The sequence below is a fragment of the Acinetobacter sp. SH20PTE14 genome (genome assembly GCF_021391555.1).
GTDB lineage: Bacteria > Pseudomonadota > Gammaproteobacteria > Pseudomonadales > Moraxellaceae > Acinetobacter > Acinetobacter amyesii.
Map to the genome: position 1 here is coordinate 2,936,215 of NZ_CP090067.1, position 57,671 is coordinate 2,993,885.

The following is a 57,671-nucleotide window of genomic DNA, read 5'->3' on the forward strand; positions in this document are numbered from 1 at the left end:
ATTTACATTCACCTTTTTGCCTATACAGCACCCTCGTGCTGTAGTGCATATATTGGTCTATTTTTAGATTTTTTCAAGCACTTTCCTATGGCTTTTTGATACAGCGTAGTTAGTCCCATGTCCATAAAAAATTGTTTTCCCACATTATTCCCATCTCCAAAACCCTCTCCCATTAAGAGAGGGAAATACATTGTATTTAACTTGCGAAAGCCCGTTCCAACAAACGCTCTACATCGACCATTTTGGCATCCAACATCCCCACCACTTGCCCATGTTTCGCACTATAACGGCTTTGAATAAAACCATTTGCTACATAATCAGGCGCATAGCGTTTCAATAACACCGCTTGTGCAAGTACCGTTAAACGACTGACCAAACTCCGCCCCATAAATTGTAAATCTTCAGGCGATTGATGGAACAACCTGAACAAGTCCTGCAATTCTGTCTGCAAGCTTTCATCTGTACTTGCTGTACTGGCCAAATCTTTAAACAGCACCTCAATAGATTTAGGATCACGCCCAATCGCGCGCAGCACATCTAGGCACATAACATTGCCTGAACCTTCCCAAATGGTATTTACAGGTGCTTCTTTAAAAATGCGCGCCATGATGCCGTTATCGACATAGCCATTACCACCAAAGACTTCCATCATCTCACCTGTCAGTTCCACCGCACGCTTACAAATCCAAAATTTGGCTGTAGGCGTCATGATGCGTTTCCATGCCACAGACAAGGCATCATCTGATTCATAGCACTGCGCCAAATGGAAACTGAGCTGCGTCGCTGCTTCACTCTCTAAAGCCAAATCTGCCAAAACTGCACGCATTAAGGGTTGTTCAATCAAATGTTTACCAAAAGCCTGACGCTGACGGGTATAGGCAATGCATTGCACCAAAGCTTGACGCAGCATGGCGCTCGAACCGACCGAACAGGTCAGACGGGTATAATTCGCCATTTCAATAATGGTTGGAATGCCACGCCCTGCCTCACCAATCATAATGCCCCACGCATTTTTGAATTCGACTTCCGAGCTTGAATTACTGCGGTTACCGACTTTTTCTTTTAGGCGTTGCACCTGAATATTATTCTTCGTGCCATCTTCCAACCAACGCGGCACAAAGAAACAAGCCAAGCCATCTTGTTCGGTTTTTGCCACCACCAAATGCGCATCACACATCGGTGCAGAGAAAAACCATTTATGCCCTGTCAGCAAATAAGCTTTGCCTCGTCCTGTTTCTGCCACAGGCACAGCGATAGTTTCATTGGCACGTACATCTGAACCGCCCTGCTTTTCGGTCATGCCCATACCGAGCCAAATCGACTTTTTCTGCGCAATCGGTACATTGCGTTCATCATATTCAGTCGATAGTAGTTTCTCTCCAATTTTGGCCCACAGTTCAGGTTCACGCTGAATGAGTGGAATACTGCCGAGTGTCATTGAATTTGGACATAAATTGCCGCACTCGACCTGACCTGCTAAATAAAAACGTGCTGCCCATTCCACCCATTTTGCCTTGGAATTTGGCTGATTAAATGGATGTGCATGGGTATCAAACTGGCGGTTGAGTCCCATCCATTTATGCCATGAAGGATGAAACTCGATAAAGTCAGTACGGCGGCCTCGCGCATCGAAGGCATGTAAAATTGGGGTATGTTTGTTGGCTAAAGCCCCATGCTGAAAGTATTCACTCGAACCTGCCACTTTGCCCATTTCGCATAAAGTCGGCTGATCATGGCTGCTGCAGCGTTTTAAGATTTCATGTAAAACCGTATCGCTTGAAAATAGATTGTAGTTTTCTAGTTCATCAAATTGGTTGCTGATTTGATGCGTCATCCATGGCTGTTCTAATGTATTCATCGTCTATATTTTCCACTTGTTCTTGTTTGCTTTTCATTTCAGTATAGAGAAAATTTAAAGCATAGACGTTCGGTTTTCAGCGCTTAACAATATGAAGAATTCAGCCATTCAGATACGGCGTAAGCCGCGTCAATCACGTGCAAAGCTCACCCAAGAAGCCTTACAGGAAAGTTTTGTTCGGCTTTTGCATGAGCGCCCTGCCGACAAAATTACCATTCGTGAAATTACCGACCTTGCAGGCGTTGGCTTAGGGACATTTTATGAGTATTTTTCAAAAAAAGAAGATTTGATTGCGCTAACCATTCATTTGCATGTGAAACACAATGCCGAACAGATGAAAACTTATGCACAATCGCTGATGAAGTTATCCACAGATTTGGATTTTCAAGAGTATTTACAGCAAATCATCCACTTTCAAATTGAGCAAATTCAAGCGCAGCAGTTTTTATGGTCACAGGTGTTTTTATTGGAACGGCGGATTTCAGATATTGAAAGTTACCGTAAAAGTTATGTCATGATGGTGCAAATGTGGCAACACATGCTTAAGCCTTTTATAAATAACGAGGAAAAGCTCAAGCCAATGGCTTTAAATATACAAAGAGTGTGTTATGGCTTTGTGTCGCAAAGCTTGTTGATCGTACCCAACTTTACTGAATGGGATGAATTAAAGCGAGATATAATTCATATGTTGCGCGATTAGACTTCGCGGACAAGTCTAATGACGTTTCAAATGTATCAGTGAATAAAATAAAGTCATGTTATTTACAAAAAAACCGGCTCTTAAACCAGTTATTTTAGATATTTAGGAAATTCATTTTTCGGTAGAAGAAAATCATTCATCACTTGGTTCATCCTTCAATAAAAGTGCTTTAGAAGTTAAGCTTTTATTGCCAGCTTACTTATCTCATTTATACGCCTTTGCAATGCTGGCCAGTTGTAAGCTCTTTAAAAATTCAGCCGTATATTTTGGACTATGGCCTAATGCACCCCGAGGATAGCCATTTGGGATCGCCTGATAACTACTGGCAATTTTTTATTTGCACAATTTCTGGTAATAACTTTGAGTACCAAGGTGATCGAGTAAATGGTCTGCGGCGCCTTAAACAAACATCAGTGTTACGGTTAGGGTCTTATATTCAATCGACTGCCGTTTTAAATAGCTTAAGGATGGCCTTAAGTCTGAATTTTTTAAAAGATTGGCTGAGGTGCTTGTTTTAACTCAGTTTGTAGTTCTGACAAACAGCGTTTACGGGCCTGATTTAATAAAGACCGCATATCTGGACTAACCAGTTGATTTAAATTGATCGATGGATCTGCTGCGGCTGCTCCCAACAACACGATTGGGAAAAATGCCGCTACATTGGTATCTGGATTTGGATTGGTTTCTACGTATTCAGCAATACATTCATATTGATAACCACCCGGTGCCAAGGGTATTGCAGCTTTAAGATTCAATTCAAGCGCATCTTTTTGTCCCTGAGCTGCAACCGCAATCACAGCTGCACCACCTTGACTATGCCCCATCACCATCCAGTCTTTATTAAATTGCCACGGCTTCCAAGAATGCTATGCACGCACAGAATGCACCAAATTATAAACTTAACTGACTACATTCATATGAGGGTGCAGTTTTGACTTACCCAGTCTTTATAACCTGTTGCAACCACTACATAGCCATGCCTCAAACAACTGTCGATTGCACCATCTATGACTAGTTACAAACTATATACAGGCCTATTGTATAATCACTTGAAGGAGCACTTGTATCAGCCACACAGTCGTGCCATGTGCTCATGCCAATACGGTCCAGTCTTGTTTAAGTGCTTATTCTTTTGGGCGTAAAATATATCCCGAGATCAAAATGGGTTCGCCATTAACCCCCTCAACTACGATATGCGATCACGTAAGGTTCCCTAGTATGTTGATATGATGTAGGAATCGATTCAAGCTGGAGTGACAACAGCTGACCTGACAACAATAAAGATAGGTGTGCCAACTAGCATCACCCCATAAAAAATTTATTTACAATTTTCTAAAACAACTTAGACCACTTGCCAATATTTCTTCAGCTGTATTTTTAGCTTATTTTAAGTATTAAATAATGTTTTTAATGTTAAAAAAGCTCTCCAATATTAACAACATAAAAAAGTCTTTCATTAACTATAATCTGCCAAAAAAAATATCTGAAAACTAAAATCCATAATAAAATTATGGGTTTAAATATTTCGTCCTGTTCTACCTATCATAGCGATATATTTGAGTTTAATTCATCGATAAAATATTAAAACAAAATATATAAATAAATAATATAAATTCAATAACTTGATTCATCGAATTAACCATTTATTCAAAACTATTTTTCCATTTGTCAAAAGCCACAGAAAGCTTTAGAGTCAATAAGTATATAAAGATTTTTAAGCTTTTAACGGCTACAGTTTTATGACTTATCTTCGATTGATTGCTGCTTGAAAAATTTTAGAATGAGAGAAAAACTGTTGTCACATTGTCACTTTAAAATGAATTAACAAAACGGTTAATGTCATGTGCTGTTGAGCGTGTTATCAATTGAAAGGTTATAACTCCCAACTTTAATACATGATTATAATAATGGAGATACTCAATGAGCGACGACGTTAAAAAATGTCCTGTCACCCACCTAACAACTGATGCTGGTGCTCCTGTTGTAGATAATCAGAATAGTATGACGGCAGGTGCACGTGGTCCTTTGCTTGCCCAAGACCTATGGCTTAATGAAAAACTCGGTAATTTCGTTCGTGAAGTAATTCCAGAGCGTCGTATGCATGCCAAAGGTTCTGGTGCTTTCGGTACGTTTACCGTGACTAACGATATTACCCAATATACCCGCGCTAAAATTTTCTCAGAAGTTGGTAAAAAAACTGAACTTTTTGCTCGTTTCTCTACCGTAGCGGGTGAGCGTGGTGCTGCAGATGCAGAACGCGATATTCGTGGTTTTGCCCTTAAATTCTATACTGAAGAAGGTAACTGGGATTTAGTTGGTAATAACACCCCCGTCTTCTTCCTACGTGATGCTCGTAAATTCCCTGACTTAAACAAAGCAGTAAAACGCGATCCTAAAACCAATAAGCGTAGTGCAACTAATAACTGGGATTTTTGGACTTTACTACCTGAAGCTCTACACCAAGTTACGATTGTGATGTCTGACCGCGGTATTCCAGATGGTTACCGTCATATGCATGGTTTTGGCAGTCATACTTTCAGTTTTATTAATGCCAATAATGAACGCTTCTGGGTTAAATTCCACATGCGCACTCAACAAGGCATTAAAAACTTAACCGATGCTGAAGCTGAAGCGATTATTGCCAAAGACCGTGAAAGCTCACAAACCGATCTGTTCAATGCAATTGAACGCGGCGATTTTCCAAAATGGAAAATGTACGTTCAAATCATGCCTGAACTTGATGCAGAAAAAGTACCTTATCACCCATTTGATTTAACCAAAGTATGGCCTAAAGGCGACTATCCGTTGATTGAAGTGGGTGAATTCGAACTCAACCGTAATCCTGAAAACTATTTCCAAGATGTTGAACAAGCCGCTTTTGCACCAAGTAACTTGGTGCCGGGCATTAGCTTCTCACCTGACCGTATGCTGCAAGCGCGTTTATTCAACTATGCTGATGCTGCACGTTATCGCGTGGGTGTAAACCATTACCAAATTCCTGTAAATGCACCACGTTGCCCTGTTCATTCCAACCGTCGTGATGGTCAAGGCCGTATGGATGGTAATTATGGTGCAACACCGCATTATGAACCAAACAGCTTCAGCCAATGGCAAGAGCAACCACAATACAAAGAACCACCATTGAAAATTACTGGTGATGCTGACTTGTGGGATTACCGCGAAGATGACAGCGACTATTTCAGTCAACCACGTGCATTATTCAACTTAATGAATGATGAACAAAAACAAGCATTGTTTAATAACACTGCTGGCGCAATGGGCGATGCACTCGACTTCATCAAATATCGTCATATCCGTAACTGTTACGCATGTGATCCAGCTTATGGTGAAGGTGTTGCAAAAGCATTAGGCTTAACTGTAGCGGATGCGCAAGCTGCTCGTGCAACTGATCCAGCTCAAGGTAATCCAGGCTTGCTTTAAGTTTTATCTTTGAATAAAAAAACCACCTTTTAAGGTGGTTTTTTCTTGGCATTAAATATTCCAATTACCTTTTAATTAATCCTTAAACAATCAATTTTTTGCCTTCATGCATGGTTAAAAATGGATTCATTAACTTTGATGTTTTTCGCATTGCATGATGTAAGTCATGTTCAGGTTGGTCTCTAGCTTCATCAGTCAACTGAAAAGTCCGATAATGCATTGCCAATGAACATTTTGACTGTAAATCTTTATGAGCCTGAAAAGCTTCTTCGGGATTCATGTGCAAATATTTCATTAAACGACGTGGCTCATAAGCTCCAATCGGTAATAATGCTACTCGGGGTGCACCTAAGCGTGTATGGATTTGTTTGAAATGTGCAGCATAACCCGTATCTCCAGCAAAGAAGAAATGTCCTGTACTATGCACGATGGAAAAACCTCCCCATAAGGCATGATTTTGATCTCGCCAACCACGACCTGAACCATGCTGTGCAGGCGTATAAACGATGCGCAAATCTTCAAACATTTCCGATTGCCACCAATCAAGTTCAATGACATTGAAATGTGTGGGTAAATAATAAGCATTGCCTAAACCAGTATAAATCGGCATAGCGAATTGTTCATGTAACCAATTCAAGGTTGCTAAATCCATATGATCATAATGATTATGGCTCAGTAAAACCCCATGAATTGTAGGTAATTCTTCTAAGGCAATTCCTGCAGGACAAGCACGTCGTGGTCCAGTCCCTTGACGTGGGCCTGCATACTCCGCCCATACAGGATCGGTCAAAAAATTATATGGCCCAATTTGAATCAAAACCGTCGCATGTCCGACAAACCAAACCAACCAATCATCCATTTTAGCCAATGGCCGATTGTGCGGAATGCTACGCGAAGAAGCAAAAAACTGTTGGTATTCTTGCTCACGATCTACTTTCCATGTATCGCTTTTACGCGTCATGATCCATTTCAGCATATCTTTACGCGTAAACGCATCTGGATTTTGAAGGGTATTAAAGAATTTTTCCCCATTAAAATGGTCAGTTGCCAGATAATCAAATACAGGCTTCGTCCACGTATGTTTCATACAGCTTTTAGTACTGATTTGAAACTGTGCTGATTGAGTTTTTTGATTCATGTGTATTTAAAATTCATTCACTATGCTGACAAACCTTGCAAAGTATTTAACCTCGCAGACCTATTGATCAAGACGACCTTTCATGCGCTCAAGCCAAACCTTCCGAGATTGAGGCTTGACAAAGAGTGCCACAATTTCAGGATGAAGCTGTTTAATTTGTGCTTCAATTCTGTTGACACAAGCTTCTATATCATCTGACGTTAAATTATCTTTAAATTCAAGACTCAAAGATGCCAAAACTTGATGTGCACCCATCTGCTCTGTTAACACCCCATTGGCAGAATGCACTGCTGGATCTTGCTCTGCAACCATCAAGACATTATGCCTCAATTGTGGGTCAGCAGTTTCTCCCATGAGCAATCCTTTAGTCTCACGTGCAAGTAAAATTGCTGAAATAGCGAGTACAACCCCAATTAGAATTGATGCCAGACCATCAAGCATTGGCATATTCAGCGCGTGTGATAAATAGATACCGATCAGGGCAATAAACAGACCAATCAGCGCTGCTGAATCTTCAAATAACACGGTAAATGTCGTCGGATCTTTACTGCGTCGAAATGCTTCAAAATAGCCCTGTTTCCCTTTGATTTTACGAAATGCTTTCAATGCCACAAACCAAGAGGTCCCTTCACACAAAATCGCAATACCTAATACGATATAGTTAATCATCGGATTTTGCATTTCTTCGGGGTGATAAATATGACTAATCCCTTGATAAATCGACACGATCGCACCCAAAGCAAAGACCATCAACGCCACAATAAAAGCCCAAAAATACAGCTCTCGCCCATAGCCAAACGGATGGCGTGCATTTGCTGACTGCTGCGATTTTTTCATACCGTAGAGCAGTAAGATTTCATTTAAAGTATCAACCACAGAGTGAATAGCTTCACTCAACATGGCCGAACTATTCGTGATATAGGCAGCGACAAACTTCACCAGTGCAATCGCTAAATTGCCGAAGAGCGCTGCATATACCACGATTTTGTTAGATTCAGACATTTAAAATTGTCCTAAATTTATTTTTATCAAACAGATCTATTTGATTTTATAGCTCATTCCATAGTACTCAAACTGACTGTAGCTGTTGTTTGTTATTTTGTTGTTTTTACACCAACTGTCGATTGTTTCGACAATGCCATCATGTTCCATGTGAAACACGCTCTTTAGCGCAAAGGTATAGAAAAAAAAAGGAAGCCGCAGCTTCCTTATAATTCTGTAGATGTACACGGTTCAACGTACTTTATTAAAATATTGCTCGCGCCACTCTTTCCAAAAGTACATCACAATACCAAACATCACGACCACGATTCCAACAAAGGCATTGGAGCTAATATGTTCACTGTTCAACGTCGCTCCCAAAACCAATGCTATGACAGGTGTCATCACATTACTGAGTGACACCGTTGATGCCGCCAAACGTTTGATCAGCCAGAAGTAACACAGCATTGCCACAATAGATGACATGATCATGGTAAAGACAAAACCTATCATGGCACGGCCACTTGGCAATTCGGTTGGAAAATGCTGCCAAATAAATGGAATGATGAGTACCGAACCCAAGGCAGAAACAATCAGAGAACCTGTTGCCTGAGACATCGGTTTTAACGGTGCGTTAATCTGTTTCACCCAAAAAATCGAACTGATATATGACACCATACTGATTAGCATCAGTACAACGCCAATTGGATTGACTTTGCTATCAGCAGAATCTGCAAAGACAAAAGTTAGACCACCCACTGCAACCGCCATGCCCAACCACTGCAAAGCGACCAATTTATGTGTTTTTAAAATTACATGGCCAATCAAACCGGCAATTAAGGGTGAAAAACCAAAAATCAGTGCCATTAAACCAGAGGTGAGATAATTGGCTGCCAGATAAATAAATAACTGTGCGCCAATCAAATTCAAACTCCCTGCCACATAACTTTTTAATGAGGTTTCATCAAACGGCAAAGGATCACGCATCAATTTCAACAAAAACAGCGCAATAATAGATGCACCGAAGTAACGGATAATCAACACCCACATCGGATGTATTTCCTGTACACTCCACACAATCGCGAGCGGCGTCGTCGCCCAAATCAGTACCAAAAGAGCATATATACTTGCCGTCAGCGGCAGTGAAGATTTCATTTCATTCTCAAATTTGATTGTTCTAACGACTTAACCTGAAACCCACTATTCAGATCTGGAACTACTCGTAAGACCAGTAACTAATAAAGTTTAAGACCAATTATTGCTCTCCACTTTATCAACTAAATTGGAGGCGGTATGAATGCCACCGATCGTTTGGGGTATATGGACTTCTCCTCAAACGATCAATAATCTCCCCTAGCCCCTCTTTAAAAAAGAGGGGGAACCATCCAAAAGAAATCCATTCTTCACAAAGACTACTCCCTCCTTTGAAAAAGGAGGGCTGGGGAGGATTAAAGCCGTTGAATAGATCTACATAAGCTAAAACTATATACATGGACTACAAAATAGCTTTATAAGTGCGATGCTAAAACTAAAGACATAAAAAAACAGACCTACGTTACCGCAAGTCTGCTCATCTTAGACATTCAGCTTACTTTACAAGTTTACGTAAATCTTGGCTTAAATCTAAATATTTATCCGCTTCAAACGCTGCATTCTTGCTAATCAATTTTTTCAAATGACGCATCTCTTTCGCAGCATTCACAGTGATACCACCCACGATTACACCGTCAGTAACACCAAACAAAACAAATGATGATTCTGCAGCTAATTCAGGATTTACTTCGCCACGTGCAATCCATTCGCTTGCAGCCATATCACCTACAAATTGATAGTTGATATTCAATTGATCTGTCCAGAACCACGCTGGATTTGGGGTTGGATGTTCAACACCCATTACATGACGAGCAAAGATACCTGCTTGAAGATTGGCATTTTCCCAAGTTTCGACACGACGGTGGTTACCACAGTCACGAAGCTGAGTCGCAACATCACCCGCTGCATAAATATCTGGATGTGAAGTTTGGCAGTTATCATTCACTTTAATGGCAAAATCAACGTCTAAACCTGCTTCAACAGCAAGCTGTGCATTTGGCACAATGCCAATACCGTAAACTACAGCATCTGCACGAAGTTCTTCACCGCCTTCAAGCGTGATCACCACTTCTTCACCATCAAGCTTACAGTCAGCAATAGAAGTCGAAAGACGAACATCTACACCTGCAAGACGTTGTTGAGCCAATAAGAATTCGCTCAATACGCGTGGAGATGAACGCCCCATCACCATTGGACCCATTTCAATCACGGTCACGATACAGTCTTTAGAACGTGCTGAAGAAGCAAGCTCAAGACCAATCACACCACCGCCGATCAATACAATACGGCGACCCGCTTGTAATACAGGCACCAATGCTTGTGAATCTTCAAGGTTACGTAAGGTATAAACGTGTTTACCCAAAGCATCGAAATTCGGTAAACGGCGTGCTGCACCACCGGTTGCTAGAAGCAACTTGTCAAATGCAACAATTTCGCCATTTTTCAGTTCAACTGTTTTTGCATCGCTATGGATTTTCACAGCGCCATTGCCACGAATATGTTCAACACCGAGTTCTGCCAATTTTTCTTCTGACAGAATTTCGATTTTGGTCTCTTCAGGTTTTAGAATTACGTCTTTAGACAAAGGCGGACGTTCATAAGGAAGATGTGTTTCATCACCCACCAAAATGATTTTGCCTTCATACTTGTTCGCACGGAGTTCTAAAATGGCGCTAGCACCAGCTTGACCAGCTCCAACAATAACGATGGTTTCGATACCATTTTGGCTCATGGGTTTGTTCCTTATTTCAATTCTGCAGATACGATGCCGAAGCCCGCAATCCACTCACTAATATCTTCGTAGCAATGTGTTGTCATGTCGTATTCGCCCACTTCATGTAGTGCAGCAAAAGCAGCCATCCAAGAACGAACTTCTTGACCACCACGACCGCCTTCAACACGAATTTCAGCTTCAGTCATCGCTTCAATGGCAGCAAAGTCAGCTTTGGCGAAAGTATCAAGCAATGCACGATCCCATTCTGGGTTTAAAGGCACTGCGACAGAAGTATCACCCGCTGCGAGTTTTTGACCGACAGCAATGATTTTGCCTTGACGTGTATTACGTGCCTCTTCAGTTGGATTACGACCTGCAATCAGGAACTCTTCCACTTCTGGTGGAACTGAACCCATTTGCGGCGTTGGTGGATCATGAGACAAACCACCTGTACCCAAAACAAGTACACGTTCATTTTCTAAGTTCAATGATTTAATGAACTGACCGACTGCACGACCCAAAGCGACTGTACGCTTGGTTGTTGGCATCGGTGCAGCTGCACCATTGATAAAAATTGGAATCGTTGGATAACGATCGAGTTGACCACCACAAAGGAAATGTAATGGTTGAGTCACACCGTGGTCTGCTTGCATACGATAAGAGTATGCAACATCGACACCTTCATCCAATACGCGACGAACCAGACTGATTGCTGTTTCTTCAGGCACATTAATGTGGTCATTGTCTTTACCATAATCCCAATCACCTGCTGCTTTGGCACGAATACCGACGCAGAAAGATGGCATGAGGTCATAGAAGAAACCATTGAAATGGTCTGGACCAAAAGTAATGATCAATGTTGGATTATAGTCTTCAACTTCTTTAGCAAGTTTGGCAAAAGTTTCGCGAACTTTTTCCTCTTTGTATTTCTCTTGCGGAGAAGCGAATTCCATTAGGGGACTGTGCGATGCACAAATAAGTTTAACGGCCATGGGTGACTCCTAAACGGAAGGCAGCCAAGACGGCTGCCGAGTAAGTCCTTTACGTATTTGGCGAATTAAATCTCGTCAAAGAAGCCAGCACGTGGTTGACGTAAACCACGGATACCCAGACCACATTCAGCATTAATTAAAACACCAGTTAATGGGCGGTTGTTTTGACGAGAAGCCAATAACACGTATGAACCAGTCATATCTTCAGGTTCGGGTAAGAAATTGAGCGGCATGCCGCGTGCAATCTTCTCAGGATCACGTGCATCGAGTAGACCGAGGTTTTCTTGGCCTAAAGAAGCAGCACCTTTGATGTTTACATTCATACCCGACGGAGCAACAGCGTTCACTCGTACCTTAGGCGCAAGCTCGTAGGCTAATTCTTTCATAATCCCAACGCCAGCATGCTTAGACGCTGTATATACAGGGCCTCCGCCTGCCGAATACAGTGCTGAGTTAGACAAAGTAAATATGATAGAACCTTCCGAAGCTATCAATGCATCAAGTGCAGCTTTGGCACCTAAGATGAGAGATTTGGTGTTAATACCCATAATCTCATCAAAAGCTTTCTCCAGCTGTTCACCCGATGTATTGACGATATCTGCGTAATGATCCCAGATACCTGCGTTTCCGACGAAACAGTCAAGTTTGCCATAATGTTCTACAGTTGCTTGAACTGCACGAACATTATCCTCATAGCTGGCTACATCTCCTGCGATCGCAAGCACGCGGTCACCAAAATGTTCTTTCAATGCATCAACTTTCGATTGAGAACGTTGAAGAACAGCAACTTGTGCACCTTCTTCTAAGAAACGTTCAACCAATGCCCAGCCTAAGCCTGAACCACCACCGGTAATAAGTGCAACTTCGCCTTGTAGCCAACCCATGATTACTCTCCTGCCATCTCTACGTATAAAGCACCATCTTCAACAATCACAGGGAATGTCTTGATAGGATCTGTTGCTGGTAAGCATAATGCTTGACCAGTTTTCAAACAGAATCGAGCCGAATGAAGTGGACATTCAACAGTGCCATCATCTTCAAGGTAACCTTCAGACATTGAAGCATTACCATGTGAACAACGGTCGTTCATCGCGAAAAATTCGCCATTGTTGTTGAATACTGCAAGCGCATCGATACCGTTAACGCCGCAATCTACTTTCAATGCTTCGCCTTCGTCTAATTCGTCAACTTGGCAAACAAAAATCTTATTCATTAGAAGAACACGCTCAGGTTATGTGAGTTGTAAGTCACCTGATCAAGGGTAATCTTACGGTTGAAGATTTCGAAACCTTGCTCAGTGTCAACTTTGCGGATCTTGTCGTGACGCTTACCACAGTAGATTGTTACATCTTTCTCTTTCTGGGTGCGGTACAACAAGTACGTTACGTAAACGTCGTATTCGCCTTCAACTTCAGTCGCTTCAACAATCACATTTGAAACCATGTGTGTTGTACGTGAAGGAGGTTCTTCAGCCCAAGCCATACCTGTCTCTAAACGAGCTACACGGCGTTCCAACAAATCTTTAGTATCGTTAAATACCCAAGTTGTTGGCGGCTCAATCGAACGACGACGGTCACGTGTTTGCGCGTTTGGTGTTGTGCGTAACGTATAAGAAATATCTTCAGCTAATACAGCTAACCAATCGCGGAACTTCCAATCGTCAAGCAATTTTGCTTCACGATAAAGAAACTGACTAATTTGGTGATGGAGTTCTAAACTAATTTGACTCATTTCATAAGCTCCTTCTCATATTCGTCAGCCGCAGCTTCAACGTCTTCCCATTTTTCATGAATCAATAAATCTGCCCAACGGCGGTACATACCACGTGCTGCAGTCTCAGAGAAAATATAGTTAGTGATACCCGGGATACCATCTTCACGTACTTTCTCGTTGCCTTTACCCATTTCCATAATGAGTTTGTTTTGACGTGCTTTATAACCACGTAATACTTTTTGGATTTCGATCCAGTTTTCAGAGTCATCTTGCTCTAGGAAACCAGCAGGACCGAAGGCACGTGTTGCAGAACGTTCAAATGCTGCTTGTACATCTTCTGGCGCGTCCGCATCACAGATACAGAATGCCCATACTTCAGTCTTGTTTGGACCACGTGGGTGCCATACACGAAGCGTTGCAGTACCGTTCAACCAAGATAGTGTTGGGAACATGGTGTTGTGACCAGCAAGACGCAGTGCACGAGTTTCACCTAGGCGTTCTTTCACTTCTTCATACGTTTCACGGAAGTAGTTTGCTACTTCACCATCCACCCATACGTTTGCGTCTGGTTTCTCAGTGAAGAAGAAGCCTGAACCGTGACCACGTGAACCGTATTGGATCGCGTCTTTGGCAGTTTCCCAAACTGGACGGGCAGTTTGTGCAGCACCTAATTTCTTAGAAGATTCATCATCTGGTTTAGCACCAAGCACCTGAATCGCAGATGCATGAGAGAACAACGCGTGGTATTGGTCAGAAGCGAACTGTTCAGCTGCAAATTTCCAGTTACAGTCGATTTCCCATTTGTGTACACCACCAACGATCACAGTACCACCTTCACGACGGTCTACAACGCCGTCCAGGTACCAAGCGATATCGCCCATGTATTCTTCTAGATCTGGAGTTGTTTCATCCCAGCAGCCGAATACTAAGCCTTTGTATGATTTAACGCGGTTAACTTCTACCAGACCCCATTGCTCTTTACATGCACCATGTGGGTAAGCACGATCTTCAAGCGGGATATCTTTTAGAGAACCGTCAATACCGTATGACCAGCCGTGGTATGGGCAAGTGAACGCACGTGTATTACCACAGTCCGCGAAGCTCACACGCATAGAGCGATGACGACATTGGTTTAAGAATGCTTTGATTGAGCCATCTTTTTGACGTGCCACGATGATTGGATCTTCACCCATATAGGTATTGAAGAAATCGCCGGCTTTAGGAATTTGGCTCTCATGGCATAGGAATAACCATGTACGACCGAACACACGTTCTAATTCAAGTTCGTAAATGTCTGGATCGGTATAGATAGATGGCGTGATACGTCCATTTTGTGCATCGACTAAAGCATCGATTTCGCGCACATCAATTTTTCCACTCATGAAAAGCTCTCCTGTGACCATAAGGCACAAAGTAATAGACTCAACTTTTCAACGATGATGGATTTTAGAGCGATATTCGGGAAATATTTATTTTGTTTTAATTAAGAGATTTTATGGATTATTACGGTAGATTTTTTTTATAGTATTTTTTTTAAATTACCGAGAACACCATTTATTTCGTGAATGGCAAAATAATCCTCACGCAATAGTTGTTTATAGATTATACTGAACGAACTTCTAAGTAAGACATTTTTTGGATTACTCCACGGGTTGATTATATGGAATTACGACACTTACGCTACTTCATTACTGTCGCTGAAGAACTCAATTTCAGTAAAGCTGCGTTAAAACTTTATACTGCTCAACCTTCTTTAAGCCAACAAATTAAAGATCTTGAAGAAGATGTCGGCGTAAAATTGTTGCACCGGACTAAACGCAAAGTTGAGCTCACAGAAGAAGGTGCCGTATTTCTAGAACAAGCACGTTTGACACTAGCTCAAGCAGACAAGGCCGTAGCGATGGCACGTCAGGTTTCACAAGCCAAACAACAGATGCTACGGATTGGTTTTGTGCCTGTCGCAGAGATGAAAATCTTCCCTTATGTACTGCCTAATCTACGTGTTCAAAACCCAGAACTCAAAATTGAATTACTTAGTTTAAATAATCGCGATCAGATGAAATTGCTACAAAAAGGTGAACTAGATATCACTTTTACTCGCAATAACTTTCATAGCGACGAAATAGAAAGTCAGTTTGTACTACGTGAACCATTGATCTTTATTTTACCCAAAGATCACCCTTTAGCGAAGTACGAACGTATTCCAGTTAAAGCATTGAATGGTATTGATTTTATCATTCCTGCACGCGAACAATCAGGCACATTGCATGAAGCCATTTTAGACTTTGCTTCTAACCATGGCGTTCAATTTAATATTGTGCAAAAAGCCGACAATATCCTGTTTAACATTAACTCCATCGGCATGGGCTTAGGCTGCACGATCCTACCGGGATACATCGCGCCATTAACCATGAACAATACTGTGATTCGTCCTTTAGATGTCGAATTACCGTATCTAGACCTGTACGTAAGTTACCGAAAAACGGCGAGTTCTGTGGCTGTAGATAAATTCCTTGAACTGCTAACCAAAGTTTTTTATCTCGATATCAATCGCGAACAGCGTTAATTTTCGCCAAGTCATAATTTATAGATATAGCACCATTATTTTTAAAATGAATAATGGTGCTTTTTTTATGGCTAAAAAGTCGCTTTTTTAATCGTTTAAATGTTTTAATCGACGCATTTTATCTATCATACATATCGACTTGATGGAAAATAACTTATAAATTTTAGTTTAGACATTGATAAAAATTGCTAAAAATAGCCGATTTACAACTTAAGTCTAATAAATAATTCCCCTTCCCCAACCATTTAGATGAGCTTATTTTATGCCTTTTTACTGATTTAGACCGTACACTGTCGACCTTTTAATGAGAATAATACTCATTTAAATTATTTCTTTCAAAAGATTTATATAAAAAAAAGGATGGCAAAACCATCCTTTTTTTGAATTTCATGTCAGTGACAAGAAATTACACACCACGCGCTTTTAAATAATCTTTAATCACGGTGTTGAATTCTTCTGCTTTTTCAACTTGAGACCAGTGGCCACATTGGCTGAAAATATGCGCATCAGCATGAGGAACGGTATTCAAAATATCCCACGTACGAGATACAGGAATCACCACGTCTTGTACACCATGAATAAGCAATACTGGCACAGTAATGTCTTTCATTTTTTCAAAGTCGAGTGGGAATTCGAAACGGTCACGGTCGCGTGCGCCAACAACATCCATCAAACGATTTGATGCATAGTCATTTGCAGCAGATGCAAAACGTACTTTTACCAATTCGTCTGTGATCAAGTCTTTGTTTACAACAAACATAGACAAGGTTTTCTTGATGCCTTCTTCGGTTAATACAGGGTTTGCATGTGCTTTAAGTGCTGCAGTTTGTTTAGCACCGCCTGTACCCATAGAAACGATACCCAATACACGTTCTGGATAGTCCAAAGCCATTTGGAATGCTAACCAGCCACCGAGTGAGTTACCCACTAACCAAGTTTTTTCAATACCTAGGGCATCTAACGTACGTACAGCGTGATCAACCCAAGCACGGATACCATAAGCAGTATTCGGTGCAACAACAGTTTGACCATAACCAATAGTATCGATAGCGATACAACGTGCTTGTTCACCAATTTGTGGAAGGTTTAACCACCAGTTTGCAGCAGCAGATACACCTGTACCTGAACCGTGTAAAAATAGAATTGGTGTGCCTTCACCCACTTCGTGGTAATGCGTTAATTCGCCTTCAGCAGTTTCAATCCATTTATCTTCTAAACCAAAGAATGAATCAGTTGTATAGTCAGGAATCTGAACAGTGCTCATACATGCTCCTCGTATTGCGTAGAGCTTATGTTTCAATCCATAACGGATTTAAACACAAGGGGGACTCTTTTGGATTTTGTGGTTTTTACAGTCTCATATTACCTGTTCAGCCACTGCTAACTGATACATATTTACGATCATAAACAATAAATAGACTATAATTTAAGTTATTGTTTTTAAATACATAACTCAAAAATATATCCATAAAATCTTTGAGGTATTTCTTTTTTGAATAACCCAGCGAATAAAAAGGGAAGCGATGAATCGACTTCCCTCTTTTTTATCCTGAGAAATTAGAACTTATAGGTATAAGTTGTCGCGACACGGTACTCTTGCAAGTCAGATTTGTAATCGAAATCGGCATCGATATACATTGCCTGGAAGCCTAAGCCCTTCAACTTACCTTCAGGCACGGTGTAGTTCACAATTAAGTTCAATTCATCTGACTTCTGATCTTTAAGACCAGCAATTTCTGCATCTGAACCTGTGAAATACACAGCAGTTGTATTTAAGCCTTTCACACCCATTTCTGAGAAATCATAGCCATAAGTAAAGCCCCATGATTTTTCATTTTTTGCAGTAAATGTTGCTATACCCCAGTTGACTAAGTACGGCTGCGGCACCCATCCACCCAGTGTTGGGAATGCATTATCACCAAACATTTGTTGATAACCCAAACCAAAGGTATGCGAACCGTAATTCACTTTCGCACCAACCGATAACGCTTGGTTATCAATTTCGCCATACAGTTTGTCACCCGAATCTGAGTTGTCAAAATAACGGATATGGCTATCCAGTTTGGCTTTGTCACCTAACTTAGTTTTATAGTTCGCGCCGACATATTGCTGTGTGTAAATGTCTTGAACATCGGCATACCAATAGCTACCACCAATTTCAGGTGTAAATTGATGGTCAATACCCGCAATATACATACCATCAGAAGTTGGCCCAAGATCATAATGGCCCACGCTGCCATCTGGTAATCTTTTACCTGGAGCGAACATTGATAAATCACGGAATTGATTGTCATAACGGTTATTAATCCCGTCAATGTAAGCCAAAGTTAACTTGGTATCTTTAATCTCTTTCGATTCTAACCATGCACCGCTATAAGTCGTCATTAACTGACGTGATGGATCGAAAACCAACACTGGAGAAACCGGTAATAACTCACCGACTTTCAACTCAGTTTCAGATACTTTGGCTTTAAGGGTCACGCCCACTTTACCAAAGTTATCTTTTGATTCTTTACCATCGTGCGGCAAGATCCAATCTGGGTTTTTATCACGTGCATTAAGTTTAAATGCATGTTGAACCAAAAGGTCAGCACCCACTTGAATACCTGCACCAATATCTTGATACCCTGACTTGGCATCCAAAGTCACACCCTGTGACCATGAACCCCAATTACCCGCCGGATTTTCTTTAATTTGACGGTCTAAGTAGAAGTTTTTAAATTTCAATTGTACTTGGCTGTCGTCAACAAAGTCCGCATAAGTTGCAGATGTTCCTAATGTTGCTGTCGCAGCAAGAATTGCTATCCATAAATTTTGACGACGCATGGCTTATTTCCCAGTAATCAAATTAAGCTATGGCACCATCATGCTCAACAATACCTTGGAAAAAAATCCGACTACAGTATTAAGGTTTATCAGGCTTTTGTACAACTTGAACTTTGGAAGCTATTTCTGCTTATTTTCCTTAGAGATTAAAACAATAACTCTTTTTTATCATTTAGAACAACTGATTAAATTAACCCCATGTTTTATTAACGTAAAATTTAAAGTTTTTTATTTTTCGCAATTACATACGCTGTATTAATTGCTTTTAAGTTTAATCAAAGTTTTCTACTGAGATTTATCCTTATTTAAGTTATAAAATTTAGCTATCACATAATATTTAATTTATATAATCATCAACAGCTTAAAGTTAAATTTTACTACTATGGCTGCTCGAAATCAGCCATTGGTTCGCAGAACTTTTCTTATTTCAATCCGCTTTCTATGCATCAATTCAATCTCAACTAAAAACCAAGCCCATATAGTCAGTTGAGACATAAAAAAAGCGCCCATTTCGGGCGCTTTTTGATTTAAAGCAAATTAAGCATTGGCTTCTTTTGCTTTAGACATGGTCAATGCCAAATCTTCGATCATATCTTCTTGACCACCAACAGTACCACGACGACCAAGCTCAAGAAGAATTTCACGCGCAGAAACGCCATATTTCGCTTCAGCCCGTTTCGCGAATAACAAGAATGATGAGTAAACACCGGCATAACCTAAAGTTGCTGCATCACGGTCAGCACGGATCTGATGTGTCATCATTGGAATGATTAAATCTTCCGCAACATCTTGAACTTTAAACAAGTCCACACCTGTCTCCATTTGCATACGGTTGGCAACCGCAACAAACAATTCAAGTGGAGTATTACCTGCACCTGCACCTAAACCTGCAGAAGCTAAATCGACACGCGTTGCACCAGCTTGAACCGCTGAAACAGAGTTCGCAACACCCATACCTAAGTTATGGTGACCGTGGAAACCGATTTCGATCTCTGAAGCCAGGTTGGCACGTAAAATACCCACGCGGTCAGTCACGTCTTGAGGCAACATATAACCAGCAGAGTCAGTCACATAAATACAGTTTGCACCGTATGACACCATTTTGCTGGCTTCTTCCAAAAGTTTTTCAGGAGTTGCCATGTGCGCCATCATCAAGAAGCCCACAGTGTCCATGCCAAGTTTACGTGCAGCAGTAATGTGCTGTTCAGAAACGTCAGCTTCAGTTGAGTGCGTTGCAACACGAATGGTTGCTACACCAACATCATGTGCCATTTTCAAATGGTCAACCGTACCAATACCAGGAAGTAAAAGTGCAGATACTTTCGCCTGTTTCAGGTTTGGAATCACCGCTTTTAGGTATTCTTCATCGGTTGCTGCTGCAAAACCATAGTTCACAGAGTTACCGCCTAAGCCGTCACCATGCGTAACTTCGATTAAAGGTACACCTGCATCATCCAAAGCAGTTGCAATGGCAACCATTTGTTCAGGTGTAGTTTGATGGCGCATAGGATGCATACCATCACGTAAAGTCATATCATTAATAATAATCTTAGACATTTTGGTATTCCTTAAGCTTCAGCAGTGTTTAATACGCGTTCTGCAAACATTTCTGCAGTACGTGCAGCTGCCGCAGTCATAATGTCGAGGTTACCTGCATATTTAGGAAGATAATCACCTAAACCTTCAACTTCTAAGAAGATTGAAACACGGTTACCGTCAAATACAGGACCATTTACAAGTTTGTAACCTGGTACATATTTTTGAACTTCAAGAATCATCGCATGTACAGATTCAGTGATTGCTGCTTGATCTGGTTCACCTTCAACCAGACAGTGCACAGTATCACGCATCATCAGTGGTGGCTCAGCAGGGTTAATGATGATGATCGCTTTACCTTGTTTCGCACCGCCCACTTTTTCAATAGCGCCAGCAGTCGTACGAGTAAATTCATCAATGTTTTTACGTGTACCTGGACCCACAGATTTTGTTGAAACTGTTGCAATGATTTCGCCGTATTCAACAGGCTGAACTCGTGAAATCGCAGCAACCATAGGAATCGTTGCCTGACCACCACATGTCACCATGTTGACGTTCGGAACTTCACCGGCATCCAATAACGCTTCTAAGTTTACTGGTGGTACGCAGAATGGACCGATTGCAGCAGGTGTTAAGTCAATCATTAACACGCCAAGTTCATTCAATTTACGGCTGTTTTCAGCATGAACATAAGCAGAAGTTGCATCAAATGCGATTTTAATGTCGTCTTCAATTACGTGTGGAAGTAAACCGTCTACGCCTTCGGCAGTGGTTTTCAAACCCATTTTAGCAGCGCGAGCCAAACCTTCAGACGTCGGGTCAATACCAACCATCCATACTGGTTCTAAAAATTCGCTGCGTTGAAGTTTGTAAAGCAAGTCAGTACCAATGTTCCCTGGACCGATCAATGCACATTTAATCTTTTTCATGAATGTGTACTCTTAAAAATTCCGTAAAACCCAAGCTTATTTCGCTGCAAATGCTGCAGTCACAGAACCAAAGCCTTCAATTTCAACTTTGAATTCATCACCAGGATTTGCCACAACCATTGGGCCTAAGGCACCGGTCAATACGATGTCACCTGCAAGCAATGGACGACCACGACGAACCATTTCGTCAGCCAACCACACTGCTGCATTTAATGGGTTAGAAAGACACGCTTTACCCACACCTTGTGAAACCACTTCTTCACCACGCGTCATGACCATTTTGCAATTTACAAGGTCAAGATCTGCAAGTTTTACAGGCTTAGAACCCAGTACAAAACCTGCTGAAGATGCGTTATCTGCCACAGTATCAATCAACGAGATTTTCCAGTTTTCAATACGGCTATCGACCACTTCAATTGCAGGCAGTGCATATTCTGTTGCACTAATAATGTCTGCATAGGTGTGTTTTTCTTTGGTCAAATCTTGGTTAATCACCAAAGCAATTTCTGCTTCAACTTTTGGCTGAATCAATAAACCAGCAGGGATTTCTTCACCATCGCCATACGCCATGTCAGCAAACAACATACCGAAGTCAGGTTGATCAACGCCTAACTGCGCTTGTACAACTTTTGAAGTTAAGCCAATTTTACGACCTACAAGGCGACGACCTTCTGCCACCGCACGTTTGGTATTCACTTCTTGAACGGCATAAGCAATATCTACATCAGCACTTTCACCACCAAGTTGTGGACGGATCGGTGCAATCGCAGCCTGATTTACTTCCGCATCGCGTAATGCTTGCGCAACTGATTCAACAACAGCAGAATTCGACATCAATGTTTCCTTAAACTGCAAAAATTGGATGCACAACGTGTTTCATCCCGATCACCATCAAAATCAAAGTGATGAAAGTCATGTCAGGATTCGCCTAAAGCATTTCACTTGACATACTACACGTTATGTTTAGATGCATTTAGCATCGAGATTTTAGAAAGTGAATACCAATACTTATTTTATTTATGACTATAGCTATTAGCTATAAATTAATCATTATTTATTATTAATATTCAAAAACTTAATTCAAAATAATTAAATAAAATTCACTATTTTTTCGCCCTTAAATCTGAATCTCTACTAAAAAACTTGGCTTATACGACTAAAAGATAAGATTAAAAGATTATTTTAGCGTCAAGCCAGCTTTTACACATAGGTGTTCAATTTCATCTGATTTAGTTTAATAAATTGAAAATTTAAAAATAAATCAATAAACAACAATAAGATAAAACCAAAAATTCAAACAAAAAATCTATTCCAGCTTGTGGTAAAAGGCCAAATAGTTGCGCTCAACTTTTTAAGGTAAATTTGCTAGAAGACTGCTTGTTATTGTAGAAAAATCTAGTGTTATTACTTTTTTTAAATAATTGAATTTACTGATTTCAACAAGTAGAGCTTGAATTACTATTCATTTGGTAACAAAAAAGGTGAAAACAAATTTCACCCTTTTTACTCATTTGTATCTAAAACTATACAGCTAGACGTAATTTCACGTGTTCTAGTAGAAATTCAGTCAAATCACCTACGCTATGTGCAATATGTAAGGGTTGAAAATACTGGAGTGTTTCTACAGTATGCACTCCATAGCTCACGCCTACACGTGGCATCTGAATATTGAGGGCCATTTCTAAATCATAAGATGTGTCACCGACCATAATAGCTTGATCAGGACGCAGCCCTGTTTCCGCCAAAATTTCTGCCAACATTAATGGATCTGGCTTAGATTTGGTTTCACTGGCTGCTCGGGTCGCACGAAACAACTCATGACTTTGCGTTTGAGCCAAAACACGGTCTAGACCTTTACGGCTTTTCCCCGTTGCAACAGCCAATTGTAGACCGGCATCACGTAATTCCTGCAACATATCAGCCACACCTTCAAACCATATATCACCTTTGGAATGGGCCACATAGTGATCGGCATAACTTTGCAAAATGTCGCTGTGCAATTCAGGAACCGTCGGAAATAACCGCTGTGCGACTTCCGGCAGACCTAAACCAATAATACTTTTCGCATCAGCATCGGTCAGCGGCTGTGAATATTGATCTGCTGCAAATTTTAAACTCGTTACAATTTGACCCACAGAATCAAATAAAGTGCCATCCCAATCGAAAATGACTAGTTTTACAGCTGAGTTCATACGTTTTCCTAGATTTGATTCAGTGTTTGGTAATTCAGATTCTGGAGTGCATCAATTTATTTACCTCACCCCGGCCCTCTCCTTAAAGGAGAGGGAGAAAGAAAACTTACGAAGCAGTCCTGCTCAGGGAGAGAAGTCTCGTATTTAAAACTTACTCGTCATCTTCTGAAGACTTCACCACTTTGTCGGCTTTTTGCGCGCGTAGCTGCGCCACAAGGCTTTGCATATCTTCTGGCAATGGCGCTTCAATGGTTTGGTAACCCGGAATTTCTAAACGCATAGCATGCAGACATAAACGACGTGGCTTTGGACCACGGTATTCAGTTTCATGACCGTATTTTTCATCGCCCACCAATGGATGACCAATACTTAAACCATGTACACGGATCTGATGGGTACGGCCCGAAAGTGGAGACGCATACACCAAGGTGGCATGCATAAAACGTTCTTTCACGTTCCACAGCGTCTTCGACTCTTTACCTTCTTTAGGTGATACACGAACACGACGCTCGCCATTTGCCAGTTCGTAACGATGCAAAGGCTGATCAATGAGCTGCTTATCCAAACTAACCACGCCTTTCACCACAGCAGCATAAGTTTTTTGGATTTTGTGCTCACGTAACATGTCTTGCAGACTTTTTAACACACTACGTTTTTTCGAAATCATCACCAACCCAGAAGTGTCGCGGTCAATTCGGTGAATCAGCTCAAGGTATTTCTTCCCTGTTGCGGCACGTAAGCCTTCGATCAAGCCATACGCCACACCACTACCGCCGTGAACAGCAATACCAGAAGGTTTGTTTACCACCATTAAGCCTTCATCTTCGTACACCACACGGCTCAGTAAACTTTGTGCCACTTTGTCCGATACGGGAACCGCAGACTCATCTTTTTGCTCATAACGAATTGGAGCAACTCGAACTTGGTCACCAATATTGAGTTTGGTTTCCGCTTTGACGCGTTTTTTATTGACGCGGACTTGGCTTTCACGAATCAGACGATAAATGCGACTTTTAGGCACACCTTTCAGACGACTAAACAGGAAATTATCAATACGTTGACCCGCCTGATGCTCGTCCACTTCAAACCAGGTGACGCTTTGCCATTCTTGCGTAGAATTCATACAGTTACTGTGACCTAAAAAAATACTAAAATTGATTAAAAATTGATCATTTAAGCTATACTTTTCGCAAGAAACATAAGCTTAGCCCATAGGCAGATGATGCAAGGTTTGATATAGTCAGCGCACGGAAACCACCGTAACTGAGTAAAAGTTGATTCATTTCAGTATTTACTGTCATTGAACTTTCAAGCAATTACTCATTTAGCTCGGAAAGGTCCCAAAAGAATTATGCCGACGCCGAAGGCTTATTATATCGGCAAAACTGCAAACTGTTGCGTTTAATTGTGCCGTAGGTACATAAAACAGTTTGCCCCAAAAAAATATGTGCCAACCAAGGTTGGTTTTTAAACGTAAACTGATACACATCAGACCAGTCGCTCCCTGGAAATCGTGTTCAGGCCACAACGTTTGATGCATTGGATCTGCACAGTTTGTAAAGGTACGATGATAATTCCGTATCAAGACGCTCTATCAGATATGAATGGATGCTCTTCGAGCAATGTGACAGTGAAAGTTACTCACATCCAATGCACCGTTTGTCCGCCAGTGAAACGCGTTCAGGTGACTTTAATCGTTTAAAAGATTGAAGCCGTATTGCCATCATCAATACGTGAATCAAAAACCGTTGCCCGCCCAAAGAAGGTCGGTACACATGCACAGATGATGTTTTTCGATCTGTGCAACTTGATCCATGCTATCTGATGCTCGCTACGAGTCAGGCGATGTTCTTCTGTGTATCACTATTAGGTGTTACACCCATGAAACGTATGTTGATTAATGCAACACATGCCGAAGAAATTCGCGTTGCACTTGTCACTGGTCAGCGTCTTTACGATTTTGACTTAGAGAATCGTACCCGTGAACAAAAAAAATCGAATATCTATAAAGGTCATGTGACTCGCGTAGAGCCGTCTTTAGAAGCTGTATTTGTTGAATACGGTGCAGGTCGTCAAGGTTTCTTGTCGATGCGCGAAATTGCTAACTCTTATTACAAAGCAGATCCTCGCCAAACTTCAAACATCCGCGAATTGATCACTGAAGGCACTGAGCTTTTAGTTCAAGTGGAAAAAGAAGAACGTGGTAATAAAGGTGCTGCCCTTTCTACATTTATCTCACTTGCTGGTCGTTATTTGGTCTTGATGCCAAACAACCCGAAAGGTGGCGGTATTAGCCGTCAAATTTCAGGTTCAGTTCGTGAAGAATTGAAAGAAATGTTGGCGTCTTTAAATATCCCTCGTGGCATGAGCGTGATTGTACGTACTGCAGGTATTGGTCGTTCTCAAGAAGAACTCCAACTTGACCTTCAACACTTGCTGGACCTTTGGGCACAAATCCAAAGCACATCAAGTTCTGGTCCATCACCAATGTTGGTTCACCAAGAAGCCGGTGTGGTTACACGTGCGATCCGTGACTATTTACGTGATGATGTTGCTGAAATTTTAATTGACTCTGAGCAAGCGTATAACGAAGCCTATAACTTTGTTAAAGCGGTGATGCCACGTCAAATCGACAAATTAAAAACCTATACGTTAAATGAACCGTTATTTGCTCATTTTGGTATCGAAAGTCAAATCCAAACTGCCTATGAACGTGAAGTAAAACTTCCTTCTGGTGGTTCAATTGTGATTGACCAAACTGAAGCATTGGTTTCAATTGATATTAACTCTGCAAAATCAACACGTGGTAGCGACGTAGAAGATACAGCGCTCAATACCAACCTTGAAGCTGCTGAAGAAATCGCTCGCCAATTACGTTTACGTGATATCGGTGGTTTGGTTGTGATCGACTTCATCGACATGACCAAAGACCGTAACCAACGTATGGTTGAAGCTAAACTTCGTGAAGCAACACAAAGTGACCGTGCACGTATCCAATTCGGTCAACTGTCACGCTTTGGTTTGATGGAAATGAGCCGTCAACGCTTACGTCCATCGCTTGAAGAAGCCACTGGTTATGTGTGCCCACGCTGTCATGGCACAGGTATGGTACGTGACCTACGTTCTTTATCACTTTCAATTATGCGTAAAGTGGAAGAAATTGCGCTACGCGAACGTCATGGTGAAGTTCAAGTTGAAGTGCCTGTTGAAATTGCTGCATTCTTATTGAATGAAAAGCGTCACAGCCTTGTATATCTTGAACAAACTTCAAATGTTCGTGTGACTGTACTTCCACACCCTCACCTAGAAACACCACATTACGAAATTTCGTATAACCCTGAAGGTTTTGCACCTACAAGCTATGAACGCACTGAAGCGACACGTTCTAGCGAAAAAGAATTGGGTTACGAAGCATCTGAATGGCATTTAGGTGAAGAACAGGCCGCTGCTGCTCAGCAACAAGCACCTGTACAACAACAAGAAAAAGGCCACAAAAAGAATAAGCAACAATCCGTTGCTGCTCAACAAGCACCTGCACAAGTTGCCGCTCCTGCAGCATCATCTAGTCCATGTGCATGGTTAGAAAACTTATTTGTTCAAAAACAAGCTGCAACCGTTGACCAGTCGCGTACTGCAAACAATGCCGCTGCTGCAATTGAACAAATGGTAAATAGCGGTGCTGCAAGCCGTGGCCAGTTTGGTCAAATTACCCCTGCATCGGCAGCGCCTGTTGTTGTCGTAGACAATAATGCTTACCTTGCGCCTTCTTCTGTTGTGCACAAACAAGAACGTGACAGCCATTCAGAAAAAGCTGACCGTGAAGAAAAACGTCACAACAAAAAGCGTACTAAGCATAAAGAACCACGTGAACAAGAAGCTCAACCGCATCAAGTTCATGAAGAAGTGTTACAACCTTCACGTCAAGATCGTCAAGAGCAGCGCAATAACGAAGCACGTCAAAACGAACGCCAAGAGCAACGTTCTGAACGTCAAGAACCGCGCCAAGACAACCGTCAAGACCAACGTGAAAACCGCCGTAACTCACGCCGTCAACACAACAACGAACAAGTACAGCAAGATGTTCAAAATAATGAGCAACCGCAGTCTGTTCCACGTCGTGACCGCAACAACCAACAACGTCCAAATCGCCCAAATCGCCACCGCGATCAAAGCGTATTGAACGAGCAAGTGATTGCTCAGGAAGTTGCAACTGAGCAACAATCTGAAAACCGCAATCAACGTCAACCTAAAGTTGAAGTTGTTGATGCACCACGTCAAGACGTGATACCAACAGCACTTGTAGTAAATGTTGATCAAGCTCAAAGCGAAATCGTAGCGCTAAATACTGCCCCAGCAGTTGAAAAACCTGTAGAAACCCCAGTAGTCCAAAAAGCCGCTGTCGTTGAAGCAGAAAAAGTGGAAAAACCTGCGACTGAAACAAAAGAAGTAGGACATAAACCACAGCATGCTCAGCAAAAACCGTCTCGTGCAAGCAATGACCCACGTCAACGCCGCCGCGAACAACGTGCAGCTCGCGCTCAACAAGCACAGGCTCCGAAAATTTCGCCATCTCAAGTGCCGACACTGGGTCAATACACTGTAAGCAGCTTGATTAAGCATGTATACGGTGAAGACTGCTCAGTACTGATTGAGCAATTTGGCTTAATTCCAACATTCAACCGTGCATTGCAAAAATTCACGGAAGAATATGCCGCGACTTTGACTGCACCTGCAGCTGAAGCAGCTGTAGAGAAAAAGCCTGTCACTCGTGATGTTCAAGTTACAAAAGCTGCACCTGAAGCTGAACCAGCGCCAATGTTGGATTTGACACCACCAAAGCCTGTGTCAGATAAACGTGTTGCTAATGACCCACGTGAGCGTCGTCGCCTTGCTAAACTTGCCGCTGAACAAGCGAAACAAGACCAAGCAAAAGCACATGCTGAGGTGGAAGCTACGCCTGTCGCAGACACTGCTATTGAGGCGCCTGTAGTTGCAGAAGCTAAAGCTGCTACAGTTGAAGCCAATGTATCCGACGTTGCAGGTCAAACTGAAGCACCTGAACCCGTTCAAGCTGAAGTACTGACACCCGTTCAAGCTGAACTGGATGTGAGTGCGCAGCCTGAAAAGACGGAAGAAGTGTCTGAAGCTCCTACTAAACCAGTAGAAGAAAAAGCTCAAGCCGTTGAAGCGGAAAAGAAAGTTGAGGTTCCTGTAGACGAAAACTCGGCCGCTGAAGGTGAAAAACCTGCACGCCCTCGTCGTCCTCGCGGTCGTCCACCGAAAAAAGCAAACACCGCAACTGAGCAGTAATTTGCTATTTTGCAGGTGAATAAAAAAATCCAGTCATTTCGGTGACTGGTTTTTTTTTGATACTTTTGTCAAATTAGGTTGATTGCACTAGATCGAAACGATTAAAAGACAATTGTAGAATTTGCTGCAAATTTCATTGCAAAGAAATAGACCGTATCGGATTACGAAAAATAAATAGGATTCACATGAGCCAAACTACACAACACGACCTTATTGGGATTGCTGATGTTGCAGCAAAAATTCCCGCGTTCATTAGCAAAGTACCCAACCTGTTGAGTGGTCTAAAGCAAGCCTATTTACGTACCCCAAATACTTCCGCAGGCTTGGGAATTGCATTTGAAAAAGCCGTAAAGCGTAATCCTAAAGGTTATGCGCTTTATTTTGAAGAGCAAAAATATACCTATAACGAACTCAATGAATGGGCCAATCAAATTGGTCACTATTACCTTGCACTCGGTGCAAAAAAAGGTGATGTGATTGCGGTGATGATCGAAAACCGATCTGAACTCGTTGCAACCATCGTGGCTTTAGCCAAAATTGGCGTCACCAGTGCCTTGGTAAACACCTCACAAGTCGGCAAAGTCCTGACACACAGCATCAACTTAGTGAACCCAATTGCGGTAATTGTGGGCGAAGAATGCCGCCAAGCCGTAGAAGATATTCGTGGTGATCTCAGTGTAGCTGCAGATCGTTTACATTGGTTCGCAGATCAAGCCACTCGTGTAGATGCCGGTCAAGCACCGAAAGGCTTCTTAAACCTTGCAGAAGCGATTGATGAATTTCCAAAATTCAACACACCCACCACTGCAAGTGTAAAAGGCAAAGACGGCCTATTTTATATCTACACCTCTGGGACAACAGGCTTACCTAAAGCGGTGATTTTCACCAACAGCCGTTGGACTTTGGCTTATGGAACATATGGTCACGTCCTTAATCTGAATAAAGATGATGTGATGTACGTAACTTTGCCGCTCTATCACGCTACAGGCACTGTAGTTTGTTGGTGTGGGGTGATTGCCGGTAGCGCCACCCTTGCCCTGCGTCGCAAGTTTTCCACCTCATCGTTTTGGAAAGATGTACAAAAGTTTGATGCGTCAGCCATTGGCTATGTGGGCGAACTTTGCCGTTATTTGATGGATGCTCCACATTCAGACCTTGAAAAAGGCCATCGTGTGAAAAAAATGATTGGTAACGGCATGCGACCAAACATTTGGGATAAGTTTAAAGAACGCTTTGGAGTCGAAGAAGTCCTTGAACTTTATGCTTCAAGTGAAGGCAACGTCGGCTTTAGTAATGTGTTTAACTTTGACAACACTGTTGGTTTTTCACCAACGCCTTATGCGATTATTCAGTTTGATAAAGAAAAAAATGAAGCTGTACATGATGCTAAAGGTCGCTGCATTAAAGTTAAAAAAGGTGAAGTTGGCTTACTCATCGGTAAAATTACCCGTCGCTCACCTTTTGATGGCTATACCGACACGGAAAAAAACAAATCCGTCATTATGAAAGATGTATTCAAGCATGGTGATTCATACTTCAACACTGGTGACTTGGTTCGAGACATTGGCTTCCGACATGCACAATTTGTCGACCGTCTAGGCGATACTTTCCGCTGGAAAGGTGAAAACGTTTCAACCACTGAAGTTGAAAACATGGTGAGTGAGTACGATAAAATTGCTGAAGCTGTGGTTTATGGCGTAGAAATTCCAAATACCAATGGCCGTGCAGGTATGGCTGCCATCACGCTCACCGATGGTGCCGAACTCAACGAACAAGATTGTAGTGAAATGGTTCTGCAATTTAAAAAATGCTTACCAGCGTATGCTGTACCGGTATTTTTACGTGTACAGAAAAAAGTCGAAACCACAGGTACGTTTAAATACCAAAAAAACAAGTTGAAAGAACAAGCTTTTGATCCCAAGCAAACAGATGAGCGAATCTTGGTTTTACTGCCGAACGCGAGTGCTTATTGTGACTTGACCCCTGAAATTTATAACAATATTCAGGCCTATCAATATCGTTTCTAAATCAAAGTGGCTCATTTTGACGACAATCACCCGTCAAAATGAGCCACATTGTTGTATTTATAATCAAACACAAGCAAGTTTATGATTTTTTACTTGCGCTTGAAGCAGATCTTGCTACAATACGCACCATCAAGCGAAATGGGTCGTTAGCTCAGTTGGTAGAGCAGTAGACTTTTAATCTATTGGTCCCGCGTTCGAGTCGCGGACGACCCACCATTTCCTTCGATACCACAAGATGGGTCGTTAGCTCAGTTGGTAGAGCAGTAGACTTTTAATCTATTGGTCCCGCGTTCGAGTCGCGGACGACCCACCATCTTTCTAAAATTCCAGTTTTAGATTAAAATCTTGTGCATACCCCCTAAGGGTCGTTAGCTCAGTTGGTAGAGCAGTAGACTTTTAATCTATTGGTCCCGCGTTCGAGTCGCGGACGACCCACCATTCTTTCTTAGGGCTTCTTTCTTCCGGCAGTTGAAGAAAAAGAAACCTGCAGGTTCCGACCAAGACAAACCATCACCATTATTGGTTTTGATTCGCCATTCTCGAAATTTTGCTATAGCGATGTTGCGAAGTATCATTCTTGTTTTGCTAGATGAAGTATTTGACCTGAAAACTTTAGATAACAAATATTCCCTAGTATTCAAAACTACGCGCTTCGTTTATCTTGCTAAAATTTTAAAATGCTCTTTTAAAATTTTCTCAGGGTTGTTAGCTCAGTTGGTAGAGCAGTAGACTCTTAATCTATTGGTCGTGGGTTCGAACCCCACACAACCCACCAATTCTGTTTAGTCTTAACTATGTCGTATTAATAATTCAATTTTTTATAAGCTAGTTGCATTCGATTAGCCAAGATCTGCGAATTTCACGCCGACACTCAAACGCAATTTATAATTTTATTTACTTCATTCGCAGTATTTAATTTGGGTCTTTCACCAAGGTATAGGCATGTTGAGGCTGAGGATAGCCTTTAGAAAATAATTCCTGATTTCGGTCGACTTCACCTTGACGAATTTTGTCTAAATCCATGGTGATTTTATTTTCATTAATCACATGATAATAAAAATTCACGCCTTCTTTTCGATGAACCACCAGCTCGGTATGTGCTTCATTAACACTCCACGTATCCTTACGGTATTTCACATTAATGCCTGGCGTATTGGTTTTTTCAGCAAACACTTTACCAATTTGAATAATACTGCGGTGTACCGTGCCATCTGGCAATAAGTTAAGAATAAACTCCGCATCGCCTTCTGGGCATGGAATAAAACTGTCATCGCATTTTACTTTGGTATGAAAACGTCCAATAAAAATTTTGGCATGCTCAGGAACAGGAGCAGGTTTTAATTCATCGTCATTCGGCAATGTCGCCTGCCCTGCCACTTGGGTTAATTTTTTTCCATGATCTTGCTTAGCTTGAACTTCCGATGCGACAGTTGATGCCGAACTTTCACCCTTATCCGCTGCGGGTTGAGGCGTTGGACTACAACCAATAAAAGAGAGGCTGAACACTCCTGCAAACACTGAAAGATATGCAAATTTCATCAAAAAAGGTGAAGCCGATGTTTTCATATAATGTGCCAAGACCAATCATTCATTGGTTTTTTCAGTTCTTGCTGACTTAATATTGTAATCAAAAAATCAACGCTGTATACATATATTTGCGATATATGTTAATCATATCTCATTGTTATCGTTGATATTTAATTAATACTCAAGCTATTTTAAAGGCAAACTAATCAAACCAATTCTTCAAATTACATAACTTTACTTAATTTTTTTTCTGCACCCTTTAAATCGCAAAGCTTGTCACCATTTCTATAATATGAATTTGGAAATATTCAAATTTATTCTTTTTTGAAGGAGACCTGAATGGCCAATGTTGGTTTATATCGCTCAAACCGCTCTAACATGATTGCTGGTGTGATGGGGGGTATTGCTGAACGTTTTGGTTGGAACGCAAATTTACTGCGCATTATTTTTATCTTTGTATCATGCTTAAGCGCAGCCTTTCCCGGTATTTTGGTGTACTTGGTTTTATGGTTAGTCATGCCTAAAGCACAAGATAACTTTTTCCGTACCAATGGCTATTCAGACCCTATTCGTACTGTGAATGATGACAGACGTTAAAATCCTTTGACCCAGTTTGGTCGCTACGGTTTCTCCCCCAAGATTCCGTAGCTTTTTTTTGCCTATATATTGGCAAAGCCATATTTAAGTCTGATGAATTTAAATCAAAGTTTAAGGCTTAAGATTTTGTTTGCTGATTTAACTGTTGATATAAGGCGGCAATCATATCGGCACGGCTAATCATTCCCACCAACCGTTTTTGCTCAACAACTGGAATATAATTAAAAGATCTTTCCACAAAATATGGCACCAAGTCTTCAATCGGCTGATCCGGCTGCACGGTCACCACTTTGGGATTCATAATTTGATAAACGTGATTTTCCCAACTGGCTTTGGGGTCTGCGGCACGTTTAAACCATTCCACTACATCATATAAAGCCAAATTTCCCACCAAGCGATCCAAATCACTCACCACAGGCAAACTCATCAAATTGACTTGTTTAAACTTTTCCAATGCTGACTGAATATCATCTTCTGCACGCAGGGTAATCACTTGCTGACTCATGATGTCACGACAATGAAACTGGCTTAGGCCACGACGACTGGCTAATTGCTGTGCTTCTAAAATAATTTTTTGTAAGTCATATTCACTAATATCAAGCAACTGACTTTGCTGTTCTAAGACTTGCTGAATATCCGCTGGCTGAATCGACACTTTTTGTGTCGGTGTTGGATCTGTCGTCCGAGTATTGACTTGTGCTTTTTGTGGATACTGCTTGCCTAGTAATCGGTTATAAATGATAGCAACCACCATCAAGAGGACCGAATTTAAAAGGACTGGATAAAAAAGAAAGGCATAGCCTAAATCATGGACTGCGTCTCCGCCCAATACCGCTGTAATCGCCACGGCTCCACTTGGTGGATGCAATGAGTCTGTGGTCATCATTAAGATAATCGCTAATGCAACCGCGATACTAAATGCTTCGGTTAAATTAGGAATAAACATCGCACACGTCACGCCAATCAAGGCCGCAAGACTATTACCGACTACCATATTCCACGGCTGTGCCAATGGGCTGGCAGGTACCGCAAAGAGCAGTACAGATGATGCACCCATCGGTGCGATGTACCATGCATTTAAGTCACCTAGCGCCAGCCAACTGATCAGCGAAGAAATACTCAGGCCCAGCAAAGCACCTACCCCACACAGGATGCGGTCTTTTAAAGGCAGAACTTTAAAGTTGGGTTTAAGCGTATTGAGCCAAGCTGATTTTGCGTGAAACATGGTCATGCCTGATTTTTTGAGGATGAGAAATTATAGGAGATTTAGTCCTAAAATTTCATCAGCATCAGATGGAATTTTAAGGTTATTCTATTTTAACGTTCATATCCCATAGCTTTTACCCTCTTACTAATCCACAATATTTTTGCATTTATTTAAATAAGTTTCTTCTTCTTCCAATTTGAGACCAAAGACAGGTTGAATCGGTATTTCATCCGTTCTGTAATAGCATTTTTCACGCCATTTTATCGCCTCTTCCTCATCTTGAGGCAGTCCATTTAAACCGTGATAATAATTTTGAAACATATTCTCAAGACCTTGTGAATATCCTAAATTACCTGACTTAATGTACCATTCGGTTGAGATTTTTCCATTTTTTTCAACTCCTAATCCTCTTTGGTAAAGTACACCCAAATTGTTCATTGCTGCTGGATTACCTTGAGCAATCGCCTTTTCATACCAATATTTAGCTTGTTGAAAATCAACTTCTGTACCTAATCCTGAATGATAGGACTCTCCAAGTTTAAACTGAGCATCAGCATTACCCGACTCGGCAGACTCTTTTACTAATCTAAAAATTTCAGGATACAGCTCTGGATCATGCTTATATGCATAAAGTCTTGCTAAATTTAATTTGGCGAGTGGACTTCCTTGCTGAGATGCTTTTTCAAATAGTTTTTCGATTTTTATGTCTTGTTCAGTCGGCTGATCATTTTCATCCTCATCTCGATTTCTAACGCCTTCATAGATATTTTTATAGTAGAGTAAAGCAGCATAGCGATTTAAATCATCGCCTTTAAGTTCCTGTGTCTTGTATTTAAAAGCAGCTTTAAGATAGTTAAGGTTATTTTTTACACTCGAAAAACCGATAAAAATCAGAAAAACGACACCAAGTAGGAGGTAATATTTTTTTAAGCTCATAATTTTATAGATTTTTTCAAATAATTTTTAAATTTTACTTACATATATTTCATCAAAACACGGTTCATTATGTATAAGATTCATTATCTAGACAATCACTTGTTTAAAATTTAAAATGTTTAAATCGAAAAATTATATAAAATACAGATAATGAATACAGAAAAACCTTTTAATTTCAAACCTAAAGAAGCACTTATTTTATCACCACTTATTCCTATACTACTTTTCATTGGATATTTTTTAATTAATGGTTCATTCAAGCTTGATGTTTTAGAAATTGTAGGAACTTTTGCTGGAATTTATTACGTTATCTTGTATCCAATTTTACTTAAAATTTGCCAAATTCTTATAGCCAAAAAATTATTTATTTTTCCTTTTATATGGTTAGGTGCGCATCTAACCCTAGTCATGATCTACTTTTTCATTACAACTTTTCAAAATTTCTACTATGGATTTCCAATTTTCGAATCTGTTGGTCGAACAGTGTGGGACACAGCATTTTCCTTATTCATAGCGATCGTTAGTTTTGTTCTTTCCATTATTTTTTGGAGTTTTTCAACATTGCAACCAAAGCTAAAACTCAAAAAATAAATAGCGCTATTAAAATCTTAAAAGGAACCAAGTAGCCTTTGCCACTCCTCTGCAAAATCCTTATACTTAGAGCCAATTTTTCACTAATTTTAATGGATGCTACATGAGTCGCGCCATATCGCATATTGATACATTTCAAGGCTTAATTCTTGCCTTACAAAACTACTGGGCTGAACAAGGTTGTGTAGTGTTACAACCTTACGATATGGAAATGGGTGCAGGGACATTCCACACTGCAACTTTCCTACGTGCTTTAGGCCCTGAAACTTGGAACGCGGCTTATGTTCAGCCTTCTCGTCGTCCTAAAGATGGCCGTTATGGTGAGAACCCGAATCGTCTACAACACTACTACCAATTCCAAGTCGTGTTGAAACCAAACCCAGACAACATCCAACAGTTGTACTTAGATTCATTAAAAGCCATTGGTATTGATACCCTTGTTCACGACATTCGTTTCGTGGAAGACAACTGGGAATCTCCAACACTGGGTGCTTGGGGCTTAGGTTGGGAAGTTTGGTTAAACGGTATGGAAGTGACTCAGTTCACTTACTTCCAACAAGTCGGTGGTGTTGAGTGCTACCCTGTGACAGGTGAAATCACTTACGGTCTAGAACGTCTAGCGATGTACCTCCAAGGTGTAGACTCAGTTTACGATTTAGTTTGGACCAAAGGTCAATTCGGTACAGTGACCTATGGCGATGTGTTCCACCAAAATGAAGTTGAACAATCAACTTATAACTTCGAATATGCCAACGTTGAAAAAATGTTTGAGCTATTTGACTTCTATGAAGCTGAAGCAACTCGCTTGATGGAAGCGGAACTTCCACTTCCTGCATACGAACAAGTGATTAAAGCATCTCATAGCTTTAACTTGCTTGATGCACGTGGCGCAATTTCAGTAACTGAACGTCAACGTTACATTTTACGTGTACGTACATTGGCTCGTGCGATTGCCCAAAGTTATGTCGCTGCGCGTGCGAAGCTTGGCTTCCCGATGGCAGAACCAGCTTTACGTGACGAAGTCCTTGCTCAACTTAAAGCACAAGTTGAAGCGGAAGCAAAAGTAGAATCTAAGGAGAGCAAATAATGTCTAAACATACAGTATTGTTCGAATTAGGCTGCGAAGAACTTCCACCAAAAAGCTTAAAAAAATTACGTGATGCGCTTCATGCAGAAACGGTAAAAGGTTTAAAAGACGCAGGTCTAGCATTCGACTCAATCGAAGCATATGCAGCACCACGTCGCCTTGCATTGAAAATTGTCAATGTAGACGGTGCACAAGCAGACACACAAAAACGTTTTGATGGCCCTGCTAAACAAGCAGCGTTTGATGCCGAAGGCAAACCAACTAAAGCGCTTGAAGGCTTTATGCGCGGTCAAGGCATTACGGTTGATCAAGTTTCAACTTTCCAAGCAGGTAAAGTTGAAAAAGTGTGCTACTTAAAAGATGTAAAAGGTCAAAGCCTTGATGTTTTACTTCCACAAATTTTACAAGCCGCTTTAGACAACTTGCCAATTGCAAAACGCATGCGTTCTGCTGCAAGCCGTACTGAGTTTGTACGTCCTGTAAAATGGGTTGTTTTGTTGAAAGACAGTGATGTAATTGAAGCAACCATTCAGGATCACCAAGCAGGTAACGTGACTTATGGTCACCGTTTCCATGCTCCTGAAGCAATTACACTTGCAAATGCCGATGCTTATCTTGATGCCCTGCGTACTGCAAAAGTGATTGCAAACTTTGAAGAGCGCCAAGCCATCATCGACCAACAAGTCAAAGCTTTGGCTGATGAAGTAAATGCCATTGCGATTGTCCCTGCGGACTTACGTGACGAAGTAACAGCATTGGTTGAATGGCCAGTTGCGCTTCGTGCAAGCTTTGAAGAACGTTTCCTTGCTGTGCCGCAAGAAGCGTTGATTACAACGATGCAGGACAACCAAAAGTACTTCTGCTTAGTAAATGCCGACAATAAGCTTCAACCTTACTTCATTACCGTTTCAAACATTGAGTCGAAAGATCCGTCTCAAATTATTGAAGGTAACGAAAAAGTCGTTCGTCCACGTTTGTCAGATGCTGAATTCTTCTTCTTACAAGACCAAAAGCAACCGCTTGCAGCTCGTAAAGAGAAACTTGCAAACATGGTGTTCCAAGCAGAACTTGGCACCCTATGGAACAAGTCTGAACGTATCGCGACTTTGGCTGTTGCACTTTCTGCAATCACTGGGGCAAACCCAGCAGATGCTGAAAAAGCTGCGCTTCTTGCTAAATGTGACTTAACCTCTGAGTTAGTGGGTGAGTTCCCAGAGCTTCAAGGTATTGCCGGTACTTACTACGCACGTATTGAAGGCGAAAATGATGAAGTTGCTGAATCTTTAGGTGAACAATACTTACCTAAATTTGCAGGTGACGTTTTACCAAAAACCAAGACCGGTACAACGCTTGCGCTTGCTGACCGTCTAGATACATTGACAGGTATTTTTGGTATTGGTCAGGCACCGACAGGTTCTAAAGACCCGTTTGCACTACGTCGTTCTGCGATTGGTATTTTGCGTCTTGTGACTGAAAATGATTTAGACGTTTCGATTGAAGATCTAATCAAACTTGCACTTGCTGCCTATGGCGATGTATTGAAAGATCACGATAAGACTTTAGCAGATGCTGTTGCATTCCTTGAAGGTCGTTACCGTGCGAAATACGAAGACCAAGGCGTGGCTGTAGATGTGATTCAAGCGGTTCAAGCACTTTCTCCAAAATCGCCACTTGATTTTGATAAACGTGTAAATGCGGTAAATCATTTCCGTGACTTACCTGAAGCTGCTGCACTTGCTGCTGCAAACAAACGTGTCGCAAACATTCTTGCAAAAGAAGCTGCACCTGAAGGAAGCGTTGTTGAAGCCAACTTGGTTGAAGATGCTGAAAAAGCATTGTTCGCTGAACTTGCGAAAATCACACCTGTGGTTGAGCCGTTATTTGCTGCGAAGGACTACACTGCTGCCCTTTCTGCGCTTGCTGCACTTCGTGCGCCAGTCGATGCATTCTTTGACGGTGTAATGGTAATGGCCGATGATGCTGACCTGAAAGCAAACCGTTTACGTATGCTTGCACAGCTTCGTGACTTGTTCACGAAAGTGGCTGATATTTCAGTGTTACAGCACTAAGTTTAAGTATTCATTAAAAACCCGCTTTAGAGCGGGTTTTTTTATGCCATTTGAAATCTAGGTAGAATCCTGTTAGAAATAGCGGGATTTTTTGATAAGAACAATATATGAAAAGTATTACAGTCAATCATCCTTACCGCCCAGATCTCTATCTTTTTATCTTACATGCAGTCCTGATGGCATGCAGCTTTTACCTTTGGAAGGTTTATCCATATATTCAAAACAAGCCAGATATGGGGGCTTTATTCTTTTTGATTATTTCTGTTTTGGGTGGATTTATTGGAATCATCATCGTTGCGGTGACTTTGCCCAGATTAGACCGCACTGTGCGTTACTTAACGCTTTCAAAATTTGTTTTAAGTTTGGTGTATTGGTTGTCGAGCACAACCATTTTCGTTTTATTTGGCAGTACTAAATTTATATTCAATAACCCCCTTGTGCTATTTGTCTTTGTTTTTCTATTTTTTAGCAGTCTGTATTTTTCAATAATTCGTGTTGCTGATATGCGTAAGAAAGACTGGCTCATTATCGGTGGAGTATTGGGGGGACTGATGCTGTTGTTCTTTTTGCCAAAACTTTAATCGCTAAATAAACCAGCTAAGGCTTCATTGTATATTTAGGATAACGTGCTGATACTCAATGAGACCGTTTGAAATATTAGTTAAATCACCAAGCGAAATCACTTCTTAATACATCAATGTGAAAAAGATCTGCTGTTGCATACAATATCTCGTTTTAAATAAAGATGAATAAAACTTGAGCAAATAAATCTCGGCATGCTAAAAATAACTCAACCTGAATAAAATGAAATACCAATGATGAATAAAAAATTACTTAGCTTTGGACTATTGATTCTATCTTTTTCTTCTGCAAATGCTGGAACGGAAATGACTCATTCCCAAATCAGCATTTCTTCACCCGATACCGTTGCAAGTTATGATTGCGCAGGACGCTCAGTGAATATTCCTGCTCCAGATAGCCGTATTACTCTAAAAGGCAGTTGCCCGATGATTACTGTTGCAGGTCCAAATACAACGGTCTATGTAGAATCAGTCAATAAAATCAATATTTATGGACCAAATTCGAAAGTGTATTATCAAAAAAGCACCCATCCATCACGCCAAGTCAGCATCAATGCCGTTGGTCCAGGAAGTGCAGCCTATAAACGTTAAATATTAAGTGAATGAAGTTGAATTTAGGCTTAAGACTTAAATCTATAGCCAATAATTCACCAATTCCCTATACTCAATCCAACAACACTCAACAAGAATGAAACTTATGAAATTGAAAGCATTCCTTTTGACTGGTCTTGCGGGTCTAACACTTTCTGCATGTACATCTGCACCAACGATTCCACAACTTGAAACAGGTGTATTACAAGAAGTTCAAAACATTGATGTCTACCCAGATACCACAGATAACAAAGCAAAACTGACTAAATTTGTAGATAAATGCGTGATTGAATTTACAGGCAATTTAGAAGAAGCAAAATCGGTTGAACAATGGTCATTTAAAGGCTTAACCCTAATTTCAGGTGGTACAGCAACCTTTGCTAAAGATGGTACAAGTTCAGCGCACAATTTTGATTTAAATGCAGCGGATGTACAGAAAAACTTCCTTGCATTACGCGGTCATTTTGCAAAAGATGCGCTTACACAATGTGAATAAATAATAAAAACCATATCTCCAAAATGGAGGTATGGTTTCATTTTTCCTTGAATCTTGCACAATAATTCGTTCAAACCCATAATTTTTAATCATGAAAATCGTAACTGGCACCACACCACAGCAACGCGCAAAACACATATAAGCCACTGTATTTTCATAAAATTACAATAATGCATTAACTTAACCAAGTTTCCACACTTCAAACTTCCGCGTATCTGAGCTGTTATTGCATTGTGTGACTTATCGCACAAAACCACTTTTTGCTTTTTTTTACTCTTAAGATGTCCTCTGCTCCAAAAGCGCAAATGCTGAGTGCAACAGCAGCGTTCAATAAAAGAGGACAAATGCAAAGATGAAACCTTTATTTAAAACAACACTGATCACCGCAGCATTATTCGCAACCACCCCACTATTTGCGAACACCGCAGTAGAAGCCAATGCGAAAGTTGAAACACAGCAACCGTCTGTACTGCAAAATCTAAAACAAGACATTAATCAGTCTGCACATAAAGCAGGTGATAAAATTGAAAAAGGTGTCGATAAGACCAAAACATTCACTCAAGAAAAATGGCAAGACACCAAAGAATTTAGTACAGACAAAAAGCAAGATGCAAAAAATAAATGGGCTGAACTAAAACAGTCTAAAGATGAAAAGTCAGATGCAGCGAAAGCCAAGATCGATGCCAAAGCTGAGCAAAACAAAGCTAAGCTTGATGAGCGTAAAGCACAGCTCGATGAAAAAGCTGCAAAAGACAAAGCAAAACTTGATGAACGTAAAAGCAATGTCGACAATAAAGTTGATCAAACCAAGAGCTATTTAGGTGCAAAAGCTCAGGAAGGTCGCCAATTTGCCAGTGAAAAATGGCAACAAACCAAAGCGAATTTCCAAAAAGGTCAAGAAGCCAATGTGAGTGGCAGTAGCAATGTACAGTTGCAAACGCCTGTCGCACAAGCTGAAGTCCATAGCTCACATGAAGCCAGCTTAGGTGCTCACAAATAAGTAAACTGGCTTTCATACCCTCTCCTCCAGAGAGTAGGCTCACCCTTCGGTGGGCCTTTTTTACCTTATGCAAAATACAACCGTGTACAAAGCTGTCATTTGCTGTATTGATTTTGCTACGGCAAGTTTTTTTCGCTGCAATTTTTCCTATAATGCGTTAAAACCATTCATCAGATAGAAAATCTATAAAATTCAGAGGTGAAGCTGTGAAGATTTCATTAAAAGCAACGTTATGCCTAAGCTTAATATTCACGACACCCATGCTTTGGGCACAAGATAACACAGCAGCGCAAAGTACTGAGCAACAAGCGAAAAAGCCTGTGAGCCCTTATGGTGATAATCCAAATTTATTGCATGTGTGGGCCTATAAAGCCCAAGAAGGCGTGGTCGGTGCTGCTAAAAATATTGGCGAAATGACTGAACGTGGAATTTCTAAAATTAAGCCTTCGGTTGACCAAGCTTGGGACAATACGAAAACTGCTACACAAAATACAGTACAACAGGTTGATCAGGGCGCACAGCAAGCCACCCAAAACGTCAATGAAAAATTGAAGCAAACCCGTGAAAATATCACAGGCAAAACCAGCCAACCTGCGCCCATCAGCCAACAGTCGTTGAGTGAACCGTCTTCAGGTAATACGATTAATACAGCTCCAAGCAACAATGCGGGGCAAAATAACAATCAATATCCTCAAAGTAGCTATCCTTCGAGTTCGACGTCTACAACCTATCCTGTGACTGATTTATAATTTAACACTACATTTAAAAGCTCAACTTTGGTTGGGCTTTTTTAAAACCAAAATTAAATACTTTTGGTCTTTGGCCTATGCCTATAAAAACAATGAATTAATGAGAAAAAAATGCGAATTTTATTTGGTATCTTGCTTGGCATTCTGCTCTGTGTTGGCTCTGTGATTGGCTTACAACGTTTTCCACAATTGTTGAAAAGTTATCCACAGTTGCAGACTATTTTTCCCCAATTGTACGATTCATACCAATATAACCATGATGCCGAAGGTAAATTATTACAAACCTTAGAGATGCTAGATGACGAAGAATACAAATCGACTGAAGGCAATGAAGCGACACTGTATCAACTCGATGATCAATGCAAAATAAACCTCTATGTTTTTGGTGAATCCTATCAAAGCCTAACAAGTTATTATTTTCACAAAGGTCAGATTATACGTGCCTATGAAACATATCTGACCTATCCAAACGGTGGCTTTTACGCTGAACCCAATACCAAAGAGCCTTTTAAACTCGAAAAAAGTTATTTACGAATCATGATGCCAAACAGTATCAAGACTGAACTTGAATTTGAGCGGATCAAAAATCATTTCAAACCAGCCCTCATTAAAGCCTGTTAATGCTATGCATATTTACCAACAAAAGTATCACCAAGCTGTAAAAGTGTTATCGCTTACAGATATAACGCAAGTACGGTCAATGCCATACAGAGCTGTAAAAGCATCAATCCAACACAGAAAAAGCAGTGTTAATGACAAAATTTAATTGACCTGACGACGAGGATGGCCCGCTTTAAAGGCTTCTACATTTTCCACCAATTGCTGCACAATGCGTTGTCGCGCATCGACGCTTCCCCATGCACTATGTGGGGTAATGATTAAATTTGGAATACTTGGATCGAGCAACACATTACCCTGCTTAGGTGGCTCAACCGTCAAGACATCGGTTGCCGCACCTGCAATCTTTCCTGATTTCAATGCCTCGGCTAATGCAGTTTCATTGACAACACCACCTCGTGCGCAATTGATCACAAAGGCCGATGCTTTCATTTGAGCCAAGCTTTCATGATTGAGTAAATCACGAGTTTCATCAGTTAAAGGACAATGCAAACTCAGAAAATCGACCTGCGCTAACATCTCAGAAAAGGCCACTCGCTCAGCCACCATAGGTCGATTCGGTAGCGCGCCAATCATAATTTTCATGCCAAACGCTTTAGCCAAATGTGCCACGGCTTGACCCAATTCGCCATAGCCGACAATCCCCAAAGTCTTACCAGCCAACTCAATAATTGGAAAATCCAGTAAGCAGAACTGATCCGCTTTTTGCCAATTTCCCTGTTGAACCGCCCGATCATACTGTCGAAATGATGTCGCCAAGTTCAACATTAACATCAAGGTATGCTGTGCAACCGCAGCGGTGCCATAAGCTTGGCAATTACACACCACGATGCCTTGTTGCTGTGCGTGTACAAGGTCAACGTTATTGGTGCCAGTGGCAGAAATTAAAATCAGTTTTAATTGCGGATTGAGCTGCATGTGCTCAGCATTGATGTGTACTTTATTGCTGATAATCACATCAGCCTCTTGTATGCGCTGAGCAACCTCTGCAGCCATTGTTGCGGGATAGAGCGTCAAGTCATCAAACTGTGCTTCTAGTCCGCTAAAATCTAAGTCCTGTTTATCTAGAGACTGATAATCTAGAAATACCGCTTTCATGGCTGCTTCCCTTCTGGCCGATTATAAAAATTCGATTGTGGATGATTAAAACCTGTGATGCACCAAAGTGCAATCGAACAGCATATAAAAAAACCCGCTATTTCGCGGGTTTATCGAGATGATGTTGCAATGAATTTCGAATTTTGAGTATGACATAAATGGTCAGTATCGTAAGTAACAACATACTGCTGCTAAAAATCAGTATGCTTGAACTAACCCCCTGTGCATAGGCTGAACCCATGGTCAGCACTAAGATGAATAATACAGCAAGCATCTGTGTTGAATGCATACTGATACCCCTCGTATTCCTCATGATGTTTTAGGTAGTATGATTGTTTTTTATACTACCTTTCTCTCATCATAATCTCTTCCTACAAATTAGCAAGCTTTGGATTTTCAACCCAATGTCGAGCTTAAATTTGTTCGGGTTGCACCACAAACTGGCAAGATGCATCGGCATTTTCCACAAAGAAGACTTGACCAAATTCATCGCTACTCAAACGCAATTCTTTATAGTTCAGCGTGTAATAGCCCACATATTTCTGCATTAAAATCGGATGCATACCTGCCGCCAATTCATCTTGAGCTAAGACCAATTTCATTACCTGACGGTCATTCATCACCACCATGTAACGCTCATCTTGGACTTGGACGTAAACTAGACCTGTGCCTTTTGGCTGTAAAGGAATCAAAAACTTATGGTTCAGCGCAATCACACCGGCTGCATAGCTTTCAATTTTTTGGCTAATCACATTAAACACTAAACCATGTTCAAACTGGTCGAGTAGTAGGCTACGATTTTCCTGTGGCAAAAAGGTCGTGATCCCCAACTTTTGCAGATCTTGCTCACTGACTTGTTTGTTATTAAACAATACCCGTAATAAGGTTTGTTTTTGTTTGGCATCAAAAAACTGAGGGTCAAGCTGAAACGAATTGCTTTTTAAAATTTCACCCAAGGCATCACGATGACGTGTCAGTAAATTTTCGATGACTTTTCGATAGTAGAATTTACTGTTTTTCTTAACCCGACGCATTTTTTGATAAAAATACGGCGCATCAAATGGATGTCTCAAGAAATCATTTAACAGTTCTGAACTCGCCAATACCGCAATGGCATCATGCCCTGTAAACGGCAGATGCAACACATGCACATGCGGAATTAAAGCCTGTAGTTTTTCAAAGTGAGCGCGATCTTCTGGACAATAAGGATCATACACCACGATATATTCGCGTGTAGTCGATACATCTTCAGCAAGTACTCGCATATTGGCATGCAGATTAGGTTGAAAGAACATGCCATAGCGTGTATCGACAATGTCTTCAGGGTCTATGGAGAACTGTGGCACCATACTCACCACGCGCTGGAATCCAAATAAATTGGCATACTTAATGGCTGCATAGCCACCCATGGAACCACCATAGGCAATACGCAGATCAAATTGTTCAAGGATCGGTTTGATGGCTTGATACATCGGTTGCATTGATGATGCTGGAAACCACGATTTTTGTTTCGGCATCACACCGATCACATTAAAATCATATTTTTGCAAAGACTTCTCAGCATTAATGCTCAAGCCCTTGGCGCGGGTAATCAAATCACCGAAGGAGAAAATAAGCTCACGAGAACTGCCAGGCTGAAAAATGACACGAATTTGATCATCTTCAAAAATGATGTGCTTTTCCATTGTACTTTGCTCCAGTCCTTGTTGCGTCACGCTTTTCCTTCCTTGTTGCATTCAAAGTTTATCTTGTTCCGAATATGCTATTTTATAGAGGCCATACAGATTAAAAAGTGCAGAATATGACACATTCAATACATCCTGCCGCACAACAAGGCTTTAGCTCTGCAGCTGAACTCTATCAACAAGCCCGTCCTGACTACCCGATTGAAATCAGTGCGTGGCTACAACAACATTTAGCTTTAGCCCCTCAAGCCCATCTGGTGGACTTAGGCTCAGGTACAGGCAAATTTCTCGAGTATATTCGCCCACTCAGTGAAAATATCACCGCGATCGAACCTGTGCATGAAATGCTGCAACAATTGCAGAAAAAACATCCGCATATTGCAACTTTAGCCGCCCAAAGTGATCAGATTCCACTGCATGATCATTCTGTAGCAGCGGTATTTTGTGCCCAATCATTTCATTGGTTTGCCACCCCTGAAACCCTCAATGAAATCAGTCGTATCTTAGTTCCCAATGGGGATCTTGTTTTGATTTGGAACCAGCGTGATATCCAAGTCAATTGGGTCAAACAACTCGCTGATGTCTTGAGTGAACTCGAAGGTGACACACCACGTTATCATAGTGGGCAATGGCAAAAAGTGTTTGAGCAGCAGCAAACATTTAAATTAATTGCCGAAACCACCTTTCAACAATTGCATCATGGTACAGTGGAACACGTGGTTTCCAAACGATTATTGTCCACCAGTTTTATTGCAGCGTTAAGCACGGATGAACAACAAAAACTGAAACAACAATTTGAAAATATCATGGCTGAATCAACTCAAAAGACGGCACAGGATTTCATTGATTTCCCCTATATCACGCATGTCTATATCTTTAGAAAAACACATTAGGACACGATTATGCTCTTGCCAATCTCTTTAAAAAAACTCAGTGTCATCTTCCTCATGGGTACAGTCTTAGGACTCACTGCATGTGAAAAATCATCAAAAACGGTGGAACAAAATAGTGAAATCAGTTCCGACGATCAAATCATGAAAGAGCTGAATAGTGATCCTATTAAAAACTTTGCCAAGACCCCAGATGATCTACACGACCTCACGCTTCTGACGCAATATGACGAGAGCTTTAGTCAAATTAGCGATGAGATGGAAGATGAGCTGATGAAACTGCGTGAGGAAGGAAAACTCACTGATGAATTTGCCACACAGCGTAAGCGTGACAACATCCAGTCGGCGCTGAATATGCTCAAAGAACTCGAAATGAAAACTGAGCAAGGCCGTTATATTCAAGGCTTGATGTATCAATATTGGGACAATCAATCACAAATTTATCGTGAGAAAAATCAAGCAGCCGATGGCGAGTTAAAAAATCCAAGTGACAGTATCAAAGGTCTCGGTCAGTTTATTCATGCTCAAGAACAATTGGGACATTGGCAGGAACAATATCCTGAACTACAAAAAACTCGACAACCCTAATCATCCACCCTGTTGCAATCTATTTACCGAAATTCAACGTGGATGAATGAGAAGGTGACACGAGCTCAAAGACACAACATAAACTCAACTTCAAGGGCACATCCATGCCCTTGAAGTGATTGCTCAATCTTGATTTAAGCTATGGTCGTTCAGCATATTGTGGTAAATCACCTGCAATATCATCCCATTCTGCTTTGGATGCGACAAAGATATGACGGGGCGGTTTCTGCGTCAGAGGCGTGTCTAAAGTGCCTATTCGTAGACGGTAATAATCCGGCGTTTCGGCCTTTATACTGATGATCGGCGAACCACACTCACTACAAAAACAGCGCTGTGTGGTAGCGGTAGACGCATACTGTTTCAGAAACTGCTCACCAGCCACAATTTTAAATTCTGCTTTAGCAATCGGGGCATTGGTCGCAAATGCTGTACCATAGGCTTTTCTACACAGAGAACAATGACATTGCACGATCTCACCAATCGGACCATTGATCTCATAACAAACCGCTCCACACAAGCAGCTTCCAGTATATTGTTCTTGTAAGCGCATAGTGGTCTTTCTTAGAAGAATTTCATCTCAAAATATCACAACTTCTCAGCAAGATTGTGACAATTTGAAGCGCTTAGCTCTGCAAAGAAACCAGATAGTTTTGAACCCCTTCGCCCGCTGCTCGACCGGTTGCAAGGCATGCTGTCAGCAAATAGCCCCCAGTAGGCGCATCCCAATCCAACATTTCACCGCAAGCAAATACTGCAGGATTGCTCTTCAATTGTAAGCCATCATTTAGGACTGAACGCTTCACACCACCTGCGCAGCTAATCGCCTCATCTATCGGGCGAAATCCATCAAGGTGAATATCTAAATGTTTAATTTTCGCTGCTAGTAAGGCCGGCTCATGCCACAAAAATTTATCCACCAGTTCACGAACCAGCGCAGCTTTCGCCACATCTAAACCGGCTTTACGCCAAACATTGGTTAAAGATTGCTTTTTCGAAGGCTGTAATTTCTTAGCCAATTGCTCAACACTTTGATCTGGCAATAAGTCCAAAGTCAGCTGCATGGGCTGAGCAGATTTCACCTGTTGACGCAGTGCTCGACCTTGTTTGTAGATCAATCCACTTTCCAGTCCATAGTGTGAAATGATGATATCACCTTGGGTCGGCTCGGCTTGCTCGACCCATGCATTGACCCGCTTTAAAGGCTGTCCAAACACGGGCTGCATGAACTTCGACCAAACGCGTTCCACACCGGCATTACTGGCCTGAAAAGCTTCAATACTCTCAGGCTGCAGCCATTTTTGCCATGCGCCATCACTGCCTAAACGTGACCAAGACACTGCGCCACATGCCATAATAATTGCATCAAAGCCAAGCACTTGACTTGATTTATCAACAAGGTTTTGAATCGTTAGCTGATTGGACTGTAAGTCCAAAACTTGATGTCGATAATGAAACTGCACCCCATCTAGACTGAGACGTTTTAACCATGCACGCAGTAAAGGCGCAGCTTTCATTTCAATAGGAAAGACCCGACCCGATGAACCAATATAGGTTTCAATGCCCAACCCCTTCATCCATTGTTGAATCCATGCTGCATCCCACTGCTTAACCCATGGACTCAGCCATTCCACTTGATCATAGCGCTGCACAAATTGTTCAACGGGTTCTGCATGCGAAATATTCAGCCCCGTCTTGCCCGCCATTAAAAATTTACGGGCTGCCGATGGTTTTTGCTCATAAACATGAATGTCATAGTCAAATTGGCTAAGCACTTCCGCAGCCATCAATCCCGCAGGCCCTGCCCCAATGATTGCAATACGCTGAGTCATGCCCAATTATTCCGCAGATGCTTCGGTGGGTTGCTTACCTTGTAGCGGCTGAAAATCATCAAAACGTGTGGTGTAATCTACAGGCTTGGTAATGATTAGCTGCTGACAGAGTTCACCGCGTTCTAGATATTTAATTTCAAAATGCGTGCGTGCTGAAGTCTCTGCAATGCGTTCTTTGACAAAAGGTAGCTTCCAAACATCGATTAACTGCTGCTGTGCTTCCTCAATATATTCAGGAATATTACTCGCCAAGGTAATCTGACCACCCGGCTGCAAACGCGACAATAGAAATTCAAAAAATGGCATATTTAACCAGCGCTGTGCAGGATTATGCGGTTCAGGGTTTGGATACAAAATAAAGAATTGCTGTACTTGCGCAGGATGTAAGGCATGTACTACCCAAGGTAATGCATCAGCATGAATTGGAGTTAAATTGCTTTGCCCTTCAAGTTGATGCTGCTTTTGCATTGCCACAAATTTTTCACGTGTCCGCTCAACAGCAATCAATTGAAATTCAGGGTGATTGGCTGAAAATAATAATGCATGTTTACCTTTACCAGCCCCAATTTCCACACAAATCGGTGTGGAATCAATCGGCTGAAAATCACGGGGAGCTCGCATACGCTGCGCTTGAAATTGACGAATAGGCATAAACAGATCAAACTAAACAGAACGGCATAAGTCTAACAACTGCGACTGTATTTGCCTAATTGAATCATCCGTTTTTGCTGGAGTTAAGCATGCCCACCACCATGAATTGTCCACGCTGCGGCGCATTGACGACTTGGGAAAATAATGAATATCGCCCGTTTTGCTCAGATCGTTGTAAATTGATTGATCTCGGTGCATGGGCCAATGATGAATATCGTCTGCCGACACAAGATGCACCTCAGGCTGATGGTGGCCGTGAAGAAGATCAGTTCTAAATACGTTTAGCTCAGATTTAAATATAAAAAAAGGTCTAACTTAGTAGACCTTTTTTTATTTTAACGAATCCAGTTAAAGCATATTGCTTAACCCGCTTTACCAGCAACGAAAGGGTTATGTTGTTTTTCATAACCAATCGTACTCATTGGACCATGCCCTGAAATAAACTGGGTGTCATCTGGCAAGCTAAAACATTCACGCTGAATGGAGTCGAGTAATTGTTGATGGTTACCGCGTGGAAAATCTGTCCGGCCGATAGAACCTTTAAATAAAACATCACCCGTCCATAACACACCATATTTAGCGTTATAGAACATAACGTGGCCTGGTGTATGCCCCGGTGCAAAACGTACTTCAAACTCTTCTTCACCCAGTTTCAGTGTTTCGCCGCCTTCTAACCATTGGGTCACATGGACATTTTCAGGAATCGGAAAGCCATATTTGGCTGATACGTCTTGAATCATGTCGAGCCAAAATGCATCTTCTTTATGCGGGCCAATCACTGGAACATTCCATGCTTGGGTTAATGCGCCAACCGCACCTGCATGGTCTAAATGGCCATGTGTCAACCACAAGGCTTTGACCGTTAAACCGAGCGCTTCAACTTCAGCTTTTAATTTTTCCGGCTCTCCCCCTGCATCAATCAAGACCGCTTCTTTCGACTCAGAGTCCCAAACAATGGAACAGTTTTGTTGAAATGCCGTGACGGGAACGATTTTAACTTGCAACATAGGGCGAAAACCTCAAGGCGATGAATGGGCTAATGTTTGCTTTAAGGCATCAAGATTAGCTTGAAGTAATAAATTGAGCAATGCGACATGATCATCCCGCGCGTTTAATGCGGGAATATAGCCATATTCACCACCGCCTGCAGCTTGGAAAGTTTCAGCATTTTGCAGCGCCAACTCTTCTAGCGTTTCCAAACAATCCGCTGAAAATGCAGGGCTCATAACCTGTACCGATTTCACGCCTTGTTTGCCCCACGCTTCCAAAGTGGCATCGGTATAAGGTTTCACCCATTCTTGCTTACCAAAGCGCGATTGGAAACTAATCTCATACTGTTCAGCAGTTAAACCCAAGGCTTTTGCAACCAAATGACCCGTCACACGGCAACGATCTGCATAGGGATCACCTTTATCAGCATAAGGCTGTGGAATGCCATGAAAAGACATCAGCAACTTATCCGCGACCCCATGCTCCGCTTGATAATCACGCACACTTTGCGCTAAAGCTTGAATAAATAGCGGGTGCTGATAGTAGTCACGAATAATGGTCAAACCCGGCAAATTACGCTGCTGTGGAATCCATTTAGCAATGGCATCGTATAAAGGTGCCGTAGATGTTGCTGAATACTGTGGAAACAACGGAAATAATAGAATGTGGTCTTGAGGCTGCTCAGCCAATTGCGCTAAAGCGGTAGAAATCCCTGGATTACCATAAGTCATGGCCGGAATCACATTCAGTTCAAATTCTGGATATTTTGCTGTGAGATGCTGTTTTACTGCGGCAACTTGCTCAAATAAAATTTCACGCATGGGCGAATCATTACCCCAAACCATGTCATAAGCATGTGCAACACGTTTAGGGCGAAATGGCAAAATAAACAAACGTAGAATGATTTGCCATATCGGTTTCGGGATTTCAATCACCCGCTGATCTGACAAAAACTGTTGCAGAAAACGACGCACTGCGGGCACAGTTGGCGCATCAGGCGTACCTAGATTCGCCAGAATAATGGTGACTTTAGCTTTTTCGGCAGGCAACATTACGCTTATTCCATCAATTTCAATGACGCTAATGTAGCAGCTTTTTGTCTATTTAATAAAATAGATTAATATGCAGATTTAAATTGAAAAACTCGATCATTATCAAGCAAATTACTTTCTAGCAATTTTTGACCTTTACTGGTCACTTGCCACAACATCCGCTGACGGTCATCTCGGCCATTGGGCACAATCCAGTCATTCTGCCGCATCTGGCTTTTAATGCTGTGTAAAGCACGAATATTCACTTGTGCCCGCGCAACCGCATGAGCACGTGGCATCTCAATACGTGCATCATCCAAACCTGTTTCATTCAAAAACTCATTCATTCGTTTAGAGAAGAATTCTTCAGGGGTTGGATTAACAAAGGTTGCGCCTAAAATCGACAAGAGCTGCGCCCACGTCATTTTCTTCTGTACTTTTAATTCTTTGAAATTACCATCTTGATAAGCGTGCATGCGGTATTCAAATGAAAATAGTTCATGCATCGACACTTTTGGTAAAGATAAGAACGGATCAACTTCGCGTTTTCCCGACTCTGTTTCGAGTTGAACTAACTGGGCTTTTAAACGATCAATTTCATCATGTAAAGCTTGAGTATTCTGTGGTCGCACCCAACCTGTAACAGGATAGCGTTCTAGCATTTGTGGCATGTTCAATCGAACTGCCATTTCTAAATCACGCAAACTACGATAGGTAAAAACTTGATCAACTTCATTTTGTAATAGTTTTCTAAATTCTTTAAATTTTTCACGAAGTTCAGGTTTAGCATCATGTAACGCATCATCACGTGAATTTGGATCATCATGCATAAACACAATGACAGGTTTTTGCTTGGTCACCGCATAGATGTATTCAAGGTGCATATAGCCCACACCAGACACAGACTGCTCACCGTATTGACTACCCAATAAAATCATCACATAGTCACAATCGTCAATTTGACGACGTGCAAAAGCAGTGCTCAATGGTGTGCGTTGTTCTAGCCCCCATGAGAAAAACCCCATTCCCACAAGCGTCTGAGCCAAAATAATCCGTTCTGGCTGCATTTCGCTACCAGATGTGGAAATGAATACTTGATAACGCTTATCGAGCATTAGTGATCCTCTCCCGCTGCATAACGCACTCAGCATCGAATTGATCTTAGCTGGAAAATGCGACATGACTACCCCAATAAAAAACTAATTTTTTCATTTAACGTTGTCCAAAATGACTGATTTAGTCTTCTGAACTTATAAGTCCGATGTTGGCAATGTTCCAAGAAATATCATCTTGAATCAGGCGCGCCACAACCGGTTTTAAATTTTCCGCATTATTGCCACTGACATAGCATTCTATACGCAAACAATTTTCTCGTTTCTGATCAAATAATAACTCATTTTTAATCAAAATTCGGGCTGTTTGTCGTGCAACTGCAAAACCTGAGTCAATTAATGTCAGCTTCTGACCAAAAATATACTGAATTGCCGATTTTAGGAAGGGGTAATGTGTACATCCAAGCACTAAAAAATCTGCACCTTGATTTACAACTGGCTGTAAAACCTCAGTTAATGTGTTAAGACAAGCCTCACTCATCTGCGCACCTGCTTCTACAAAGGGTACTAATTCCAAACTGGTAACAGTCAGAACATTGACCCCTGCCGGCTCAGCAAAACGATGCATCACATCTTTAATCAACTTTCCACGAAAAGTCGCAGGCGTTGCAAGAACAGCCACTGTTTTACTTTTGGTCTGTAATACAGCAGGTTTTAAGGCAGGAACTAATCCAATAATCGGAAAGTTCTCACCGTAGTGTTCACGCAAATAATCCAAACTAAATGCCGATGCCGTATTGCATGCCACCACCGCGACTTTACAGCCTTGGCGGTATAACCACTCTATGGCATGTGCAGTCAACTCACGTATATTTTGATCATCACGTGGCCCATAGGGTACATGTGCAGTATCGGCATAATACACAATACGTTCATTCGGCAAGTAGCGCGCAATTTCTAAAGCCACAGATAAGCCACCAATCCCCGAATCAAATAAACCGATCGGTGCATCTGCGCCAGCTTTCGGCATGGGTACATCCAGTGGGTAAATGGGGTGAATGGCGGTCATAGGATCACTTATATGTTGTTCAGAATGACAAGGTGGAAAGCTTAAACCTCAGGTGCCTAATTGCAAGCGCAAATCACCACTTTGTAACACTAAAATGGATTCACCTTTTTCATTTTCAAGCAGTTCACCCATCTCAACCAAATGAAAGAATGCGGCACGCTGGATCAGTGCATTAATTCCAAAACGTACATGTACATAAGGGCGCAATTCACCTTGATATTCACGCATAAAAATAGGATGTTCATCATCCACAACAATCACGTCTTGTGTTGTGGTCGTAAACTGGATATAGCGCTTATTTTCTAGCTCAAGCATATCGACTTGATTAACAAATAAAGGCTCATCTTCTACCTGTATTTCAATCTGCTCGACTGGGGTCTTTAAATAGAACTTGCTGTCTTCTTTCCAAAGCACGGTTGAGAACAGATCAATGAGTGCTTGCCGTTTGATTAATTGACCATCGTGCCACCATTCGCCATTGGCTAAAACCTTCAAATCCATTGCACCACAATGCTTTGGATGCCATTGATCTAATGGGGGGATTGACCTTTTGTGACCGGACTGTCCATCTTTTAAGTATTGTGCAATGTTCATTAAATTTCTATCATCCCTATTAATGAATTTTTTCGTCGGGTTTTCGTTCAATTGCTGCTTCATCCGCCTAATAAATACCTTAGTGACGGAAAAATAATATGATTCAGCCAATTGGCTAGAACTCGGTTTAAAACTATACTAGCCCACAATATCAAAGACACGATAGAAAAATTGTGTCTGGGCATTAAGAACACTCATGGCAGCACCATTTAAATGAATTGAATGGATGCCACCTTCCGAAATATGAGGAGTCCTACATGGAACACATCGAACGTGAATCGATGGAGTTTGACGTAGTTATCGTCGGTGCAGGTCCTGCCGGCCTATCTGCTGCGATTAAAATTCGTCAACTTGCAATTGAAAATAACCTAAACGATCTGTCCGTTTGTGTCGTGGAAAAGGGCTCCGAAGTGGGTGCGCATATTCTATCGGGTGCTGTGCTTGAACCCCGCGCGATGAATGAATTGTTCCCAGATTGGAAAGAACAAGGCGCACCGTTAAATGTGCCTGTGACTGAAGATAAAACCTTCTTCTTATTGTCTGATGAAAAATCACAAGAAGCACCGCATTGGATGGTGCCAAAAACCATGCATAACGATGGCAACTATGTTATTTCGTTAGGTAACGTGGTTCGCTGGTTAGGTGCTAAAGCCGAAGAGTTAGAAGTGTCTATTTTCCCAGGCTTTGCTGCGTCTGAAATCCTTTACCATGAAGATGGTACTGTGAAAGGTATTCAGACTGGTGACATGGGCATTGGTAAAGATGGCGAACCAACGCACAACTTTACCCCTGGCTATGAACTTCACGCCAAATACACATTATTTGCTGAAGGCTGTCGTGGTCATTTGGGTAAACGTTTAATCCAAAAATTCAACTTAGATAAAGATGCTGATCCGCAACATTACGGTATTGGTATTAAAGAACTTTGGGAAATCGATCCTGCTAAGCACAAACCAGGTTTGGTGATGCACGGTGCAGGTTGGCCTTTAAGTGAAACAGGTTCTTCAGGCGGTTGGTGGTTATACCACGCTGAGAACAACCAAGTGACTTTGGGCATGATCGTTGACTTATCATATACCAATCCACACATGTATCCATTTATGGAAATGCAGCGTTGGAAAACACATCCACTGATCAAGCAATATCTTGAGGGTGGTAAGCGTATTTCTTATGGCGCACGTGCGGTTGTAAAAGGTGGCTTCAACTCACTACCTAAATTCACTTTCCCAGGTGGTAGCTTAATTGGTGATGACGCAGGTTTCCTAAACTTTGCGAAAATCAAAGGCTCTCATACAGCAATGAAATCAGGCATGCTGTGCGGTGAAGCTGTATTTGAAGCGATTGCTGCGGGTGTGGAAAAAGGTGGTGACCTTGCCATTGCACGTGTGACTGAAGGTGAAGACTTCTTCGCTAAAGAGTTAACTGCGTACACAGACAAGTTCAACAACAGTTGGTTGAAAGAAGAGTTATATAACTCTCGTAACTTCGGCCCTGCTATGCATAAGTTTGGTCAATGGATGGGTGGTGCGTTCAACTTTATTGATCAAAACATCTTTAAAGTGCCGTTCACGCTGCATGACTTACAGCCCGACTTCAGCGCTTTAAAAACTGTCGATGCTGCGAACTTCAAACCGAATTATCCAAAACCAGATGGTAAAATTACATTTGACCGTTTGTCTTCAGTATTCGTATCAAATACGGTACATGAAGAGAACCAACCTGCTCACTTGAAATTGACAGATGCTTCTATTCCTGTAAATGTGAACTTACCAAAATGGGATGAGCCTGCTCAGCGCTACTGCCCTGCTGGCGTTTATGAAATTATGGAAGAAAATGACGGTTCTAAGCGTTTCCAAATTAACGCGGCAAACTGTGTGCACTGTAAGACGTGTGATATTAAAGATCCATCACAAAACATTACTTGGGTAACACCTGAAGGTGGTGGTGGTCCTAACTATCCGAATATGTAATCTCTCTTGAGATAAAAATAAACCCGCTTAGGCGGGTTTGTTTATTTCAGTATTTTAGTGATAATTCAAATCGAAAATTGGCATCAACCATAATCTGATCGGCATAAACTTCATACAAACTAATCATAAAATAGTCAATAAAATCATTTCATGTAAAAATTTTATATGGTTTATTTGACACTCTCACTATATAAAACCTACTACTGAATTTTAATAGTTAACCTGTTAAAACTTATATCTTTTCCTAAATATTTTTCATCAGAAAAAAATCTAAAATCATATGTAAACCCATTATTTGATAATGAGAATATATTTACAAATTTATATTCGCTATTTTTTACTTCATCAGCCCTAATAAAAGATAAACTTTCATCTCTAAAACACTTTTCATTTAAAAATAAATTAGAATTAAAATGATGTTTTGCTGAAGGAGATAAAATTATATCGGTGATTTTATTATCTTGTAAATAAAGGACAATTTTTCCAGGCATCCCAAGTGTTTCCTTAGGTAACATATACATCCCCCAACTACCAACCCTACCATCCTTCAAAATATGTCGCTGAAATGGTCCTAAAATTTTAACGCTATTTAATTTATTTGTTTTTGCAATACTAATAAGCCCTTTTAAAGTATCACATATATTTTGACTATTCATAGTAACCTTTTCACTTATAGACAATTGCATATCATCAGAATGAGCATTAGAAAATTGACTGCAGGCTAAAAACAATAAGAAAAAAAAATATTTATTCTTCATTAATATACCCCCATTCTATTAAAGGGTCAGGATCACCTACTTGTAGAAACCAATACTCATCTTTAGCAGCATCATCGCCAGTTCGCCAAATAATACTATCAGCTTCGTAGTAATCAGATAAATTTGGTCCATAAAGCCGATGAACAAATTCTGACATTCCATCACTTAGAACTTTGCCTAGCTTAATTTCAGCTTTTCCAGTTTTTGGAAACTCAGGATATTTTAACTTTTCCAATGAAGATTTTTGTAATTTTTCCCACCAAGAATAAGGATTTACTGCTGGTATAGAAAAAACTCCATATTTTATGTAACCATTTCCATCAGGCACTTTTACTCCTAAATGTTTTTTTAAAATTTTTTCTGCTTCTTTTGCACATGTCGAATTTGTTAAGGCTCTATATT

At 41.2% G+C, this 57,671-nt stretch carries 54 protein-coding genes, 4 tRNA genes and 1 pseudogene (2 of these 59 only partly in view); 23 read left to right on the top strand and 36 right to left on the bottom strand.

From position 1 onward, the window contains the following. Together LXF01_RS14340 and LXF01_RS14345 are read right to left on the bottom strand one after the other, a co-directional pair. On the bottom strand, positions 1-2 hold a 2-nt sliver of the coding sequence (locus LXF01_RS14340) for a DUF7230 family protein (protein ID WP_180042069.1). The gene continues 199 nt to the left of window position 1, outside the view; only 2 of the gene's 201 nt are visible here; its start codon straddles the left edge of the window (only 2 of its three bases are visible, at positions 1-2); its stop codon lies off the left edge, out of view. 194 nt (positions 3-196) lie between these two features. Next, entirely contained in the window at positions 197-1,858 is a 1,662-nt protein-coding gene (locus tag LXF01_RS14345; protein WP_233944607.1) for an acyl-CoA dehydrogenase family protein, read from the bottom strand. 91 nt (positions 1,859-1,949) lie between these two features. On the opposite strand from LXF01_RS14345, the gene LXF01_RS14350 reads away from it, so the two are divergent. After that, positions 1,950-2,558, top strand: a complete 609-nt coding sequence (locus tag LXF01_RS14350; protein WP_111884098.1) for a TetR/AcrR family transcriptional regulator — start codon at positions 1,950-1,952, stop codon at positions 2,556-2,558. A 488-nt stretch (positions 2,559-3,046) separates the two neighbouring features. Here the strand turns inward: LXF01_RS14350 and LXF01_RS14355 are convergent, their stop codons facing one another. After that, a complete protein-coding gene (locus tag LXF01_RS14355; RefSeq protein ID WP_180101448.1) occupies positions 3,047-3,382 on the bottom strand; it encodes a hypothetical protein in 336 nt (111 codons plus the stop codon). A 1,096-nt stretch (positions 3,383-4,478) separates the two neighbouring features. Between LXF01_RS14355 and LXF01_RS14360 the strand changes: the two genes are divergently transcribed. Then, positions 4,479-5,999 (top strand): catalase, encoded by a 1,521-nt coding sequence (locus tag LXF01_RS14360; RefSeq protein ID WP_111884100.1) that lies wholly within the window; start codon positions 4,479-4,481, stop codon positions 5,997-5,999. A gap of 82 nt (positions 6,000-6,081) precedes the next feature. Here LXF01_RS14360 and LXF01_RS14365 read toward each other — a convergent pair whose 3' ends face one another. From LXF01_RS14365 to hcaE, 9 genes are all read right to left on the bottom strand, one after another. Further along, positions 6,082-7,137, bottom strand: coding sequence for an MBL fold metallo-hydrolase (locus LXF01_RS14365; protein ID WP_180024485.1), 1,056 nt, complete (start codon positions 7,135-7,137; stop codon positions 6,082-6,084). 60 nt (positions 7,138-7,197) lie between these two features. Beyond that, a complete protein-coding gene (locus tag LXF01_RS14370) occupies positions 7,198-8,139 on the bottom strand; it encodes a cation diffusion facilitator family transporter (RefSeq protein WP_233944608.1) in 942 nt (313 codons plus the stop codon). Between the two features lie 231 nt (positions 8,140-8,370). Continuing rightward, positions 8,371-9,273, bottom strand: a complete 903-nt coding sequence (locus tag LXF01_RS14375) for a DMT family transporter (RefSeq protein ID WP_180021141.1) — start codon at positions 9,271-9,273, stop codon at positions 8,371-8,373. Positions 9,274-9,706: 433 nt separating this feature from the next. After that, positions 9,707-10,942 carry a 3-phenylpropionate/cinnamic acid dioxygenase ferredoxin--NAD(+) reductase subunit gene (hcaD, locus tag LXF01_RS14380; RefSeq protein WP_180131457.1) on the bottom strand — a complete coding sequence of 412 codons (1,236 nt, stop codon included), beginning with the start codon at positions 10,940-10,942 and terminating at the stop codon, positions 9,707-9,709. A gap of 11 nt (positions 10,943-10,953) precedes the next feature. Next, a complete protein-coding gene (locus LXF01_RS14385) occupies positions 10,954-11,916 on the bottom strand; it encodes a 3-carboxyethylcatechol 2,3-dioxygenase (protein ID WP_233944609.1) in 963 nt (320 codons plus the stop codon). 65 nt (positions 11,917-11,981) lie between these two features. Then, the gene (gene hcaB / locus LXF01_RS14390) at positions 11,982-12,800 is read right to left on the bottom strand and encodes a 3-phenylpropionate-dihydrodiol/cinnamic acid-dihydrodiol dehydrogenase (protein ID WP_078192772.1); all 819 of its coding nucleotides are present in this window, start codon (positions 12,798-12,800) and stop codon (positions 11,982-11,984) included. Positions 12,801-12,802: 2 nt separating this feature from the next. Further along, positions 12,803-13,129 (bottom strand): 3-phenylpropionate/cinnamic acid dioxygenase ferredoxin subunit, encoded by a 327-nt coding sequence (gene hcaC / locus LXF01_RS14395; RefSeq protein ID WP_067763933.1) that lies wholly within the window; start codon positions 13,127-13,129, stop codon positions 12,803-12,805. Continuing rightward, entirely contained in the window at positions 13,129-13,647 is a 519-nt protein-coding gene (hcaF, locus tag LXF01_RS14400) for a 3-phenylpropionate/cinnamic acid dioxygenase subunit beta (RefSeq protein WP_067763936.1), read from the bottom strand. Before hcaF ends, hcaC begins: the two co-directional genes overlap by 1 nt. After that, positions 13,644-15,011 carry a 3-phenylpropionate/cinnamic acid dioxygenase subunit alpha gene (gene hcaE, locus LXF01_RS14405; protein WP_078192774.1) on the bottom strand — a complete coding sequence of 456 codons (1,368 nt, stop codon included), beginning with the start codon at positions 15,009-15,011 and terminating at the stop codon, positions 13,644-13,646. Before hcaE ends, hcaF begins: the two co-directional genes overlap by 4 nt. Before the next feature lie 278 nt (positions 15,012-15,289). Here hcaE and hcaR point away from each other — a divergent pair, with 278 nt between their 5' ends. Further along, the gene (gene hcaR, locus LXF01_RS14410; RefSeq protein ID WP_078192775.1) at positions 15,290-16,195 is read left to right on the top strand and encodes a DNA-binding transcriptional regulator HcaR; all 906 of its coding nucleotides are present in this window, start codon (positions 15,290-15,292) and stop codon (positions 16,193-16,195) included. Positions 16,196-16,601: 406 nt separating this feature from the next. Here hcaR and LXF01_RS14415 read toward each other — a convergent pair whose 3' ends face one another. From LXF01_RS14415 to LXF01_RS17620, 8 genes and pseudogenes are all read right to left on the bottom strand, one after another. Continuing rightward, positions 16,602-17,459, bottom strand: a complete 858-nt coding sequence (locus LXF01_RS14415) for an alpha/beta fold hydrolase (protein WP_078192776.1) — start codon at positions 17,457-17,459, stop codon at positions 16,602-16,604. Positions 17,460-17,752: 293 nt separating this feature from the next. Next, positions 17,753-19,021 (bottom strand): OprD family outer membrane porin, encoded by a 1,269-nt coding sequence (locus tag LXF01_RS14420; protein WP_233944610.1) that lies wholly within the window; start codon positions 19,019-19,021, stop codon positions 17,753-17,755. A 537-nt stretch (positions 19,022-19,558) separates the two neighbouring features. After that, complete coding sequence (gene dmpG, locus LXF01_RS14425) at positions 19,559-20,578, bottom strand: 4-hydroxy-2-oxovalerate aldolase (RefSeq protein WP_111884105.1); 1,020 nt, start codon at positions 20,576-20,578, stop codon at positions 19,559-19,561. 11 nt (positions 20,579-20,589) lie between these two features. Next, on the bottom strand, positions 20,590-21,486 hold the full coding sequence (locus tag LXF01_RS14430) for an acetaldehyde dehydrogenase (acetylating) (protein WP_180024489.1): 897 nt from the start codon (positions 21,484-21,486) through the stop codon (positions 20,590-20,592). A 36-nt stretch (positions 21,487-21,522) separates the two neighbouring features. Continuing rightward, positions 21,523-22,320, bottom strand: coding sequence for a 2-keto-4-pentenoate hydratase (gene mhpD, locus LXF01_RS14435; RefSeq protein ID WP_078189749.1), 798 nt, complete (start codon positions 22,318-22,320; stop codon positions 21,523-21,525). Between the two features lie 689 nt (positions 22,321-23,009). Then, positions 23,010-23,678 (bottom strand): HAD-IA family hydrolase, encoded by a 669-nt coding sequence (locus LXF01_RS14440; RefSeq protein ID WP_233944611.1) that lies wholly within the window; start codon positions 23,676-23,678, stop codon positions 23,010-23,012. A gap of 151 nt (positions 23,679-23,829) precedes the next feature. Continuing rightward, positions 23,830-24,801 carry an RluA family pseudouridine synthase gene (locus LXF01_RS14445; protein ID WP_078189751.1) on the bottom strand — a complete coding sequence of 324 codons (972 nt, stop codon included), beginning with the start codon at positions 24,799-24,801 and terminating at the stop codon, positions 23,830-23,832. Between the two features lie 55 nt (positions 24,802-24,856). Further along, positions 24,857-25,165, bottom strand: a pseudogene (locus LXF01_RS17620) (hypothetical protein). A gap of 394 nt (positions 25,166-25,559) precedes the next feature. Between LXF01_RS17620 and LXF01_RS14450 the strand changes: the two are divergent. The 6 genes from LXF01_RS14450 to LXF01_RS14475 all read left to right on the top strand — a co-directional run bounded on the left by LXF01_RS14450 (position 25,560) and on the right by LXF01_RS14475 (position 31,790). Then, entirely contained in the window at positions 25,560-28,988 is a 3,429-nt protein-coding gene (locus LXF01_RS14450) for an Rne/Rng family ribonuclease (protein WP_233945488.1), read from the top strand. Between the two features lie 185 nt (positions 28,989-29,173). Next, positions 29,174-31,015 (top strand): long-chain-acyl-CoA synthetase, encoded by a 1,842-nt coding sequence (locus LXF01_RS14455; RefSeq protein ID WP_233944612.1) that lies wholly within the window; start codon positions 29,174-29,176, stop codon positions 31,013-31,015. A gap of 140 nt (positions 31,016-31,155) precedes the next feature. Continuing rightward, positions 31,156-31,231 (top strand) — tRNA-Lys (locus tag LXF01_RS14460). Positions 31,232-31,252: 21 nt separating this feature from the next. Further along, positions 31,253-31,328: transfer RNA gene (locus LXF01_RS14465), tRNA-Lys, on the top strand. A 49-nt stretch (positions 31,329-31,377) separates the two neighbouring features. Next, positions 31,378-31,453: transfer RNA gene (locus LXF01_RS14470), tRNA-Lys, on the top strand. Positions 31,454-31,714: 261 nt separating this feature from the next. Further along, positions 31,715-31,790, top strand: a tRNA-Lys gene (locus tag LXF01_RS14475). A 137-nt stretch (positions 31,791-31,927) separates the two neighbouring features. Here LXF01_RS14475 and LXF01_RS14480 read toward each other — a convergent pair. Continuing rightward, positions 31,928-32,581 (bottom strand): hypothetical protein, encoded by a 654-nt coding sequence (locus LXF01_RS14480; RefSeq protein ID WP_233944613.1) that lies wholly within the window; start codon positions 32,579-32,581, stop codon positions 31,928-31,930. Between the two features lie 300 nt (positions 32,582-32,881). Between LXF01_RS14480 and LXF01_RS14485 the strand changes: the two genes are divergently transcribed. Beyond that, positions 32,882-33,139: a PspC domain-containing protein gene (locus LXF01_RS14485; protein WP_078189754.1), complete on the top strand. Its 258-nt coding sequence runs from the start codon at positions 32,882-32,884 to the stop codon at positions 33,137-33,139. A 118-nt stretch (positions 33,140-33,257) separates the two neighbouring features. Here the strand turns inward: LXF01_RS14485 and LXF01_RS14490 are convergent, their stop codons facing one another. Then, a complete protein-coding gene (locus tag LXF01_RS14490) occupies positions 33,258-34,364 on the bottom strand; it encodes an HPP family protein (protein ID WP_233944614.1) in 1,107 nt (368 codons plus the stop codon). A 126-nt stretch (positions 34,365-34,490) separates the two neighbouring features. Beyond that, entirely contained in the window at positions 34,491-35,282 is a 792-nt protein-coding gene (locus LXF01_RS14495) for a tetratricopeptide repeat protein (RefSeq protein WP_078189755.1), read from the bottom strand. 150 nt (positions 35,283-35,432) lie between these two features. On the opposite strand from LXF01_RS14495, the gene LXF01_RS14500 reads away from it, so the two are divergent. The 9 genes from LXF01_RS14500 to LXF01_RS14540 all read left to right on the top strand — a co-directional run bounded on the left by LXF01_RS14500 (position 35,433) and on the right by LXF01_RS14540 (position 43,067). Then, a complete protein-coding gene (locus LXF01_RS14500; protein WP_180010262.1) occupies positions 35,433-35,873 on the top strand; it encodes a hypothetical protein in 441 nt (146 codons plus the stop codon). A gap of 103 nt (positions 35,874-35,976) precedes the next feature. Then, complete coding sequence (glyQ, locus tag LXF01_RS14505) at positions 35,977-36,960, top strand: glycine--tRNA ligase subunit alpha (RefSeq protein ID WP_078192785.1); 984 nt, start codon at positions 35,977-35,979, stop codon at positions 36,958-36,960. Beyond that, complete coding sequence (glyS, locus tag LXF01_RS14510) at positions 36,960-39,029, top strand: glycine--tRNA ligase subunit beta (RefSeq protein WP_233944615.1); 2,070 nt, start codon at positions 36,960-36,962, stop codon at positions 39,027-39,029. Before glyQ ends, glyS begins: the two co-directional genes overlap by 1 nt. A 107-nt stretch (positions 39,030-39,136) precedes the next feature. Next, a complete protein-coding gene (locus LXF01_RS14515) occupies positions 39,137-39,610 on the top strand; it encodes a hypothetical protein (protein ID WP_180084737.1) in 474 nt (157 codons plus the stop codon). 234 nt (positions 39,611-39,844) lie between these two features. Further along, complete coding sequence (locus LXF01_RS14520) at positions 39,845-40,201, top strand: DUF3060 domain-containing protein (RefSeq protein ID WP_180115915.1); 357 nt, start codon at positions 39,845-39,847, stop codon at positions 40,199-40,201. 106 nt (positions 40,202-40,307) lie between these two features. Next, entirely contained in the window at positions 40,308-40,697 is a 390-nt protein-coding gene (locus LXF01_RS14525; RefSeq protein ID WP_078189759.1) for a hypothetical protein, read from the top strand. Between the two features lie 352 nt (positions 40,698-41,049). Next, positions 41,050-41,697: a hypothetical protein gene (locus LXF01_RS14530; RefSeq protein ID WP_233944616.1), complete on the top strand. Its 648-nt coding sequence runs from the start codon at positions 41,050-41,052 to the stop codon at positions 41,695-41,697. A 260-nt stretch (positions 41,698-41,957) separates the two neighbouring features. After that, a complete protein-coding gene (locus LXF01_RS14535; protein ID WP_078189761.1) occupies positions 41,958-42,446 on the top strand; it encodes a hypothetical protein in 489 nt (162 codons plus the stop codon). Between the two features lie 111 nt (positions 42,447-42,557). Then, positions 42,558-43,067, top strand: a complete 510-nt coding sequence (locus LXF01_RS14540; protein ID WP_233944617.1) for a hypothetical protein — start codon at positions 42,558-42,560, stop codon at positions 43,065-43,067. Positions 43,068-43,208: 141 nt separating this feature from the next. On the opposite strand, the gene LXF01_RS14545 is transcribed toward LXF01_RS14540, so the two are convergent. From LXF01_RS14545 to LXF01_RS14555, 3 genes are all read right to left on the bottom strand, one after another. Beyond that, positions 43,209-44,162, bottom strand: a complete 954-nt coding sequence (locus LXF01_RS14545) for a 2-hydroxyacid dehydrogenase (protein ID WP_233944618.1) — start codon at positions 44,160-44,162, stop codon at positions 43,209-43,211. A 97-nt stretch (positions 44,163-44,259) separates the two neighbouring features. Further along, positions 44,260-44,451 (bottom strand): hypothetical protein, encoded by a 192-nt coding sequence (locus LXF01_RS14550; RefSeq protein WP_078189765.1) that lies wholly within the window; start codon positions 44,449-44,451, stop codon positions 44,260-44,262. A gap of 124 nt (positions 44,452-44,575) precedes the next feature. Beyond that, positions 44,576-45,847 carry an alpha/beta fold hydrolase gene (locus tag LXF01_RS14555; RefSeq protein WP_233945489.1) on the bottom strand — a complete coding sequence of 424 codons (1,272 nt, stop codon included), beginning with the start codon at positions 45,845-45,847 and terminating at the stop codon, positions 44,576-44,578. A 116-nt stretch (positions 45,848-45,963) separates the two neighbouring features. Between LXF01_RS14555 and LXF01_RS14560 the strand changes: the two genes are divergently transcribed. Then, entirely contained in the window at positions 45,964-46,740 is a 777-nt protein-coding gene (locus LXF01_RS14560; protein ID WP_233944619.1) for a class I SAM-dependent methyltransferase, read from the top strand. A 9-nt stretch (positions 46,741-46,749) separates the two neighbouring features. Then, a complete protein-coding gene (locus tag LXF01_RS14565; RefSeq protein ID WP_233944620.1) occupies positions 46,750-47,325 on the top strand; it encodes a hypothetical protein in 576 nt (191 codons plus the stop codon). Positions 47,326-47,464: 139 nt separating this feature from the next. Here LXF01_RS14565 and LXF01_RS14570 read toward each other — a convergent pair whose 3' ends face one another. The 3 genes from LXF01_RS14570 to LXF01_RS14580 form a co-directional block, all read right to left on the bottom strand. Further along, complete coding sequence (locus LXF01_RS14570) at positions 47,465-47,875, bottom strand: GFA family protein (RefSeq protein WP_233944621.1); 411 nt, start codon at positions 47,873-47,875, stop codon at positions 47,465-47,467. A 73-nt stretch (positions 47,876-47,948) separates the two neighbouring features. Beyond that, positions 47,949-49,154, bottom strand: coding sequence for a TIGR03862 family flavoprotein (locus tag LXF01_RS14575; RefSeq protein WP_233944622.1), 1,206 nt, complete (start codon positions 49,152-49,154; stop codon positions 47,949-47,951). Between the two features lie 6 nt (positions 49,155-49,160). Continuing rightward, positions 49,161-49,811, bottom strand: a complete 651-nt coding sequence (locus tag LXF01_RS14580) for an SAM-dependent methyltransferase (RefSeq protein ID WP_180026647.1) — start codon at positions 49,809-49,811, stop codon at positions 49,161-49,163. A gap of 83 nt (positions 49,812-49,894) precedes the next feature. Between LXF01_RS14580 and LXF01_RS14585 the strand changes: the two genes are divergently transcribed. Next, entirely contained in the window at positions 49,895-50,080 is a 186-nt protein-coding gene (locus LXF01_RS14585; protein ID WP_078189771.1) for a DNA gyrase inhibitor YacG, read from the top strand. Between the two features lie 87 nt (positions 50,081-50,167). Here the strand turns inward: LXF01_RS14585 and LXF01_RS14590 are convergent, their stop codons facing one another. The 5 genes from LXF01_RS14590 to LXF01_RS14610 form a co-directional block, all read right to left on the bottom strand. Beyond that, positions 50,168-50,812: an MBL fold metallo-hydrolase gene (locus LXF01_RS14590; RefSeq protein WP_180078086.1), complete on the bottom strand. Its 645-nt coding sequence runs from the start codon at positions 50,810-50,812 to the stop codon at positions 50,168-50,170. A 12-nt stretch (positions 50,813-50,824) separates the two neighbouring features. Further along, positions 50,825-51,847, bottom strand: coding sequence for a ferrochelatase (gene hemH, locus LXF01_RS14595; protein ID WP_233944623.1), 1,023 nt, complete (start codon positions 51,845-51,847; stop codon positions 50,825-50,827). Between the two features lie 65 nt (positions 51,848-51,912). Beyond that, complete coding sequence (locus LXF01_RS14600) at positions 51,913-52,941, bottom strand: DUF4062 domain-containing protein (protein ID WP_180089038.1); 1,029 nt, start codon at positions 52,939-52,941, stop codon at positions 51,913-51,915. Between the two features lie 121 nt (positions 52,942-53,062). Then, positions 53,063-53,947 carry a glutamate racemase gene (gene murI / locus LXF01_RS14605; protein WP_067764041.1) on the bottom strand — a complete coding sequence of 295 codons (885 nt, stop codon included), beginning with the start codon at positions 53,945-53,947 and terminating at the stop codon, positions 53,063-53,065. A 48-nt stretch (positions 53,948-53,995) separates the two neighbouring features. Continuing rightward, positions 53,996-54,604 (bottom strand): DUF1285 domain-containing protein, encoded by a 609-nt coding sequence (locus LXF01_RS14610; protein ID WP_233944624.1) that lies wholly within the window; start codon positions 54,602-54,604, stop codon positions 53,996-53,998. 194 nt (positions 54,605-54,798) lie between these two features. Here LXF01_RS14610 and LXF01_RS14615 point away from each other — a divergent pair, with 194 nt between their 5' ends. Next, the gene (locus LXF01_RS14615; RefSeq protein ID WP_233944625.1) at positions 54,799-56,511 is read left to right on the top strand and encodes an electron transfer flavoprotein-ubiquinone oxidoreductase; all 1,713 of its coding nucleotides are present in this window, start codon (positions 54,799-54,801) and stop codon (positions 56,509-56,511) included. A 200-nt stretch (positions 56,512-56,711) separates the two neighbouring features. On the opposite strand, the gene LXF01_RS14620 is transcribed toward LXF01_RS14615, so the two are convergent. Continuing rightward, a complete protein-coding gene (locus LXF01_RS14620; RefSeq protein WP_233944626.1) occupies positions 56,712-57,269 on the bottom strand; it encodes a hypothetical protein in 558 nt (185 codons plus the stop codon). Further along, on the bottom strand, positions 57,259-57,671 hold the 3' portion of the coding sequence (locus LXF01_RS14625; RefSeq protein ID WP_233944627.1) for a hypothetical protein. It continues 475 nt past the right edge of the window; 413 of the gene's 888 nt are visible here — the last part of the coding sequence; its start codon lies beyond the right edge, outside the window; it ends in the stop codon at positions 57,259-57,261. Before LXF01_RS14625 ends, LXF01_RS14620 begins: the two co-directional genes overlap by 11 nt.

Excerpts from the sequence above, each read along its gene's own strand:
- LXF01_RS14345 (WP_233944607.1), bottom strand. The coding sequence starts at position 1,858 with ATGAATACATTAGAACAGCCATGGATGACGCATCAAATCAGCAACCAA.
- LXF01_RS14350 (WP_111884098.1), top strand. The coding sequence starts at position 1,950 with ATGAAGAATTCAGCCATTCAGATACGGCGTAAGCCGCGTCAATCACGT.
- LXF01_RS14355 (WP_180101448.1), bottom strand. The coding sequence starts at position 3,382 with ATGGGGCATAGTCAAGGTGGTGCAGCTGTGATTGCGGTTGCAGCTCAG.
- LXF01_RS14360 (WP_111884100.1), top strand. The coding sequence starts at position 4,479 with ATGAGCGACGACGTTAAAAAATGTCCTGTCACCCACCTAACAACTGAT.
- LXF01_RS14365 (WP_180024485.1), bottom strand. The coding sequence starts at position 7,137 with ATGAATCAAAAAACTCAATCAGCACAGTTTCAAATCAGTACTAAAAGC.
- LXF01_RS14370 (WP_233944608.1), bottom strand. The coding sequence starts at position 8,139 with ATGTCTGAATCTAACAAAATCGTGGTATATGCAGCGCTCTTCGGCAAT.
- LXF01_RS14375 (WP_180021141.1), bottom strand. The coding sequence starts at position 9,273 with ATGAAATCTTCACTGCCGCTGACGGCAAGTATATATGCTCTTTTGGTA.
- hcaD (WP_180131457.1), bottom strand. The coding sequence starts at position 10,942 with ATGAGCCAAAATGGTATCGAAACCATCGTTATTGTTGGAGCTGGTCAA.
- LXF01_RS14385 (WP_233944609.1), bottom strand. The coding sequence starts at position 11,916 with ATGGCCGTTAAACTTATTTGTGCATCGCACAGTCCCCTAATGGAATTC.
- hcaB (WP_078192772.1), bottom strand. The coding sequence starts at position 12,800 with ATGGGTTGGCTACAAGGCGAAGTTGCACTTATTACCGGTGGTGGTTCA.
- hcaC (WP_067763933.1), bottom strand. The coding sequence starts at position 13,129 with ATGAATAAGATTTTTGTTTGCCAAGTTGACGAATTAGACGAAGGCGAA.
- hcaF (WP_067763936.1), bottom strand. The coding sequence starts at position 13,647 with ATGAGTCAAATTAGTTTAGAACTCCATCACCAAATTAGTCAGTTTCTT.
- hcaE (WP_078192774.1), bottom strand. The coding sequence starts at position 15,011 with ATGAGTGGAAAAATTGATGTGCGCGAAATCGATGCTTTAGTCGATGCA.
- hcaR (WP_078192775.1), top strand. The coding sequence starts at position 15,290 with ATGGAATTACGACACTTACGCTACTTCATTACTGTCGCTGAAGAACTC.
- LXF01_RS14415 (WP_078192776.1), bottom strand. The coding sequence starts at position 17,459 with ATGAGCACTGTTCAGATTCCTGACTATACAACTGATTCATTCTTTGGT.
- LXF01_RS14420 (WP_233944610.1), bottom strand. The coding sequence starts at position 19,021 with ATGCGTCGTCAAAATTTATGGATAGCAATTCTTGCTGCGACAGCAACA.
- dmpG (WP_111884105.1), bottom strand. The coding sequence starts at position 20,578 with ATGTCTAAGATTATTATTAATGATATGACTTTACGTGATGGTATGCAT.
- LXF01_RS14430 (WP_180024489.1), bottom strand. The coding sequence starts at position 21,486 with ATGAAAAAGATTAAATGTGCATTGATCGGTCCAGGGAACATTGGTACT.
- mhpD (WP_078189749.1), bottom strand. The coding sequence starts at position 22,320 with ATGTCGAATTCTGCTGTTGTTGAATCAGTTGCGCAAGCATTACGCGAT.
- LXF01_RS14440 (WP_233944611.1), bottom strand. The coding sequence starts at position 23,678 with ATGAACTCAGCTGTAAAACTAGTCATTTTCGATTGGGATGGCACTTTA.
- LXF01_RS14445 (WP_078189751.1), bottom strand. The coding sequence starts at position 24,801 with ATGAATTCTACGCAAGAATGGCAAAGCGTCACCTGGTTTGAAGTGGAC.
- LXF01_RS14450 (WP_233945488.1), top strand. The coding sequence starts at position 25,560 with ATGAAACGTATGTTGATTAATGCAACACATGCCGAAGAAATTCGCGTT.
- LXF01_RS14455 (WP_233944612.1), top strand. The coding sequence starts at position 29,174 with ATGAGCCAAACTACACAACACGACCTTATTGGGATTGCTGATGTTGCA.
- LXF01_RS14480 (WP_233944613.1), bottom strand. The coding sequence starts at position 32,581 with ATGAAAACATCGGCTTCACCTTTTTTGATGAAATTTGCATATCTTTCA.
- LXF01_RS14485 (WP_078189754.1), top strand. The coding sequence starts at position 32,882 with ATGGCCAATGTTGGTTTATATCGCTCAAACCGCTCTAACATGATTGCT.
- LXF01_RS14490 (WP_233944614.1), bottom strand. The coding sequence starts at position 34,364 with ATGTTTCACGCAAAATCAGCTTGGCTCAATACGCTTAAACCCAACTTT.
- LXF01_RS14495 (WP_078189755.1), bottom strand. The coding sequence starts at position 35,282 with ATGAGCTTAAAAAAATATTACCTCCTACTTGGTGTCGTTTTTCTGATT.
- LXF01_RS14500 (WP_180010262.1), top strand. The coding sequence starts at position 35,433 with ATGAATACAGAAAAACCTTTTAATTTCAAACCTAAAGAAGCACTTATT.
- glyQ (WP_078192785.1), top strand. The coding sequence starts at position 35,977 with ATGAGTCGCGCCATATCGCATATTGATACATTTCAAGGCTTAATTCTT.
- glyS (WP_233944615.1), top strand. The coding sequence starts at position 36,960 with ATGTCTAAACATACAGTATTGTTCGAATTAGGCTGCGAAGAACTTCCA.
- LXF01_RS14515 (WP_180084737.1), top strand. The coding sequence starts at position 39,137 with ATGAAAAGTATTACAGTCAATCATCCTTACCGCCCAGATCTCTATCTT.
- LXF01_RS14520 (WP_180115915.1), top strand. The coding sequence starts at position 39,845 with ATGATGAATAAAAAATTACTTAGCTTTGGACTATTGATTCTATCTTTT.
- LXF01_RS14525 (WP_078189759.1), top strand. The coding sequence starts at position 40,308 with ATGAAATTGAAAGCATTCCTTTTGACTGGTCTTGCGGGTCTAACACTT.
- LXF01_RS14530 (WP_233944616.1), top strand. The coding sequence starts at position 41,050 with ATGAAACCTTTATTTAAAACAACACTGATCACCGCAGCATTATTCGCA.
- LXF01_RS14535 (WP_078189761.1), top strand. The coding sequence starts at position 41,958 with ATGCTTTGGGCACAAGATAACACAGCAGCGCAAAGTACTGAGCAACAA.
- LXF01_RS14540 (WP_233944617.1), top strand. The coding sequence starts at position 42,558 with ATGCGAATTTTATTTGGTATCTTGCTTGGCATTCTGCTCTGTGTTGGC.
- LXF01_RS14545 (WP_233944618.1), bottom strand. The coding sequence starts at position 44,162 with ATGAAAGCGGTATTTCTAGATTATCAGTCTCTAGATAAACAGGACTTA.
- LXF01_RS14550 (WP_078189765.1), bottom strand. The coding sequence starts at position 44,451 with ATGCATTCAACACAGATGCTTGCTGTATTATTCATCTTAGTGCTGACC.
- LXF01_RS14555 (WP_233945489.1), bottom strand. The coding sequence starts at position 45,847 with ATGGAAAAGCACATCATTTTTGAAGATGATCAAATTCGTGTCATTTTT.
- LXF01_RS14560 (WP_233944619.1), top strand. The coding sequence starts at position 45,964 with ATGACACATTCAATACATCCTGCCGCACAACAAGGCTTTAGCTCTGCA.
- LXF01_RS14565 (WP_233944620.1), top strand. The coding sequence starts at position 46,750 with ATGCTCTTGCCAATCTCTTTAAAAAAACTCAGTGTCATCTTCCTCATG.
- LXF01_RS14570 (WP_233944621.1), bottom strand. The coding sequence starts at position 47,875 with ATGCGCTTACAAGAACAATATACTGGAAGCTGCTTGTGTGGAGCGGTT.
- LXF01_RS14575 (WP_233944622.1), bottom strand. The coding sequence starts at position 49,154 with ATGACTCAGCGTATTGCAATCATTGGGGCAGGGCCTGCGGGATTGATG.
- LXF01_RS14585 (WP_078189771.1), top strand. The coding sequence starts at position 49,895 with ATGCCCACCACCATGAATTGTCCACGCTGCGGCGCATTGACGACTTGG.
- LXF01_RS14590 (WP_180078086.1), bottom strand. The coding sequence starts at position 50,812 with ATGTTGCAAGTTAAAATCGTTCCCGTCACGGCATTTCAACAAAACTGT.
- hemH (WP_233944623.1), bottom strand. The coding sequence starts at position 51,847 with ATGTTGCCTGCCGAAAAAGCTAAAGTCACCATTATTCTGGCGAATCTA.
- LXF01_RS14600 (WP_180089038.1), bottom strand. The coding sequence starts at position 52,941 with ATGCTCGATAAGCGTTATCAAGTATTCATTTCCACATCTGGTAGCGAA.
- murI (WP_067764041.1), bottom strand. The coding sequence starts at position 53,947 with ATGACCGCCATTCACCCCATTTACCCACTGGATGTACCCATGCCGAAA.
- LXF01_RS14610 (WP_233944624.1), bottom strand. The coding sequence starts at position 54,604 with ATGAAGCAGCAATTGAACGAAAACCCGACGAAAAAATTCATTAATAGG.
- LXF01_RS14615 (WP_233944625.1), top strand. The coding sequence starts at position 54,799 with ATGGAACACATCGAACGTGAATCGATGGAGTTTGACGTAGTTATCGTC.
- LXF01_RS14620 (WP_233944626.1), bottom strand. The coding sequence starts at position 57,269 with ATGAAGAATAAATATTTTTTTTTCTTATTGTTTTTAGCCTGCAGTCAA.